Here is a 57,671-nt window from a genome sequence, read left to right on the forward strand (position 1 = left end):
AAGCCGTCCGGATCGCGGAGAGGTCGAAATCGACGCAAGCCCTCGGCCGAGCACTCTGCGCCCGCGCGGGCGCGAACGACCGCACCGTGCCGCTGGATTCGCTCGCCGACGCCGACCGGTCGGAGCAGCTGGCAAAGTCCTGCGGTGATGTCGACACAGCCATGAACGCCGCTCTCTGGCGGTTTGATGCCCTGCACACGCTTGGTCGGCGAGACGAAGCCGCGGACGTCACCCGTGCGGCCTACCACGACGCCGTTGCCGGAGGCGGGGGCACTTGGGCCTACTTCCTCGCCTTCCAAGCCTCGGACGAGCTGATCGACCTCGGACGCTGGGCGGACTGCCGGGCGGTACTGCGGTCCGCGTTGGCCGCACGCTGCATCGGCATCCCCGGAGCAGGCATCAGGTTGGCCGCGAGTCTGCTGGCGGTGCGGTCGGGACGGACCGAGGAGGCGCGGCAACACTTCGATCGGGCGCTCGAATTGGTGTCCGAAGACTTCAACCCGCTCCGCCAGTTCATGACCATCACCGGTATCGAGCTGCGGATCGCTGAAGGCCAGGCCGCGGACGCAGTGACCTGGGCACGCCGACGGCTCGTCGTCGCTGACTATCCCGAGCCGGACGACGATGAGGCGCTTGCCGTGTACGTGCACGCGGTGGCCGAGGCCGCGCGGGACAGCGGCGAGCAAGGCCTCGCGGCTTCGGAGGCGGTCGAGACCGTCCTTGCCGAATGGCCGTGGGAGCCCTTCTCGCACGCCCTGGGTGGGAAGGACGTCGCGGCGATGGATCGGTCGATCGTCGCGGCTGAGCTCGCCCGCTGCCGGAACACTCCGGATCAGCCCGAGCTGTGGCGCCGGGTCATCGAGAACGCGGGTACGGCGGACAGCCGCTGGCACGAGGCGGTCGCACAGTGGCGCTGCGCCGAGGCCGGTCTGACGAGTGGCTGGCCGGCGTCGAAGGCCGGTGATCTCCTGCGTCAGGCGCATCGGTGCGCGGTCGAGCTCGGCGCCAGACCCCTGCAGGCCGACGTCGAATCGCTCGCCCGGCGGTCGAAGATCGACCTCAGTACGCCGGTGCCGGTCATGCAGACCGTGGACGACTCGAGACTGGCCACACTCACCGACCGCGAGCGGGAAGTGCTGGCTTACCTGGTTGCCGGACGGTCCAACAGCGAGATCGCACAGGAGCTGTTCATCAGCGCCAAGACGGTCAGCGTCCATGTCTCCAACATCCTTCGGAAGACCGGTACGACCAGCCGGGTGGCGGCCGCCGCTCTGGCGGAGCGACGGCCGCCGTACTACTGAGCGTGGATCGGATGACGACGGCGGTAGACCCACAGGGTGGACAGGGCGATTCCTGCCCCACCGATGGCGCCGGCTGTTGCCTGCAGGACTTCGGCGACGGTGTCGTCGACATAGATCCTCTGGGCCGGCTCCACGACAGTGCGATAGTCGTCTTCCGGGTAGGTCTCGTACGCCGAAGCCTGGGTCATGCCCGCCAGGGCGATCCCGCAGGTCAGGACGGGTACGGCGACGAGGGTGCGGATGTGCTTCATGGTTCCTCCTTACGGCGCGGATCGCCGTTTGAATCCACCGTCGGCCGAGGCCCGGGTCTGCCACATCCGTCGATCCTCCTCAGATCGGCGACGTACCTCCTTAGATGGCTTAGCTTGGGGAGGTGGAGCGGTTGGTGAAGGCTTGTTTGAACGGGGATCGGTCGCGGGCCGATCATCCGGGGGTGCCGATCACGCCGATCGAGTTGGCGCGCGAGGCGGCGGCCGCGGTGCGGGCCGGAGCGCAGGCGCTGCACATCCATCCGCGCGGCGCCGACGAGAAGGAAAGTCTGCGGTGGGACGACATCCGGGTCGCGGTCGACGCGGTGCGTGCGGCGTGTCCCGGCGTACCGGTCGGGGTATCGACGCGGCAGGAGATCGTCCCGGATGTGTGGGAGCGCCTGGCGCTGCTGGCCGAGTGGGATCGTGGGCCTGACTTCGCGAGTGTGAACTTTCACGAGGTGGGCGCCGAGCAGATCGCCGACCTGCTGATCGAGCGTGGGATCGAGATCGAGGCCGGGTTGTTCACGCCGGCCGCGGCGGAGGATTACGTCGCTTGGGGCGGTCCGTTCACCCGGGTGCTGGTCGAAGCGATCCCCGGCGTCTCACCAGGTGAGGACGGACTGGCGGCGGCTCAGGCCACTCTCGCCGTACTCGCGACCACCGACGTAGTCGTGCACGGCGAGAACGAGTGGGCTTGGCCTGTCCTGCGTTGGGCCACGTCGCAGGGGTACGGCGTACGCGTAGGCCTCGAGGACATGCTCAGCGGACCCGACGGTGAGCAGGTCCGTGGCAACGCCGATCTCCTGGGCTACCTGTAGCTGGAGAGGCGTTTGCCCAGCGCGGTCGCGGCGGCGTCGTCCTTGACTTCGCGGATGCCGATGATCGGGGTGACGGCGACGAAGCCGGCGGCGAGGAGGGCTTCGTCGGAGTCGGGGACCGGGTTCGGGGCCGGCGGTTCGAGCTCGATCATCGGTTCGCCGGTCGGGGCCGTGGTGCCGATGATCCGGGACCGCTTGATCGGGGCCAATGACGCGTGCCGTACGCCGGCCAACTGGTCGAGCGGTCGGTCTGGCACGTTGATGGTGAGCACGGTCCCGGCGGGCTCCGGCACGATCCAGGTCAGTGCCTCCGCGGCCACCGCGCCCGCAGTGCCCCAATGAGCAGGGTCCTCGGAGTCGATGCTGACGGCAACGGCCGACAGACCTTGGCCGGCCGCGGTCAGCGCCGCGGCGACGGTGCCGGAGTGGAAGATCGGTATGCCGATGTTGTGGCCACGGTTGATCCCCGACACGACCAGGTCCGGCGCGGCCCCGAACGCCCCGACGACCGCCAGCGTCACCGCGAGCGCCGGCGTCCCGTCGATGCCGTGGTAGGCGATTCCGCCCTCTTCCTCGACGACGGTCCGGATCGGCCGCCCGACCATCGCTGCCCGGGCCGAGCCGACGCCGCTCTGGTCGTCCAACGGCGCCACCACGAGTACGTCGTACCCGAGCTCGGCGATCGCCGGTGCGAGCGCCCGGATCCCCGGAGCCTGGTAACCGTCGTCGTTGGTGATCAGGACTCGCAAGGTGTCGGGCGCCATGCCTCTACCCAATCACATGGGGTCAGCTGCGGTCCTCGATGTCGCCTTCCGTCTCGAGGACCGCACTGCGGAGCGTCTCCAACGCCTCGTCCGTCGGCTCCGACCACAGACCGCGCTGGGCGGCCTCGAGCAGCCGTTCGGCGATACCGTGCCGGGCCCACGGGTTGGACTTGCGGAAGAACTCGGCCATCTCCGGGTTCGCGACGTACTCGGTAGTCAGCGTCTCGTACATCCAGTCGTCGACCACACCCGCGGTCGCGTCGTACCCGAAGAGATAGTCCACCGTCGCGGCCATCTCGAACGCGCCCTTGTACCCGTGCCGCCGCATCGCCGCCATCCACCGCGGGTTCACCACCCGGGCCCGGAAGACGCGCTTGGTCTCCTCCTCCAGCGTCCGCGTCTTCACCTGCGCGGGTACGGCGGAATCCCCGACGTACGCCTTCGGGTTCGCACCGGTCAGGTGGCGGACCATCGCGATCATGCCGCCGTGGTACTGGAAGTAGTCGTCGGAGTCCATGATGTCGTGCTCGCGGGTGTCGGCGTTCTTCGCCGCCACCTGGATCCGGGCGTACGCGCGCTCCATCGACCCGCGCGCCTCGGCACCGTCGAGGTCCTTGCCGTACGCGTACCCGCCCCAGACGGCGTACACCTCGGCCAGTTCCGCGTCGGTACGCCAGTTCCGCGCGTCCACCAGCGGCAGCAGACCGGCGCCGTACGAGCCGGGCTTGGAGCCGAAGACACGCGCGGTGGACGCTCTCAGATCGTTGCCCGCCGCAACATCAGCGTCGACATGCGCGCGAAGGTAGTTGTCGTCGGCGGACTCGTCCAGGGCGGCGACGGTACGCACGGCCTCGTCCAGCAGGGCGACGACATGCGGGAAGGCATCCCGGAAGAAGCCGGAGATCCGGATCGTCACGTCGACCCGCGGCCGGCCGAGCTCCTCGAGCGGGACCACCTCGAACCCGGTGACCCGGCGCGACGCCTCGTCCCAGACCGGGCGGCAGCCGAGCAGCCAGAGCACCTCGGCGAGGTCGTCGCCCTGGGTGCGCATCGCCGACGTACCCCAGACCGTCAGGCCGACGGACCGCGGCCACTCCCCTGTCTCAGCCTTGTGCCGGGCGAGCAGCGAGTCGGCCAGCGCGACGCCGACGTCCCAGGCGTTGCGGCTCGGGATCGCCTTCGGGTCGACCGCGTAGAAGTTGCGGCCGGTCGGCAGCACGTTGACCAGGCCGCGGGTCGGCGAACCCGACGGACCAGCCTCGACGAAGCGGCCGTCCAACGCGCGCAGCACGTTCGCCAGCTCGTCGCCGGTGCGCGCAAGCCTCGGGACAACCTCGGAGGCGGCGAACGTCAACGACGCCTCGACCCCGGCCGACGAGCGGCCGAGCACCTCGGTCACGACCACCGGGACCTTGGCCGCGTCCCAGCTCAGGGTCTCCATCCCGACGACGAGCTTCCGCGCGACCGCCTCCAGCAGATCCACGCCGTCGGCGCCGCTGACCGCAGGCAGGTCCGCGAGCGTGGCGAGGTCGGCGAGGTCCGCGGCCTGCCCCGGGTTCGCGAGCAGCTCCGCCTCGTCGACGCCGTACGTCTCCCCCAGCGCCGTCCGCAGCCCGAGGATCGAGTACGAACCACCCCACAGCTGACGGGCCCGCAGGATGGCGAGCACCAGGTTGATCCGCGCCTCGCCGGTCGGCGCACCGCCGAGCACGTGCAGCCCGTCGCGGATCTGTACGTCCTTGATCTCGCACAGATACCCGTCGAGGTGCAGCACGAACTCGTCGAACTCCTCGTCCTCGGGCTTCTCCGAGGTGTGGAGATCGTGATGCAGCTGCGCCGCCTGGATCAGCGTCCAGATCTGCGCCCGCAGGGTCGGCACCTTGTCCGGATCCAGCGCCTGAACGGTCGCGTACTCGTCGAGTAGATACTCCAGCTTCGCCATGTCGCCGTACGTCTCGGCCCGCGCCATCGGCGGCACCAGGTGGTCGACGACGGTCGCGTGGGCCCGCCGCTTCGCCTGCGTCCCCTCACCGGGATCGTTGACGATGAACGGGTACACCATCGGCAGGTTCCCGAGTACGGCGTCCGGCGCGCAGTCGGCCGCCATCCCGATGCCCTTGCCCGGCAGCCACTCCAGCGTCCCGTGCTTACCCAGATGTACGACGGCATGCGCGCCGAACCCGCCCTCGTCAGCCGAAGCCTCGAGCCAGCGGTACGCCGCCAGATAGTGGTGCGACGGCGCCATGTCCGGGTCGTGGTAGATCGCCACCGGGTTCTCACCGAAACCACGCGGCGGCTGGATCATCAGGACGACGTTCCCGAAGCGCAACGCGGCCAGCGCGATCGCGGGCTCCCCACCGGACGTGTCGACGTACAGCTCACCCGGCGCCGCACCCCATGCCTCGGTCATTGCCTCGCGCAACGACTCCGGGACGCGGCCGAACCACTGCGCGTACGTCGACAGCGGGATCTTCGCGACCGCCGTGGCCAACTGCTCGTCGGTCAGCCAGTCGACATCGTGACCACCGGCCGCGATCAGACGGTGGATCAGCCCGTCGGCACCGTCAGGTCCTTGGAGCTCATCCAGGTCGAGATCACCGAGGTCGTAGCCGGCGTCCTGGAGCTGACCGAGCAGGACGACCGCCGATGCCGGGGTGTCCAGACCGACCGCGTTCCCGATCCGCGCGTGCTTCGTCGGGTACGACGACAGCACCAGAGCGAGCCGCTTCTCGGCCGCCGGGACGTGCCGGAGCCGGGCGTGCGCGACCGCGATCCCGGCGAGCCGATCGCAGCGCTCAAGATCCGGCGCATAGCGGGCCAGGCCCTGCTCGTCGTACGACTTGAAGGAGAACGGGATCGTGATCAGTCGTCCGTCGAACTCGGGAATCGCAACCTGCGTCGCCGCGTCGAGCGGGCTCACCGCCGCGTCGCTTGCCAGCCACTGCTCGCGCGTCGAGGTCAGCGCGAGGCCCTGGATCAGCGGAATGTCGAGCGAGGCGAGCGCACCCGCGTCCCACGCGTCGTCCGAACCACCCGCGCTCGCGTCGGCCGCAACGGAACCACCGGCGGCGAGCAACGTGGTGACCAGTACGTCGCACTTCCGCAGCAACTCGAAGAGTCCGGCGTTCTCGGCCGACGTCGGATCGAGTCCGCGCAGCGTCCCGCAGTACACCGGCAACGGCTGCGCACCGGCCTGCGAAACCGCGGCGGCCAGCGCGTCGACGAAGGCGGTGTTCCCGGAGATCTCGTGCGCACGGTAGTAGACGATGCCGACCACCGGCCGCTCGTCCTCGACGAACGTCCCCCGCACCCCGTACGCCGGTAGCGCGCGCGGCGGGTCGAATTCGTCGCCGGTCAGCAGGAGCGTGTCGCGGAGGAAACCGGCCAGGTTGCGCAGGTTCTCCGAGCCGCCCTCGCGGAGGTACGCGAGCGCCTCGGTCACGGCGCCGGCGGGCACGGTCGACAGCGACATGAGTTCGGCGTCGGGCGCCGACTCGCCGCTGACCACCACGGCCGGCTTGCCGGAGGCGACGACCGCGTCGAGCCCTTCCTCCCAGGCCCGGCGACCGCCGAGCAGGCGGACCACCACGATCTCGGCGTCCTCGAGCAGCGGGCTGAGGTCGTCCAGGGTGAGCCGGGCGGGGTTCGCGACCTTCCAGCCGGCCTCCGCCTCGGCGGCGGCGAGCAGATCGGTGTCGGCAGTGGAGAGCAGCAACAGGTTCGCGGGCACGCGTGACCGGTCCTTCCTCGGGGTGTCCACGCCCCGTCCGGAGGTTCGACGGCGGCAGTTCCTGACTCCCACACGAGGTGGTCACAGTGGCGGGACCGTCCCGGACTCACACCGGGTTCCTGCCGTGCCCCGCGTCGGGGCACGTTATGCCGTCGGATGACGTCGGTGACTCTATCCGACGCCGGCCGCCCGGGCCCCGGCGTCAGGGCATCAGGAGGTCACCGAGGCTCCTTCTGCGCTCAGGCCCGATGAGCTGGGATGGCCTTCACGTAGTGCGCGTGCAGGTGGTCCCAGGTCGGGCGGTCGGTTGGTGGTTGGGTGCCGAGGACAAGTGAGTCGAGGGTGTCCAGGTGGAAGTGCCAGCCGGCGGCGAAGTCGGGAGCGTCAGTCGGGTCGGTGATGCGGCTGTGGGTCAGGACCAGGCGGGTGCCGTTCTCCTCCGGCGTGAGCTCAATCCGTACGACGCTGTCCTGGGGCTGGGTGGAGCCGCCGTTCCACTCGAACTCGGCCACCTGCGGCGGCTCCCAGACCAGTACCGCTCCAGTGATCGGGTAGTCAGGGTTGTCGTGGAAGACCAAGCTCACCCGCTCCGGGCCGATCTCGCCGTCGGCGATCCAGCGGCTCAGACCGTCCTTCGTGGTGAGGTACGACCACAGCGTGCCGGTGTCGACCGGGTACACGCGCTCCAGCCGGACGGTGCCGCGGCTGGTGATGGTTCCGAGGTTTGTCATCTGTCGCTCCTGTTCGGTGTCGTGCCCGCCGCGAGGTCGGCGCGAATGCGTTCGTCCAGGCGGTCGAGCTGCCGGTTCCAGAACTGCCGTTGGGTGGAGACCCATTGATCCAGGTCCTCGAGCCCTTTCGGGTCGAGGCTGTAGACCCGGCGTTGCGCGTCAACCCGCCGCCGCACCAGCCCCGCCTCACGCAGCACCTTCAGGTGGTGCGCGACCGCCGGCCGAGTACTGCTGAACTCACCCGCCAGCTCCCCAGCCGTCCGCTCACCGCGAGCCAGCAACTCAACGATCCGCCGCCGGGTCCCGTCCGCCAGGGCACTGAAGATCTCCACGACTCCGATCGTGTCAAAGCTTGCTTACTTAAGTCAAGTCTTATTAAAGCCGCCGTCGACACCACGCATGTTCCTTCTGGAGAAGCCAATTCTGACCAACGCTTGATTGCCGAAGGAGCCGGGCGGAGTCCTTGACCCGCTCGGTTCAACCGTGCTAGGCCGGAAATAACGGGGCTTGTCCGCTGCGCCCTCCGGCATCGCGCAGATTGTTGCTTCAGCACAAGTCGTTCGACTTCGACTGAAGGAGATTCTTGTGCGTTTCCACCACCCGGCGCTGATGACCGCGGTCACCGTGGCCGGACTTCTCACCTCTGCCGTTGCCGTCCCGTCGAGTCAGGCGACCGGCACCCGACACGCCGATCCGGCGGTGATCACGACCTGGAACGCGATCGCCGAGCGGACCATCTTCGCCGAGAACGCCACGCCGATTCCGGCCTCCGGGCTGTACTTCGGCTTCGTGTCGATCGCCGTGTACGACGCGGTGGTCGCGATCGAAGGTCGGTATCGGCCGTATCTGCAGCAACCGAAGGTTCGGGCCAAGGCGTCGACCGAGGCCGCTGCGGCCACCGCGGCGTACCGCGTGCTGAGCAACTACTTCCCTGCCTCCGCCCAGAACCTCGCGGACGACTACGCCGAATCGCTCGACGACATCCCCGACGGCACGGCGAAGACCCGTGGGCAGCAGGTCGGCGCTACCGCTGCGGCGTCGCTGATCGCGGCGCGGCTCAATGACGGTCGCGGTGCGCCCATAACCCTCAATGTCACACCGGCGCCCGGCGTGTGGCGCCCGACCCCGGAGCTGCTCGCGCCGATGGCCGTGCCTTGGCTGGGTTTCGTCCGGCCGCTCGCGCTCAAGGCGCCCACGCAGGTGCGGTTGCCGGGCCCTGACCCGATCACGTCGAAGGCGTACGCCCGTGACTTCGCCGAGGTGAAGGCGAAGGGTGCGCTCGAAGACTCGACGCGGACGCCCGCACAGACCCAGACCGCGTTGTTCTGGAACGCGAACTCGGTCGCGCAGTACCAGGCGTCGCTGCGCACCGAAGTCACCCAGCGCGGGTTCGACATCGTGCGGAGTGCGCGAGCCTTCGCCCTGCTCGGGACCAGCACCGCCGATGCGCTGATCGGCTGCTGGCGGTCCAAGTACGACTACGCCTACTGGCGGCCGATCACGGGGATCCGGCTGGCCGACACCGATGGCAACCGCGCGACCAAGCCCGATCCCACGTGGTCACCGCTGGTCGCGACACCGCCGTACCCGGACTATGTCAGCGGACATGCGTGCGTCACCGGTGCCGCGTCCGAGACCTTCGGCCGCCTGTTCGGTGCACGGTCGATCAATGTGGACGTCTCGTCGACGGTGACGAGTACGACGCGCCACTTCCGCACTGCCGCGGCGCTGGATGCCGAGACCAAGAACGCCCGGATCTGGCTGGGGCTGCACTTCCGGCAGGCGATGGACGACGGGAACTACCTCGGTCATCGGGTCGCGACCTGGACCGCGCGTCACGAGTTCCTGCCGAAGCGCTGACCTCAGCGGTGCATGGCGTAGTGCGCAGCTAGGAGGTCGGTGCCCCAGTCGTTGCGGAAGTCTCGCCAAACGGAATGGATGTGGTTGGCGTTGTCCTGGGTGTTGTCGTATTCGGCCAGGAAGGAGGGGCCGGCGATCGAGTAGTAGTGGCCGTGGCCGACGCCGGGCTCGGTTTTGCCGGCCCAGGCGAAGTTGAGCCGTTCGATGCCGTGATCGGTGATGTCCTGCCAGGTCTGCAACCCGATCGGTCCGGCCGCACGTCCGACGTACTGGCCGATCAGGAGGCTGAGCAACTGGCGTTGTTCCGCGGTCATGTCGCCGTACGCGAGGCCCTGGTGGAGAAGGGACGCGTCGGCGACCGGGTCGTGCCGGGTGAGGATGTCGTCGGGTGCCTCGTCGGAGACGACGGCAACCGCGCGCTGGTCGGGCTCGAGGGCGTGCAGGAGTTGGAAGCCGAGGTCCTGCTCGGCGGCCAGGAAGCGCCGGCCCGCCTGCGGACCGGACCTCACCTCGGCAGGGTTCGCTCCGATGAACTGCGGGGTGAACGCGATCGCGCCGTCGACCAGCGTCACGTGCAGCGCCAGATGGTGACCGTTCAGGCGCCAGGCCCACGGCTCCGTGCCGGCCGGATCGCCGAGTACCCGGAGGAAGTACCGCCCGCCGAGCACGGATCCTTCCCACTCCCCCGTCAGCGGCAGCTCGGGGATCCCGCGCAGGATGACCTCCGACTCCAGCACGTCCCAGGAGTCGGCTGCGCCGCGCTCGCTGCAGCCGATCTCGATCAGCCGCTCGGCGAGCCGCTGCTGCGCCGGCGTCAGGTCAGCCAGCGGCAATCCGGGCCGGTCTCCCGGCAGGTAGGTCCACTCCTGGTGATCGGGCGTGTCGAACGCCGCCTTGATCTTGTCCAGTTGGGCGGGCGTGAGACTCGCCAGCAGGTCGAGTACAGCATCCCGGGTCTGCTCTACAACCATGCCGATCGCTCCCGTTCCGTCGGTTCGTAAGGTGTCCACTGCTCGAACGGCCGATCCAGCTTGTACTGGAAATCCGGCTGCCGCAGCAGGACGCGTGTTTCGGCGTTGTCCGGGTTCTGCAGCGACTCGAAGAACCGGACCGACCAGTGGAACCAGCGCATGCAGAACAGGCGCATGGTCAGCCCGTGCGACACCAGCAGCACGTTACGCGGCGCGTCGGGTGTCTCGAAGTCGCGGTGCATCGTCTCCAGGAAGGTGGAGACCCGGTCGTACACGTCGGAGCCGGACTCGCCGTGCGTGAACCGGTAGAAGAAGTGCCCGAACGAGTCACGCAACTGCTGCTGCCGCTCGATGTCCGCGGTGTCCTGGAAGTTGGCCCAGTCCTGTTCCCGCAGCCGCGGCTCTTCGCGGGCGTCGCCGATCAGGTCGTCGAGACCGAGTGACTCGAGGGTCTGGCAGGCTCGCAAGTACGGCGACACGTAGACCCGGACCGGCTCGTTCCCGAACAGTTCCCGCAGTTCCTTACCGGCCTCGGCCGCCTGCTCGTGGCCGTACTGGGTGAGCGGGATGGCGTGGTCGGGGACGCGCTCGAAGATGGTCTTGTCCAGGTTCGCCTCGGACTCGGCGTGCCGGATCAGCGCGATCCGCAGCGGTCGCAGGCTCAGACCCATCGTCACCCCTTCCGTTGCCCACTCCATCGCGCTGTAAGTGCCAGGATCGCCGCGGCGCCGGTCGCGGCGACACCGACGCGCCGTGCGAGGGCAGCGGTACGGCGGACGTCCGCGACCGTCGGCGGGGGTCCACCGCCCAGCGTGCCACGGTCCTCCTGATAGTCGCCGTAGCTGTTTCGCCCACCGAGCTGCAGCTCGAGCGCACCGGCGAACGCGGCCTCGACCGGACCCGCGTTCGGACTGGGGTGCTTGGACGCATCCCGCTGCCACACCCCAACCGCCTGTCGCGGCCGTCCCGCCGCGAGTCCGGTCAGCAGAGCGCAGGCCCGAGCAGGCAGCAGATTGAGTACGTCGTCCAGCCGGGCAGCGGCCCATCCGAAGTTGAGGTACTTCGCTGACTTGTAGCCGACCATCGCGTCCAGGGTGTTCGCGGCGCGGTAGCCGAGCAGCCCGGGTATGCCGAGCACGCCGCCCCAGAGCAGCGGTGCCACACAGGCGTCGGAGGTGTTCTCGGCCAACGACTCCACCGTCGCACGGGCCAGTTCGTCAGCTTCGAGGTTGGTCGCGTCCCGCGCGCACAGGTGGCTCAGGCGGTCGCGGGCAGCCGGGATGTCCTTCTCCTCGAGCAGACCGGCCATCACCTCGGCCTCGCGATCCAGGCTGCGGGCGCCGAGCACGGTCCAGGTCGCGGCGGCGGTGACCAGAGTGTGGAGGATCGGGCGGTTCCTGGTCAGCCGTTCCGCGATCACTCCGGCGGCGGTCGCCGTACCGACGAGCACGCTCGCGTACGCCGTACCGGCCGCGCGCGAGTCGTCGTACCAGCGAGCCTCCAGGCGGGACGCGACCTGGCCGAAGCCGGCCACCGGGTGGTACCGGCGGGGATCGCCGAGGACGCGGTCGGCGGCGAACCCGAGGATCAGACCCAACGCTCTGGACACCCTCGGCAGTCTGCCAGGCGGCGATATGGAAGGGTGAGCTGCATGGGAATCGCGGGGTTGCTCCGGGAGGTCGACGGGAGCGGCGAGTTCGGGGTGTGGCTGGGCCGGCTGGACGGCGGACCGGTGTTCGAGCATCAGTCAGAGCGGACGCATTACTCCGCCAGCACGATGAAACTGCCGGTGGCGATGGCGATGATGCGCAAGGTCGAGGCGGGTGAGCTGGCGCTTGACCAACCGGTGACCGTGCACAACGACTTCGAGTCCGCGGCCGGTGGGCGGTTCGGTGTGAATCCGGACGAGGACGAGGCGCCGGCGACCTGGGCGAAGCTGGGCACGCAGGTACCGCTGGGCTGGCTGGCGACCGAGATGATCACGCTGTCCAGCAACCTGGCGACGAACCTGGTGCTGGAGCAGGTCGGTGTCGCTGCAGCCCATGCCGAGCTCGGGCCTGGCCCCAGCGCGGTCCGGCGTGGGATCGACGATATCGCGGCGCGGCGGGCGGGGATCAGCAACGAGATGAGCCCGGCCGGGCTGGCCGGCGTACTGGTTGCGGTGGGCAATCAGGAAGGTGCTTCGGGCGACTACCTGCGCGACCTGCTGGCCGGCAACCAGTGGAACGGCGAGATCCCGGCGCTGCTGCCGACCGGCACCCGGGTCGAGCACAAGAACGGCTGGGACACCCGGATCCGGCACGACGGCGGTATCGTCCGCCCGCCGGACGCGGACCCCTTCGTGCTCGTGGTCTGTACGACGTCCGACCTGGCCGACGCGGACGCGCAGAAGCTGATCTCCTCGATCGCCCTGGAAGCCTGGAACCACCGACACGATCTGGGGGCGGTTCGATGAAGATCTCCACGCACCTGGTGTCGGCACCGCTGCACACGCCGTTCGTGACGGCCCTCCGTACGGCGACGCACGCCGATTCGCTCCTGGTCGAGATCAGCGACGGGGAGCTGAGCGGCTGGGGTGAGGCACCGCAGGTCTGGAAGGTCACCGGGGAATCGCTCGCCGGAGCACAGGCCTGTGTCGCGGGACCGATCGCCGCCGCGCTGGACGGGATCGGGCCAGATGACCTGACCGAGGCTCTGCGACGGGTGCAGAACGCTGCCGTCGGCAACTTCGGCGCGAAGGGCGCGGTCGACGTCGCGCTGCACGATCTCGCCGCCCGGCGACGGGGGCAGACGCTGCACGGATTCCTCGGTTCGACCGTCGACACGGTGCCGACCGATGTGACGCTGTCCGCCGGTGACGCCGACGCGTTGGCCGCCGCCGCACGTGATCGGGTCGCCGACGGGTTCGACGTACTGAAGGTGAAGGTCGGTACTGGTGACGCGGCCGCCGACGTCGCGCGGGTCCGGCGGATCCGCGAGGCGGTTGGGCCCGGGCCGCGCCTGCGCCTCGACGCGAACCAGGGCTGGACGCGCCGTGGCGCGGTCAACGCGATCCGTGCGCTGGAGGACTGCGACCTCGAACTGGTCGAGCAGCCCGTGCCCGCGGACGATCTCGAAGGGATGGCGTGGGTGACCGATCGGGTCAGTACGCCGATCCTCGCCGACGAGTCCGTGTACGGCGTACGGGATCTGGTGGCGGTGATCCGGCACGGTGCCGCGGACATGGTGAACGTGAAGCTCGCCAAGTGCGGCGGGCTCGGACCGGCCCGGACGCTGCTGGAGCTGGCCCGGGAGCACGGGATCCGGTCGATCGTCGGCTCGATGATGGAGGGCCCGGTCGGTGTCGGCGCGGCCGCCGCGCTGGTGTCGGCGTACCCGACGTCGGCGGTCAACGATCTCGATGCGGCCTGGTGGCTGAAGGAGTCGCCGGTCGTCGGCGGGATCCGGTACGACGGCGCGCTGATCCACCTGCCTGCGGCTCCTGGCCTCGGCGTGACAGGCTTGACCGTATGAAATTAGTCGCCGCCAAAGTCCCGGTCAGCACTGTGTGGACCTCGCCGGACGCGCCCCGGGACATCGACGCGCCTGCAACCGCCGCCCAGCCCGACGTGGCCGCGTGGGCCAAGTCGATGGACACCGAGACCCGCCTCGGCCTGCACGGCCGGACCCTGACCCAACTGCTGTTCGCCGAGCCCGTGCTGGTGCGGTCGGAGCGCGCCGGATGGTCGGAGATCGTCGCGCCGTGGCAGCCGTCGTCGCAGGATGAGCTCGGGTACCCGGGCTGGGTGCCATCGAGCCACCTGGGTGAGCTGCCTGGCGCCGCGTCCGATCCGGTCGCTGTCGCCGTACCCACTGCGCAGTTGTTCGCCGAGCCGGGCGCTGGGCCGGTCGCCGAGTTGTCGTTCGCCACGGTGCTCGCGTCGATGGAGCATGCGGACGGGTACACGCGGGTGGCCACGCCGGATGGTGGGTCGGGCTGGCTGGCTGACGACGTACTGCGGACCGGGCCGGGCACAGCGGAGGACCGGCTGCGGTTGGGGTCGCAGTTCCTCGGGCTCGAGTACCTCTGGGGTGGCACCGCGGCGTACGGTCTCGACTGCTCGGGGCTCGTGCACGCCGTGAGCCGAGTGCTCGGCGTGCGTACGCCGCGCGACGCGCACGACCAGGCCGCCACTCTCGAGAACATCGCGATCGACGAAGCGCAGCCTGGTGACTTGTACTTCTTCGCCCGGCCCGGCGAGACGGTCCATCACGTCGGCTTCGTCTCCGCCGAAGGCATGCTGCACGCCTCCGAAACCGGCAAGCGACTGGAGAACGAGCCGGTCTCCGACGAGCGCCGCGCCACCCTGGTCAGCGCCGCGCGCCTGTAAAACCCACAGCACGCAAGTCGCCCCGGACCACACAGGTCCGGGGCGACTTTCGTTCAGCTGGAGGGGTCAGCTTTTCCTGGCGTCCGTCTCTTCCGGCGCGCGCAACGCGTCGAGCTCGGCCCTGGTCTTGTCGTCGACGGCGTCCTGCTGACCGTTCGGGGTGTCGGTCCTGCCGTTCGGGGTGTCGGTCTTGCCGTTGAGGCTGTCGGTCGTGCCGTTCGGGCGGTCGACGACCGGGGTCGCCTCGTCCAGCTCGCCGCCGCCGGCCGCGTGCTGCAGCTCCTCCGCGCGGTGACCCGACACGCGCAGGCTGGCGATGGTGGTGATGCCGAGCGTGACGATGATGAAGCCCAGCGAGAACCAGATCGGGATCTCCGGGGCCCACTCGATGTGCTGGCCGCCGTTGATGAACGGTAGTTCGTTCTCGTGCATCGCGTGCAGCACCAGCTTCACGCCGATGAAGGCGAGCACGACGGACAAGCCGAGCGACAGGAACACCAGCCGCTTCAGCAGGTCGCCGAGCAGGAAGTACAGCTGGCGCAGACCCATCAGGGCGAACACGTTCGCGGTGAAGACCAGGAACGGCTCCTGGGTCAGGCCGTAGATCGCCGGGATCGAGTCGAGGGCGAACAGCAGGTCGGTGGTGCCGAGCGCGACGATCACGATCGCCATCGGGGTGACGAGCCGCTTGCCGTTCTTGACGATGGTCAGCTTGACGCCGTTGTACTCGTCGCTGGCGTTCAGCCGCTTCTTGGCGAAGCGGATGACCGCGTTCTCCTTGAAGTCCTCGTCGTCGTTCTCACCCTGCCTGGCCAGGTGGACCGCGGTGTAGAGCAGGAAGGCACCGAACAGGTAGAAGACCCAGGAGAACTGGTTGATCGCGGCCGCGCCGACGGCGATGAAGACGCCACGGAAGACCAGCGCCAGGATGATGCCGACCAGCAACGCGGTCTGCTGATACTTCCTGGGGACCCCGAACCTGGACATGATGATCAAGAAGATGAACAGGTTGTCGACGCTCAGGCTGTACTCGGTCAGCCAGCCGGCGAAGAACTCCCCTGCGTAGTTGCCGCCGGAGAACACCCAGACCCCGAGGCCGAAGAGCACCGCCAGACCGACGTAGAACGCGATCGCGAGCGCGGATTCCCGGGTGGTCGGTTCGTGCGGGCGCCGTCCGATGATGAAGACATCGAACGCGAGCAGCGCGAGCAGCACGCCGACAGTGATGTACCAAACGTAGTCAGCAACGTGCACAGGAAACCTCCGGAGCGCAGACGGAACAGGACTCCGAAGGTCTCTTCCGCCTGACTCGTAGGCCGAGCCTGGCCGGCGGCACCGGGCGAGGAAAACGAACCTCTGACCGTGATGACGATACCGCCGCGAAAGGAATACTCCCCTTCTCCGCCCCTATTCTGACCGGTCGGTGTCCAAGTCTCCAAATCCGGAGCGCCGAATCCACTTGTCGGAATGATCACGGCTCGCAACGGGAATATCCCCGTTCCGTCACCGGTTGTGCACGAAAACCAGCCTGATCACAGCGGGTCAGACTGTCTACGGCGTACTGTATACGCTGCGTCTGGGTGTCGTGCTCACGCACCGTAGTGCTCACGGTCGCTTGGATTTCGGCAGTTTCGCGACGATCGTCTCGTAGGACGAGTCGATCAGTTCCAGGATCTCGTCGTCGGGGACGGCGCCGCCGAGGCGGACGGTGTTCCAGCCCGAGCGACCGATGTACGCCATCTTGCCGACGTCGTCCGGGTAGGTGTCGACCAGTTCGTCGGCCTCCTCGCGGTTGCTGCCGCACTTGAGCCCGACCCCGTCGCCGCCGAGGAACGCGAAGATCTTCTCTCCCACCTTGGCGACCACATCTCCCTCCCACGGCTCGTCCTGCCAGGCACCAGGCTTGGCCAGGCAGTGCTCCAGAACGTCGGCACCGGTCAGTCTCGTCATCTCACTCCCCTGTCAGCCCGAACTGCGGCCATTCGCGCGGCTCGTGCAGGACCTCGGCCTCCAACTCTCGGGCAATGGCATCGATCGTGTCCACGGTCGCCCGGTCCGGAGCACTGCATCGCAAGCTGATGCCGACCGCGGCCGAGCGGTTCCTCTGGGGACAGGGCGACGGGTCGACGATGCCGGCGGTGCCTACCGAGATCGGCGTACTCGGAGCGGCCATCTGCTGGGAGAACTACATGCCGCTGTTCCGGCAGTCGATGTACTCGAAGGGCGTGGAGATCTGGTGCGCCCCGACGGTGGACGACCGGGATCAGTGGCAGGCCACCATGCGGCATGTCGCGCTCGAAGGCCGGTGCTTCGTCATCAGCGCGAACCAGTACCTCACCCGGGGCGACCTGCCGGACGACGTGCATCCGGTCCAGGGCGAGGCGCCGGAGACCGTGCTCATCGACGGTGGCAGCACGGTGATCTCCCCGCTCGGCGAGATCCTGGCCGGCCCCTTACGCGGCGGCGAGGGCGTGCTGGTCGCCGAGCTCGATCTCGGCGACCTGGACCGGTCGAAGTTCGACTTCGATGCGAACGGCCACTACGCCCGGCCGGACGTGTTCAGCCTCAACGTCGACGAGTCACCGAAGCACACCGTCGTACGTCAGGCCTGACCGGCGCCTACTTGGCGCCGGCGGCGGTCATCTGGCGGAGCTCCTTCTTCAGCTCGGAGATCTCGTCGCGGTAGCGGGCCGCGACCTCGAACTGGAGCTCGGCCGCGGCGTTGTGCATCTGGTCGGTGAGCTGCTGGATCAGGTCGGCCAGGTCCGACGACGGCAGGCCGCCGGCCAGCTCCTTCGCCTTCTCGCCGGCCTTCGCCTTACCGCCACCCGGCACCGGTGCCTTGCCGCGCGACTGATTCCGGCCGGAGCCGAGCAGCTCGGCGGTGTCGGCGTCCTCGCGGGCCAGCATGTCGGTGATGTCGGCGATCCGCTTCCGCAGCGGCTGCGGGTCGACGCCGTTCGCCACGTTGTACGCGATCTGCTTCGCACGGCGCCGGTTCGTCTCGTCGATGGCCATTTCCATCGACGGGGTGATCTTGTCGGCGTACATGAACACCTGACCGGACACGTTGCGGGCGGCGCGGCCGATGGTCTGGATCAGCGATCGGCCTGACCGCAGGAAGCCTTCCTTGTCCGCGTCCAGGATCGCGACCAGCGACACCTCTGGCAGGTCGAGACCCTCTCGCAGCAGGTTGATGCCGACCAGGACGTCGTACTCACCCATCCGCAGCTCGCGGAGCAGCTCGACCCGGCGCAGCGTGTCCACCTCGCTGTGCAGGTACCTGGTGCGGATACCCATCTCCAGCAGGTAGTCGGTCAGGTCCTCCGACATCTTCTTGGTCAGCGTCGTGACCAGCACCCGCTCGTTCCGCTCGACCCGGCCCCGGATCTCGTGGATCAGGTCGTCGATCTGGCCCTTCGTCGGCTTCACGATCACCTCGGGGTCGACCAGACCCGTCGGCCGGATGATTTGCTCGACGAAGCCGTCCGACTTGTCCTGCTCGTACTGCCCCGGCGTCGCGGACAGGTACACCGTCTGACCGATCCGCTCCAGGAACTCTTCCCAGCGCAGCGGCCGGTTGTCCATCGCCGACGGCAGCCGGAACCCGTGCTCGACCAGCGTGCGCTTCCGGGACATGTCGCCCTCGTACATCCCGCCGATCTGCGGCACGGTGACGTGCGACTCGTCGATGACCAGCAGGAAGTCCTCGGGGAAGTAGTCCAGCAGGCAGTGCGGCGCCGTCCCCGGCTCACGGCCGTCGGTGTGGCGGGAGTAGTTCTCGATCCCCGAGCAGGTGCCGATCTGGCGCATCATCTCGATGTCGTACGTCGTCCGCATCCGCAGCCGCTGGGCCTCCAGCAACTGTCCGCCGCGCTCGAGCTCAGCCAGCCGCTCGGCCAGCTCCGCCTCGATCGAGGTGATCGCGCGCTCCATCCGCTCCGGCGCGGTCACGTAGTGCGTGGCGGCGCCGATGTAGACCTCGTCCTCCTCGCTGAGCACCTCACCGGTCAGCGGGTGCAGCGTCATCACCCGCTCGATCTCGTCGCCGAAGAACTCCACCCGGACGGCGAGCTCCTGGTACACCGGGAACACCTCGAGCGTGTCGCCACGGACCCGGAACGTGCCGCGGGTGCCGGCCAGGTCGTTGCGCGCGTACTGCACCCCGACCAGCTTGCGGAGCAGGCCGTCGCGGTCCATCTCGGTGCCGACCTTCACGTGGATCATGCGGTTCAGGTACTCGTCCGCGGAGCCCAGGCCATAGATGCAGGAGACGGTCGCGACCACGACCACGTCGCGGCGGGTGAGCAGCGACCAGGTCGCCGAGTGCCGCAGCCGCTCGACCTCCTCGTTGATCGAGGAGTCCTTCTCGATGTAGGTGTCCGTCTGCGGGACGTACGCCTCCGGCTGGTAGTAGTCGTAGTACGAGACGAAGTACTCGACGGCGTTGGCCGGGAAGAAGTGCCGCAGTTCGTTGGCGAACTGGGCGGCGAGGGTCTTGTTCGGCTGCAGGATCAGCATCGGGCGCTGGATCCGCTCGGCCAGCCAGGCGATGGTGGCCGTCTTGCCGGTACCGGTCGCGCCCAGCAGGACGACGTCCTGTTCGCCGGAGTTGATCCGGCGCTCGAGGTCCGCGATCGCGGTCGGCTGGTCGCCGGCCGGGTCGAAGTCGGACACGACCTTGAGCGGCGCGACCATACGCTGAAGATCCGAGACCTGTCTCATGCCCTCCACCGTACGGCCCGCCCCCGACAGTTTCTAAAAACCCCAGGTCAGACCCTGGATTCCCCCGCCTCGCTCCGCTCGGCGGGGGGATGTCAGAAGCTCTTGACCAGGGTGTTGTTCATGAAGATGAGCTCGTTCACGCGCCGCTTGTAGACGGTGGCCTCCAGACCGGCGTCGGTCGCGGTGACCTTGTCGAACTGGTCCTGGTAGGCGGTCACGAAACCCTTGAACGGGATCAGCTTCCCGCTCGAGGTCTTCACGTAGGCGGAGTACGACAGCGCGTAGCAGGCCTTGATCGCCTCGTTCGCGGGCTTGCAGACCACACCCTTGCTGATCCGCACGTTCTTCATGCTGTTCGACTCGACGTCGACCAGGTGCTCGGCGAACCCCTTGGCGTCGTACAACTCGGTCTGCCGGACCCAGTAGTACCCGTCGATCAGGCCACGCCGGTTGAACTGCTGCAGGATGTAGTTCTTCCCGCCCTTGGACTTGTCCCAGTCCGGCAGCCAGCCCTTGGCCGGGGTGAACCAGATCCCGCCGCCCACCTCGACCCCGGTGTCGTTCGGGCCCTTGGTGATCACTGCCTTGGTCGGCGTCGGCGGCGTGTACATGGTGCCGGTCGGGTCCGGGGTATCGGTCGCGACCGGTTCTCCTTCATCACCGCCACCGGTGACCAGCAGGACCACGCCGACCGCGACCAGGACGACGGCCAGGATCGCGCAGCCGATGATGATCAACTGGCTCCGGTTCGACTTCCGCGGCCGCTGCGGCTGCCGCGGTCCGGTGCCCCAGCCGCCGGGGCCGGATCCACCAGGGCCGGATCCACCGGGGCCGGAGGCGCCGGAAGCCGGACCCCAGCCGCCGGACGAGGGGGCGGGTGGCGGTCCCGGGGGCGGCCCGTACTGCTGACTCATAGCTGTTCCTCGTGGTGTGTCTGAGATGTCATCATCAGAGGCTGTCGAGCACTGACTTCTTCATCGTCTCGGCGTCCGCCTCGGCCTTCTGGGCGAAGTCGACCCGGGTCCGGAAGTCCAATGCGGTGGCCACGTTGTCCTTGCGCCGGTACACCTCCACGTAGCCCTGCACCTTCACGTCCTGCCCGTTCTTGTCCTTGGCGGTAGAGGTGTAGCTGATCGCGACGCACTCCTCCAAGACGTCCTTCGGACACGGCAGGTTCCGGGTGTTGCCGAGCTGGGCGATCTCGTTCTCGGTCTCGCCCTCGACGATCGCCAGCAGGTACGCCTGCGCGGTCACGTTCTGCTTCTGCCGGACCCAGAAGAACGCCCGGGCCTCGCCGTTCGGTGCGTAGGTGACGAGTTCCTTGCCCTGCTTCTCCTTCTCCAGCAGGCTCCAGCCCTCGACCGGTACGACGGACACGCCGAAGCCGACCTGGAGCGCGTTGGCCGGCGGCACGTACGACGTCACCGGCGTACTCGCCGTCGGTGCCGGCGACTGGGTCGGCGGCGGCTCGGCGGTGTCGTCGCCACCGGACAGCAGGACGAGCGCGACCGCGACCAGCACGACCACGATCAGCCCGGCACCGATCGGGAGCAGCAGCGGCGGGATCCGCGGACTCTTCTTCTCCGGCGGTGGCCGCCGCAACGACGGCGCCCCCACCTTCTCGCCCCATGCGGAACTCGTCTCCGTGGCCGGACCGGGCCCAGGCGTGTCGGTCCACGGACTGGGCGGAGGTGCTACTTCCTGGTTCCACGGCGACGGCGGCAGCTCCGCTTCCTGCGGAGCCGCCGCGTCGTCGTTGTCCGGTCCGGGCTGGTTGACCCAGGGGTTGCCTGCGCCGGCACCCTTGTCGCGCTTACCGGTCACTGGCTCCTGACCACCGACTTCAGCATCGCCGTCGTGTCCGGCTGGACGGTGGAGATCTTGTCCTTGCGTCCGTACACCCGAATGATCGTGATCACGCCGTCGTTGCGCTCGATCACGCCGACGAACCCGACCACCGGCAAGCTGCCGTTCTGGGTGGACGACACGGCCTGGAAGCTCTGGGTGGTGACGACCTTGACCTCGGTCTTGTCGTTCTCGCCCGGCTTGGTCTCCTTCGGCTGACCCGTCTTGACCTGCGACAGGCCCTTCGTCTCGATCTTCAGCAGTTCCGGCAGCACGGTCGAGGTGGTCTCGCCGTCGGCCTTGAACGCGTTCACCATGAAGTAGGCCTCGCCCTGCTTGAGCAGGTAGACACCGGAGAAGTTGTCCAGGCTCTTGCGGACGTAACCGGGCTGCGGCTTCACGTAGACGCCCTGGGCGACCTCGATGCCCTCGTCGACGTTGCCGGTCGGCTCGGGCGACGGGCTCTCGGTGCTGGTGGTGGTCGGCTCCGGGTTCGGGCCGGCCTGCTCGTCGTCACCGCCGCCGAAGATCAGGGCCAGGACGACACCGATCACGGCGACGACGACGAGCGCACCGCCGGCCATGAACAGGATCTTGTTCCCGCCCTTGCCGCGCGGGGGCTGATCGCCGTACTGACCCCACTGCTGCTGGCCAGCGCCGTACGGCTGCTGCTGTTGTTGCTGGCCCGGGTACCCCTGCTGTTGCGGGTAGCCCTGCTGGCCCGGGTGCTGCTGTTGCTGACCCGGGTACTGCTGCTGGCCCGGGTAAGGCTGTTGCCCCGGCTGCTGGCCCTGGTACGGCGGCTGGCCCGGCTGACCGTAGCCAGGTGGAGCCTGCTGCGGCCGCCCGTACCCGGGCTGCGCCTGCCCAGGGTGCGCCTGCCCAGGCTGCTGCCCGTAACCCGGCTGCCCCTGCGGCTGCCCGTATCCAGGCTGCTGACCCGGCTGGCCCTGGTACGGCGGCTGGCCCGGCTGGCCGCCGTACGGCTGCTGCCCCTGGCCGCCCTGTCCGTATGGCGGTTGCTGGCCACTCATGCACGTCCTCGCTTCGCTCCGGGCGCGCCTGAGGCACAAGTTGCGCTGTGTTTTCTGATGAACTCGCTGCGCTCGCTCATGCCTGCGTCTCTCCAGTCGTCGCCTCGTACCCACCTGCTGCCACCGGTGCTGTCACACCCCGGTCGGACTTCGGCACTGACCGCACCGAGTTGCCGCACGCGGAGCAGAAGTCGGAGTGCGGCAGCAGCGGCATCTCACACCGCGAGCAGAAGGCCAGGTCACCCGACGCGTGGTTGGAACCGCCCCGCGCGGCCGCTTCCAGCGCCGCCTCGAGCAGACCCTTGTGCAGCACGGTGCGGACCCGGATGATCAGCGCGCCGAGCAGCAGCAGACCCCAGACGACGGCGAGGATCGCGCCGATCGTCGAGCCGTGACCGCCGACGAAGCCGAGCAGGTAGACACCACCCTGGAACAGCGCGTTGATCAGGATCGCCTGGATCACGCCGGCCACCCAGCGCGGGGTGAAGCCGTCGTACCCCTCGCCCAGGCCGGAGAACTCGGCGGCTGCGAGGCCGGTCGCCGATCCGTAGATCAGCGGCTTGATGAACCCGTGCAGGACCACGATCGAGATCCACGTACCGGTGCTGCTGCCCGGACCGGCGAAGCCGCCGCTGATCCAGCCCCAGTGCAGCACCAGCGTCTCGAAGCAGGCGAACCCGACACCGGCCACCACGCCGAACGTGAAGCCGTCCATCAGGTCGTCGTACCGCGGCCGGGAGGCCAGGTAGAGCGGGCCGATCTGGCGGATCAGCTCGGACACGACCGGGACCAGCAGGAGCAGGATCAGCAGATCCCGCAGGGCCGGTCCGGCGTCGTTGCCGCCGATCGTGTCGATCGACAGCACGATCTTGTCCGACCAGAGCCAGGTGAAGACCGCGGCCAGTACGCCGGTCAGCACGAACGCCGCGGCGACGACCGGGACCGGCTCGTCCTCCCACAGGTTCACGTCGTACAGGTAGAGGATGTAGACGATCGGAATGGAGAAGGCGGCCACCATGATCGCCACCGGCAGAGCGCCGAGCGCGGCCGTGACGACCGTCAGCAGCAGCGCGACGCCCAGGGCGACCTTGTAGGTATAGGGCTGCCGGCCGGCGCCCTGCGGCATGATCGTCGAGACCAGCCGGAACGACGCCACCGGCTCATCCGGCCTGGCGGCGTACGCCTTCTTCCGCTCGGCGTCCCCGGAGCGCACATCATTGCCACAGTGGTGGCAGAAATGCGATACCTCGGGGACGTCTGAGTTGCAGCGCGGACAGACCACGCCATCCTCCCAACCTCGGACGTCCGGACCGGCGCGGGGCCGCGCCGACGGTGGTGCCGGCCCGGGTCACCCGGGCCGAACCGGGACAGATTCTCGTACAGGCCCGCCCTGGACCCATCATTTACCGCGCAGGGGTCACGGTTTCGTGTCCGGACCGTGCCCTACCCGCTGCTGTAACCCGGCCCACACCTCGCCGATCCGCCGATCCAGGTCGTCGAGCGTGCCGGAGTTGTCCACGACGAGATCGGCCACCGCGAGCCGGTCGTCGCGGGACGCCTGACTGGCGATCCGCTGTTTCGCTTCCGCCTCAGTCATCCCGCGCTGCTTGGTGAGCCGTTCGAGTTGTACGTCGACCGGCGTATCGACGACCAGGACGACGTCGAACCGGTCCGCCTGACCGGTCTCGACCAGCAGCGGGATGTCGTGCACCACGACCGCGTCGGCCGGCGCGGCCGCCTCGATCTCGGCCGCCCGGGCCCGGACCCGCGGATGGATGATCGCCTCCAGCGTGCGCCGGGCAGCCTCGTCACCGAACACGATCCGCCCGACCGCCGGCCGATCCAGCTCACCCTCGGCAGTCAGTACGCCGTCGCCGAACGCCTCGACCACCTCGGCCAGCCCGTCGGTGCCCTTGGCCACCACCTCGCGCGCGAGTACGTCGGAGTCGATCAGCACCGCCCCACGCTCCGCCAGCCGCGACGACACCGCACTCTTCCCGGACCCGATCCCACCGGTCAGTCCCACTCTCAGCACGCCAGCACCCTACTCAGCCCCTCACTCGGACGCGCAGACCGGCCTAGCATGGAACATGGAGTGGATGCTGCTGGTACTCGGCGGCGGTTGCGCGGCCGCTGCCGGACGGTACGTGTGGTTCCGGCGGGCGGCGCGGCGCCGGACTGCTCTCGAGCTGGAACACATCCGGCGGACGGCCGAAGCGGACGCGATCCACTTCGGCGAGGAGTTGGCGCGATTCGGCGAGTCTCCGGCCGCGCGCGACCTCGACGCCGAGACACGGCACGACTACCAGACCGCCCTCGACGCCTACGAATCCGCCAAACGCGCCGTCGATTACCTGCGGTCGGCCGAGTCGGTGCGGGTCGTCGTCGACACCCTCACCTCGGGCCGGTACGCGCTGGCGTGCGTTCGTGCCCGGGTCGCCGGCCGGCCACTCCCCGAGCGCCGTACGCCCTGCTTCTTCAACCCGCAACACGGGCCGTCGACCACCGAAGTCGTCTGGACTCCGCGCAACGGGCCGACGCGCCGAGTGTCCGCATGCGCCCAGGACGCCGCCCGGATCCGCGCCGGCGAGGACGCACCGGTGTACCTGGTCCGGTACGGCGAACAGCAGATCCCGCTCTGGGAACCGGGTGCGCCGATCGAGCCGTACCGGATCAGCTTCTTCGCCTCCAGTGGTGCCCGTGCCCAGGTGATCGGGCTGAGGTCGGAGCTGATGGGTGAAGGCGGCGGCACTTGGGGCAACGGTCTCGGCGACCCGAAACCGCGCCGCCCCTACGACTGAGGCCGGACGTGCGAGACCCCCGCATCCAGTACGGGGATGCGGGGGCCTCGGGCCTATCGGTCAAGCAGAGCCTGGGTCAGGGTCAGCCCTGGCCGGTCAGCTTCTCGCGGAGCGCCTGCAGCGCCTCGTCGGAAGCGAGCGCACCCTCGACGGGAGCGTCGTCCTTCGGAGCCGCGGCAGAGGAGTACGTCGACGCCTCGCCGGCCTCGACGTCCGCCGTCTTGGCGTCCTCGATCTGCTTCTTGTGGGCCTCCCAGCGCGCGTGGGCCTCGGCGTACTGCCGCTCCCACTCCTCACGCTGCTTGTCGAAGCCCTCGAGCCACTCGCCGGTCTCCGGGTCGAAGCCCTCGGGGTAGACGTAGTTGCCCTGGTCGTCGTACGTCGCCGCCATGCCGTACAGGGTCGGGTCGAAGTCGTCCGAGACCGGGTCGACACCCTCGTTGGCCTGCTTCAGCGACAGCGAGATCCGGCGCCGCTCCAGGTCGATGTCGATGATCTTGACCATGACGTCGTCGTTGACCTGGACGACCTGCTCCGGGATCTCGACGTGCCGCTCGGCCAGCTCGGAGATGTGCACCAGACCCTCGATGCCTTCCTCCACGCGGACGAACGCACCGAACGGAACCAGCTTGGTGACCTTGCCGGGCACGATCTGGCCCATCTGGTGGGTCCGGGCGAACTGCTGCCACGGGTCTTCCTGGGTCGCCTTCAGCGACAGCGAGACGCGCTCGCGGTCCATGTCGACGTCCAGCACCTCGACGGTGACCTCCTGGCCGACCTCGACCACCTCGGTCGGGTGGTCGATGTGCTTCCAGGACAGCTCGGACACGTGCACCAGACCGTCGACGCCGCCGAGGTCCACGAACGCACCGAAGTTGACGATCGAGGAGACGACACCCTTGCGGATCTGGCCCTTCTGCAGCTGGGTGAGGAAGTTCATCCGCACCTCGGACTGCGTCTGCTCCAGCCACGCCCGGCGGGACAGGACCACATTGTTGCGGTTCTTGTCCAGCTCGATGATCTTGGCCTCGATCTCCTGGCCGACGTACGGCTGAAGGTCGCGGACCCGGCGCATCTCGACGAGCGACGCCGGCAGGAAGCCACGCAGGCCGATGTCGAGGATGAGACCACCCTTGACGACCTCGATGACGGTACCGGTGACGACGCCGTCCTCTTCCTTGATCTTCTCGATCGTGCCCCAGGCCTTCTCGTACTGGGCGCGCTTCTTCGAGAGGATCAGGCGGCCTTCTTTGTCCTCCTTCTGGAGAACCAGGGCCTCGACGTGATCGCCGACGTTGACAACCTCGTTCGGGTCGACGTCGTGCTTGATCGACAGTTCCCGGGAGGGGATGACGCCTTCGGTCTTGTAACCGATGTCGAGCAGGACCTCGTCCCGGTCGACCTTGACGATGGTGCCCTCGACGATGTCACCGTCGTTGAAGTACTTGATGGTCTGATCGATCGCCGCGAGGAAGTCTTCCTCCGACCCGATGTCATTGACCGCTACCTGCGGGGTGCTGCGTACTGCGGGGTCGAGAGGTGCCTCGATGCTGGCCGTCATGTGGTGGGTTGCTCCGTGGACTGGTGGTGTCGTGCGGTCGCGTCATGAACCGTTGGATCGCACCAAACCGCTGGATTGCCTGAAGAGCACAGAATCACCACCGACTGCTGCGAGCACGAGCCTGCTCCGTCCGAGGTCGCGCGGGCCCATAGCGCATCTCACAGAATACGGGTATTGACGAAGGCACGGCAACCCGGGGCACCCGGCCCGCACCGGCTGCCCGCCGAGGTCTCCCGACGTTGCCACTCATCTCAATGTACGACGTCCAGGGCCACTCGGCCCCCGGCAAGGGTGCCGGTGTCCGCCATTCGGGAGACCAGAGCGTGGGCGGCCGCGGCGATCTCGTGCTCGGCCGACCGTGCGGCGAGTTCCAGCAGCGCCCACAGATCCGCCGCCCGGCCGAGGTCCACCAGCGGCTCGCCCAGATCCAGCCCACTCCCCCGGACCACGCTCAGCACGGCGCCGGCCAGCACCGGATCGTCGCAGAACCGGAAAAGGTTTCCCAGATCCGTGTACGGCGACCCGGCGTGGGCGAACTCCCAGTCGATCAACCCGGTGAGCCGCGCGGTGGCCGGGTCGACCAGCAGGTTCTTCGGGTTGAAGTCGCTGTGCACCAGGCAGACCCGGTCGACCCCCTCGGCCTGGACGTCCTCGGCGTACCGGATCACCTGCCCGAAGCCCTCCACCTGCTTCTGGTCGAAGCCGAGGTCACGGCTCTGGAAGAACGCCTCCAGGTCACCGAACCCGAACGGCTCGATCGCCAGGTCACCGTCCCGGAACTCGCCGAAGGTCAGGAACGGCATCCCGCTCAGCCGGACCAGCAACTCCCCCAGCTGCCGCCCGACTGTCCGCCGCTCGTCCTCCCCCGCCGTCTCCAGGAACACCTGCAGGTTGATCCCCGGCAACCGCTCGGTCAGCAGGTACGGCGGATCGTCCGGCGACCCCTCGCGCTTCGCGTCCAGGATCCGCGGCACCGGCAGCAGCCCGTGCACCAGTCGCAGCAGTGCCGCATCCACCGCCGCCCGCCCGGGATCCTTCACATACAACTTCAGTACGGCGTCCTCACCGCCGGCGCTGACCGCATACGTCTGACCGCCGTACCCACCCGTCAGAGGAACAGCACTCGCCGCGAAGTCACTCATGTCGGCGATCCTGCCGCATCACGTCGACAAAAGGGTTTGAAGTTGACGTAACGGCAACATCTACCGTCGAGCTTGTCGACGGAAGGAGCAGCACGATGGCGTGGTCGATCGCGGAGGTGGCCCGGGCGTCCGGTGTCACTTCACGCACTCTGCGGCACTACCACGCCATCGGGTTGTTGGCTCCGGCCCGCACCGCACCCAACGGGCGGCGGTACTACGAGCAGGAGCAGCTGCTGCGGCTGCAGCAGATCCTCCTGTTGCGGGACCTCGGGCTGAGTCTGGAGGTGGTGGCCGACGTCATCGCGCACCGGAGCAGCCAGGACACGATCGAGGTGCTCGCCCGGCACAAGGAGTGGCTGCTGCGTGAGCAGCTACGCCTCGGCCAGTTGGTCCGGACCGTCGACTCCACCATCGAGAACCTGAAGAAAGGAGGAGAGATGTCACCGGAGAAGGTCTTCGAAGGATTCGAGCACAACCCGTACGAGGCCGAGGCCCGCGAGCGCTGGGGTGACGAGGCCGTCGACGCGAGCTACGAGCGGATGCGCGGCTGGACCGAGGCGGACGCCGAGAAGGCCCGCACCGGTCAGGCCCGCGTCCACGAGGGCCTGGCCGCGCTCAAGGCGGAAGGGGTCGACGTGACCGAGCTGAGCGTGCAGGAACTGATCCAGCTGCACTACGAGGTCACCTGCCTGTTCTGGACGCCGACGCGCGAGGCGTACCGCAACCTGGGGCAGATGTACGTCGACGACGAGCGCTTCCGGCAGAACATCGGCAGCGGCGACGACTCGCTTGTCGAGTACCTGCGGGACGCGATGACCGTGTACGCCGAGAACAGGCTGAGCGAGTAGCGCTGGATAAGGTGACCGGGTGGTCGAGCCGCGGAGGGTTGAGCTGACCGAGGCTCAGACGTCACGTGCCAGCCGGACGTACTGGGACTCGGCGGCCGAGGAGTATCTGTCCGAGCACGGCGACTTCCTCGGCGACGACCGGTTCATCTGGTCTCCCGAAGGGGTCGACGAGGAAACCACCAAGCTGCTCGGACCTGTCCGCGGCAAACGCATCCTCGAGGTCGGCTGCGGCGGCGCCCAGTGCTCGCGCTGGCTGGCGGGCCAGGGCGCCGACGTGGTCGCCTTCGACATCTCGGTCGAGCAGCTCCGGATCGCCCGGCAACTCGATCAGCGCACCGGCACCGCCGTACGCACGGTCGCCGCCGACGTGACGGCCTTGCCCTACAGAGATGTCACGTTCGACATCGTCTGCTCGGCCTTCGGCGCACTGCCGTTCGTGGCCGAGGCCGAGACCGCGCTGCGCGAGATCGCCCGGACCCTGAAGCCGGGCGGGCTGCTGGTGTTCTCGGTCAGCCACCCGTTCCGCTGGACCATGCCGGACGACCCGACCCCGGCCGGTCTGCATATCACCCATTCGTACTTCGACCGGACGCCGTACGTGGAAGTCGACGGCGCCGGTACGCCGGTCTACGCCGAGCACCACCGGACGACCGGCGACTGGATCCGCGCGCTCACCGCTGCCGGGTTCGTGGTGGACGACCTGCTCGAACCCGAGTGGCCGGCCGGGCACGAGCTAGTCTGGGGTGGGTGGGGACCGGACCGCGGCCGCCTGATCCCAGGCACCGCGATCTGGTCCGCCCACAAGAGCTGATCAGGTACGAGGACGCCACTGCCGGAAGCCGACGAAGCCGAACAGGAGCAGTCCGACGACCAGTGCGCCGAGCGGCACCCAGAAGCCGATCAGGTTCAGCTGGGCCGCCTTCGACTGGTAGCCGCCCTCGGCCACGCCGTTCTCGGTCGCACCCTTCACGTTCTTCGTCACGGTCGCGTCGTCGTACGCGATGGTGACCTGGGTCGCGGTCAGCTTGTCCTCGCCGTTGTAGGCGATGGTGGCGTGCTGCTTCTCCTGGCCCTTGATGATCGCGCCGGTGATCGGCTCGATCCACAGGGTCCGGGTGTTCTTGTACGTGCGCTGCACCTCGACCGCGTCCCGGCCCGGCTCGTCGACCAGCGGGCCCGGCACCATCAGCGGCTTGGCCAACGGCACCTCCTGCTTCGGCACCTCCTGCTCGAAGACGTAGACCTTGAGACCCTCGACCGTGGCCTCTTCCTTGAACTGGATCGGGAACGCCTTGCGCAGCGTGCTGTCCCAGAAGTCGTACGTCTTCTTCTCGGTGCCGAACGGGAACTTCAGCACCAGGCCCTCGTGCCCCTTGAACAACGGGCTGTTCTGGTCGGGCTTGAGCCGGTCGGTCTTCTCCAGCGTGGTGGCGATGTACTCGCCGCTGTTGTCGTCACCCGACGGGTTCCAGCGCACCGCCTCACCGGTGTGGGCGTCCAGGACGACGCGCTCCTGGACGAAGCTCAGCGGCATCTCGTCGGTCTTCGACGCGTCGTCGGGGAACTGGTAGTTCTTCGAGTCGTCGGTGACCACGGCCGTGTCGAACACCACGACCTTGCGGTCCAGCGCCTCGCTGATCTTGTCGGCCGCGGCCACGTCGCCGCGGACGGTACGGCGTGCCTCCAGCTCGACGCCACTCTTCTCCTTCAGCTCCGCGATGCTGAAGATGGTCGCGTCCGGCCCCGCCGACACCGTATGCGCGATCTGGTCCGCCGGCGCCACCGCCAGCGTCGGATACGCGTAGAACCTGGCCAGCGCCGCAACGCCGACGAAGAACACCCCGAGCCCGATCATCAGTGCTCGACTGCGATTCCCCACAACATCCCCTCCCGGTCTGTCCGCGGGACGCTACCAGCGGGTAGCCACCTTGAACAGACGCCGGAACAACAAACTTCGCCGGTGTCCGAACTGTCATATAGTCGCGCCGCATGAGGGGGATCCCCGGGTTGGCGACGGCACCCGATTCATCGGTGCTCCGCGGTGTCGTGGTGGCGATCGCGGTGCTGCAGGCCGCCGTACTCGGGCTGCTCGCGCGCCGGGGTTCCTGGCTGACCGACGACCTCGACTTCCTGGTCCAGGGCGGCCGCGGGTTCGCGTCGGCCGAACTGCTCACGCCGGTCAACGACCACATCGCGCCGGGGTTGCGGTTCGTCTACGCGGTCTTCGCCGAGGTGGCGCCGCTGAACCACGACTTCACCGTCGCCTGGCGGGTCGTGATGCAGGCCGTCGCGATCTTCCTGATGGGCCACCTGCTGGTGCGCCTGCTCGGCTCGAGCTGGTGGGTCGTCGCCGGGACATTGTTCTACGCGCTCACCCCGCTCAGCATGCCGTCGTTCATGTCGCTGTCGAGTGGTGTGAACAACCTGTCCGCGCACGTCTTCGGCTTGCTGTTGCTGCACGCAACCATCGACTGGTACGACGGACATCGCCGCCGAGCCATCGCCTACGGCCCGTTGGCACTGCTCGTCTCCCTTGCGTGCTGGGAGAAATCAGCCCTGATCCTGTGCACGGCCGTCGCGCTCGCTCTCTACCTGCGCGATGAGCCGTTCCGCGTCTGGCTCCGTCGGACCTGGCCGTACGCCGCTGCCCTGACCGCCGCCGTCGTTGCCTTCGGCACCCTCTACCTGACCCATGGCAACCCGTCCCAGGGCCGGCTCCCGACCGGGGAACTGATGGGGCTGATCGTGCGCGGCTTCCGGGTGCCGTTGTCCGCCCTGGCCGGTGGCCCCTGGTCCTGGGCCGACACCGGGCAGCCGCTGAGCTTCGCCGCACCTGGCATCGCTGAACTCGTGGTCGGTGGACTGGTGGCCGGCGTGCTTCTATTGGCGGCCTGGCGACGGGACCGGCGAGTGCTCCTGCTGTGGGCCGCCGTGGTGGCCTACGTCCTCGTCACCGTAGTGCTCGTGTCCTATGGACGCTTCTCGACGTTCGGGACTGTCTTCACCGTGCACTACCACTATTGGTCCGATCTCTCGATCCCGTTGACGTTGGCCGCGGTCCTGTCGGCCCGGACACTGCGAATGCGACCGGTGGTGAGCGTTGCGGCGATCGGAGGTCTGGTCGCCGCAGTGGTGGTGTCGGACGCCGGGTTCGCCAAGGAGTGGGCGAACAACCCGGCGAAGGCGTACTTCGCCAACGTCACTGCAGAGCTGGACCGAGCCGGACCCAACGTGAACCTCTGGGACACGGCCATGCCGCAGCCGATCGGCACTGCTCTCATGACCGACTCCCGGTTGTCCCCGGTGCTGCGGATGGCGGGGATTCCGTTCCAGTTGCAGGCACCGGGCAGCGAGCCGTTGCGGGTCGACGAGACGGGCAAGCTCCGGCCCTCGCCGCTGGCGGTGTGGTCGCGTGGTGAGCCGGCGTCCAGGAGCAACCCCTTCTGCAACCTGCTGCTCCGCGGCACCGGGCCGCTGACCGTACCGCTGAAGTCGACGGAGCCCGAGTTCGCGGCCGCCGAGTGGTTCGTCAAGGCGGCGTACTTCTCCGACCGGGAGAACCAGGTGACGATCGAACTCGTCGACGCCGACGGCAACGTCACCCCATTGCCCGCCGCCAGGTGGCCCGCCGGAGTCGGCACCATGTACCTCGGCCCGTCGCGGCGCATCACCGCCACCGAGGTTCGGCTACGCTCCTCCGATCCCGCGACGAACCTGTGCGTGGAGAACCTCGAGATCGGATTGCCGCTGTGACACGGACCAGATTCCCGGCGTTGGACGGGCTGCGCGCGATCGGGGCGCTCGCGGTGCTGACCACGCATGTCGGGTTTCACAGCGGTGAGTCACTGAACGGCCCGTTCGCCGGCCTGCTCGCCCGGCTCGACGTCGGCGTCGCGATCTTCTTCGCGATCTCGGGGTTCCTGCTCTACCGCCCGCACGTGGTCGCGTGGTTCGACGGCACCCTGCCGCCGCTGACCCTGCCGTACCTACGCAACCGCGCGCTGCGGATCCTCCCCGCGCTCTGGGTCGCCGTCGTGCTTGCCGCCCTCCTGGTGCCGCACAAGGACAGCATCACCTGGGCGACGTACCTGCAACACGCCACACTCACCCAGATCTACTTCGACGGCCTGGCAGCGGACGGGCTCACGCAGCTGTGGAGTCTCGCGACTGAGGTCGCGTTCTATCTGCTGCTGCCGGTGCTGGCGAAACTGCTGACCGGGTACGAGCGTCCGACCCGACGCAGTGTGCGCTGGCGGCTCGTCGTACTGGGTGCGTTCACCCTGCTCGGTCCGGCGTGGATGGCCGGCGCCAACGCGACGGACCACGCCCGTGCGGGGCTCTGGCTTCCCGGGTACGTCGGCTGGTTCGCGGTCGGCATGGGGTTCGCACTGTGGCAGGTGGCGCGTAGCAGCGAGAGGCTCGGGCCGTCGGCGCTGGACACGCTGACCAAGATCCCCGGCACGGTGTGGGGTGTAGCTGTAGTGCTGCTGGTCATCGCCGCGAGTCCGGTGGCCGGTCCGTACAACCTGTCGACCCCCACACCCGGCCAGGCCTTCGTGAAGAGCCTCTTGTACACAGGTATCGCCGCCTGCGTGCTGTTCCCGGCTCTGAACCCGACAGCACGTTCTGCCCGAGTCCTCGGCGGCAAGGTCGGTCACATCGCCGGTGACATCTCGTACGGCGTTTTCGCGTACCACGTGATCGTGTTGGGCGTCGTCGAGCAGGTCAGCGGGTACACGCTGTTCAGCGGCCGGTTCGCGCTGCTGTTCTTCCCGACGCTGGTGGTCTCGGCCGCTGTCGCGGCTGCCAGCTACTACGGGATGGAGCGGCCGATCATGCGGCTCGGCCGACGCGACAAGGGCTACGACGTCTCACCGGTCGGCCGGGACAGCAGCACGAGTGCACAGCCGAACAAGATCGACGCCTGGACCACTCCGGAAGTCAGCCCCGCTCCCCCGTCCGGCCAGGGCTGAACCGCCGCGATCAACGTTCCGACCGCCACCACACCGGCAGCCACCGCGATCACCAAGCGGCCGGACAGGAACCACGTGCACGCTGCCGCGATCGCCACGGCCACCAAGCCGATCCAGCCGGACATGAACGCACCTGCGGCAAGGCCGAGTCCTACAGCCACCCACTGGCCGATGTAACGACCTTCGCGCAGCCGGTGCCCCGAGTGCCTCGACCGGCGCCGGAAGAACACGGCCATCGCGATCACCGCGAGCAGAGCGAGCAGACCGACCAGCAACCCGGCCCGGTAGATGCGATCGGGCATGAACCGCGCTGTGACCACCTGCTCGGTCCCCTCCGGCAACACCCACCCCTGCTGCCAGCCACCGATCCGGATCGGGGTCAGCTTGCGCCCACTGCCGTCGTACGCCTCCCAGCCCTCGTTGTAGTTCTGCGCGATGGTGAGCACCGACTGCTCTTCCGCGGCCGGCACCTCGACAGTCAGCTCGGCAGCGTTGGGGCGCCACACCTCCCCGGACCGCACCGGCGTCTTCGACACGTTGCCGAAGCCGGCCTTGGTCCACGTCGCCTCGACCGGTACGAAGCCGCCACCAGCCAGGACATCGATGTTGTGCCGCCCGGCTTGTACAGCGACCGTGCTGTCCTTCCCGCACGTCGTGAACGTCACCGGCCGCCGTTGCAGCAGGTCCCGCACAGTCGCCTTCACCTGAGTGTCCGCAGGTACGCCGTCCAACCGCACGCCGGGGCCGTAGCCGCAGAACGAACCAGTCTGGCCGTCCAGGTGGAGTGCCTTGCGCAGATCGTCGGCGCCCAACACCCGTACCTCTGCCACGCCGACCGGAGCGTTCCGGGCGAAGCCGGTCGCGGAGTCGAAGTCGACCAACGCTCTGGTACTGGTGAAGTCCAACTCGATCGTGCGTGCCGCCCGGGCCGCGAATCGGACGTAGCCCTCTGGATCGATCGTGCTCGCGGCCGGTGGGCCGCCGTCGATCCGGAGTGTCACCTCGGTCGGCTGCGACGCGGTCAGGTACGGGTCGGTGAGGAACTGCAGCCCGCTGACCATCCTTGCCCTCGGCAACCTCAGGGTCAGGGTCGGGCGACCGTCGGAGGGGTCCGCGACCCAGCCGGTGCCCAGATCACGATCCACCGCGGCACCCGGGCGGCCCTCCGGAGCCGTGACGGCGCGCGACGAGGCAGCGGCCGTGATCGCGCCCGGAACGGTCAGTAGACCTTCCAGCTCGGCACCGTCCTTGGGCAGCGCGGTCCCGTGCAGCCGGTACGACGCGGTCTTCGGCAGCTCCACACTGCGATGAAGCCCAGTGGGCTCCTCGGAGTCCTTGGCGACGTTCTGCCGGCACAGTGGCCGCGTGTCCACGTGCAGGCAGGCAGAGCGGCCGATCTGCTGGTTCCTGAACACCAGTGCGCTCGGCAGACGAGCCTCCGCCGGCACAGTCAGGCGGCTGACCGCCAGCATCCCCGGCAGGCTTACCTCGGCGATGGACACGCCGTTCGGGTTCTTGCCGTCGGTGATGCCGACGCTGAGCCGCAGCCGTTGCGTCTTGCCCGGTGGTGCCGGGATGTTCTGCGGTTCGATCGACCCCGACACCACAGAGGTCAGCGATCCCGCGTCAGTCTCCACCTGCAGCGTCCGGACCGGCTCGGTCGTCGGAGATGCCAGCGAGAACTGGACCTTCAGTCCCTCGACAGACCGCGGCTCGGCGAAGGTCAGCTCCAGCCATTCACCACTACTCCGCCCGAAGGTGCCGGAGATCCAGCGACTCGACGGATCGCCGTCGACCGCCGCGAACGGCCCATTGCCGGGCCCGGTCCGCAGGGTCGCGTCCGCATCCGCTGCCGACGACGAGGCCCGTACGTCGACGATGCCGCCACCCCACGTCCGCGTCGTACTCGGTGCAGCCGGGCTGACGTCGTACCCGAGGGCGCGGCGGCCTAGCCGGCTTGGCTCCGTTGCGGTGAGGACAGGCGAGTAGTTCTCGGCCGAGCGTCCGACGGACACCTCACGGCGTTGCTGGCCGTCGGTCTGGATCAGTGGCAGTCCGCTGAGCTTTCCGGCCGCGTCTGACGTGGTCACGGCGTCCCGGTCACCGCCCAGTGCGGTCAAAGCGGCTGGCACGTCTTCGGCGGCTCCACGGACCTCTACGAGCTGCGACTGCGGGATCAGCCGGGCCGGACTCGTGTCGCCGACGTCGTAGATCTCCACGCTCGGGTACGGCAACCGGGTGCGTCCGTCGAGCGTCACCCCAGGCTGCTCGATGGTGCTGCCGGTGGCCGGTCCGAAGTAGGCGACGCGCTCGATGCCCGACTCGGCCAGGCTCTCGTGGACTGCCAGCGACGGCGTCACCTGTGCGTCGTGCCGGAGGTCGTTGCGCACCACGACGTACCTGACTCCTGCGCGAGCGAATGCCTGCCGGACTGTCTGGTCGCCGACACCTGTGCCGAGTCGACGCTCCACCTCGTCCAGCCACCGCGTCGTACCAGCGGACCCCAGCGGTACGGCGTCCCGCACGGCCATGGGTCGTTTCAGCAACGCCTGGAACGGCTCGTCCTTGGTGGAGCCCCAGGTGAAGTCCGCGAACGATGCGGCCGGTACGACGAGGACACTGCCGCTCGTCGTCTGGCTGTCGAGCCAGGTCGCGGCCTCACGCCAGTGCGCGGGCATGGCGTCGTACCCCTCACGTCTGGGCAGCTGTCCGAAGATGGCTGGCGTTGCCACCGAGACGATCAGACAGGCGACCAGCACGGGGACGACCCGGCGATGGAGACCACGAGACGTCGCCAACACGGTCAGCTTGCTCATTGCGTGTGCTGCCGCGAGGGCGAGCGGCAGCCGGACGACGAGCTCGAACTTGTGGGTGTTGCGCAGTGCGGCGAGCGGTCCGTCGAGCAGGCCCTGGAGCTGCGACGCAAGTGGTGAGCCAGCCGCACCAGCATGGCCGAGTGTCACCAGCAGGAGTCCCACCACCAGCGAGAGCTGCAGGAACCCGCGGTGCTTGAGCGACCCCATCGCCAGGCCGACCAGGCCCAGCAATGCAATGACGCCGGTCGTGAGGATCAGCATCGGCTGGGTCACGTAGAGCCAACCGGCAGGCCAGCTCGGTCCGTCAGCGCCGGACAGGAAGTTGAGCCACTGCGACGTACCGCGGAACGACTCGAACACGCTCGCCATGCCGGTGGTGACGGCGGCGTCCTCGATCCAGTCCAGGAACGGTGGGCTGTAGCGGCCGAGCAGCATCAGCGGGACGAGCCACCAGACCGACACGGCGACCACGCAGCCCAGCCAGCCGACCGCCACCTTCAGCGTCGACCGGTCCAGCCGTCGGGTGATCAACCAGAGCGCAGGGAGTACGAGCGTCGCACCTGTGGCGACCGCGTTGACTCCCCCGACCAGCGCGAACGCCACGGCCGACCAGCCGACCCGCCACCAGCCCGAGCGCGCCCGCGGTGTCACGAGTGGCAAGAGCACCCACGGAGCCATCGCCATCGGCCACACCTCGACCGAGGTGATCGACACCTCGCCAAGCATGCGTGGGCTGAGCGCGTACAGCAGTGCCGCAGCAAAGCGGGTCCAGGGCACTCCATAGTCGAAGGCGTTGCACAGCTTCCAGACACCGAGGAAGGCAACGCACAGCACCACCGACCACCACAGGCGCTGCGTCACCCAGTCGGGCACCGACAGCGCGTCCAGCAGCCAGTGGAACGGGCCCATCGGGAGCAGGTAGCCGTACGCCTGGTTCTGCAGCTGCCCGAAGGCTCCCTGCGGATCCCACAGGTGCAGCGAGCGGGCGAGGAAGCCGCCCGGTCCCGCGGTGAGGTCGAGCTTGGTGTCCGGGACGATCTTGCCCGGTGCCTGGTGGAAGCACAGGGCGATCAGGACCAGGCAGCCCAGCACGAGCCGCGCCCGCCAGACCACCTGTTCCGTGCTTCCTGCTTTCAGCCTCCTCATCGCCGCCGCAGCACCAGGACGAGGTTCCAGGTCACGACTTCCCGCACCCCGGGCAGCGCGAGTACGCCGTACGACCAGCGCGGGTGGTACCTCGGCACAGCGGCGACCAGGTCCGCGTCCGGGCAGGAGCGAGCCCAGCGCAGTCCGCCGGCGACAGTGATCGGGAAGAGCGACTCACCGAACCGATTCTTCGGCGGGTGGCCTTGCAGGCGCTCGTACCGACGCGCCGCTCGGTGTCCACCGAGGTAGTGCCACGGAGCGGTCTCATGGCCGCCGTGTGGACCCCACCAGCCGGTGTACGACAGGAACACGGTGCCGCCCGGCCTGGTGACCCGGACCAGCTCGTCGGCCATCAGCCACGGGTCGGGCACATGCTCCAGCACGTTGGACGAGAAGCAGATGTCGACGGAGGCGTCCGCCACGGGCAACGCCATGCCGCTGCCGAGCACGGTACCCGGGAGAGGCTCACCACGGCCACTCAGCTCACCCAGGTCGGAGTCGATCGCGTAGTACGTCGCTCCGGCCTGCCGGAACGCGTCCGCGAAGTACCCGGGACCACCGCCGACGTCCAGCATCACCGCACCACGCAGGTCGGCGTACTGCTCGAGCTGACCGACCGAGTCTGCAGCAAGCGTTTCGTAGAAGTGATCCGGGTCCGACTGCTCGACCCCGAACGCCCGGAACAGCCGGACGGCACGACCGAGGTCGGCTGTCCACACGCTGTTCGATGTGGGGTTCGTCATCACTGGCACAGGCGGGACATTAACGGATCTTGCGAGCTCTGGCGGACATCGTTACTCCTTGGTAACGTCCCCGCCCATTACCTCGGGGGAGGTTACCGGAGGGTGGGGCTCACAAGGTGCGTGCTCAGAGCGTGCTGTTGCTGAACTGGCGGGACACGACGAACCCTGAGGGCGGAGGCTCTGAGCGGTATGTGGAGGAGGTGGCGAGAGGCCTTGCGGCGCTGGGTTGGCGAGTGACCGTGCTGTGCGCGGCCTACCCGGGCAGTCCGCGAGAAGCACGTCGCTACGACGTGCGATACCTGTACCGCGGCACCAAGGTCACGGTGTACCTCCGTGGCCTGCTGCACACGTGGCTGCGCCGTCCCGACCACGTGATCGACGTGCAGAACGGTCTCCCATTCTTTACTCGCCTCGTACGTCGTACCGGCGTCGTCGTCCTCGTGCATCACGTGCACGAGGAGCAGTGGCAGGTGGTGTACCCGGGCTGGCGCGGCCGGCTGGGCTGGTGGCTCGAGTCGCGGGTCGCACCACGGCTGTACGACGACTGCCGCTACGTGACCGTGTCGTCGGCCTCACGCGATGAACTGCTGAGCCTTGGCGTGAAGAGCATCGACGTGATCCACAACGGGACCGACCCGGCACTGCCGCGGCAACGGCCTCAGTCGCCGGTGCCGACCGTGGTGTGCGTCGGCCGGATCGTGCCGCACAAGCAGGTCGAGCACGCCGTCGACGCGATCGCAGCGGCCCGCAAGGTGCTGCCCGACGCGCGACTGGTCGTTGTCGGCTCCGGCTGGTGGGAGGACTCGTTGCGGACGTACGTCGAGGAGCGCGGGCTGCAGGACGCGGTGGAGTTCCGCGGCCACGTCAGTGAGGGCGACAAGCATGCAGCGTATGACGAGGCGTGGGTGCTGGCGCTGCCGAGCCTCAAGGAGGGCTGGGGACTCGTCGTCGGTGAGGCTGCGGGGCACGGCGTACCGACTGTGGCCTACCGGAGTGCGGGTGGTCCGACAGAGTCCGTGCACGACGGAGTGTCAGGTGTGCTGGTGGACAGCCCGAGTGAGTTCACCACTGCGATCACCGCGTTGCTGCAGGACGTCGAGCTTCGTCGGCGGCTGTCGGCGGGCGCGTCGGCCACCGCGGGCAACTTCACCTGGTGTGCGACCGCGCAGGCCTTCGACCGGCTACTCACCGGAGAGCCGGCCGACGAATCCGTCGACCGGCCCCGTTCAGAGCGGTTGTACCCGCTGCCGTACTACTTCGTGCCGTAGCCGACGATCGGGACGTCGGCCTGTCCCTGGGTCTGGCCGGCCGGCGGCACCGGGTCTTCCTTCACCGACTGCACGACGCCGACGACCGTGGTGGTGGCAACTGCCAGCCCGGCGAATACGGCGATGGCCGCACCGATCAGTGATCCCATGAAGCGTGTCCCCTCCTCGATAAGTGAACCGAAGAGTAACAACCGCTCAGCGACTCCGCCAGACCGTGGAGCGCCGCATCACCAGACCGGCTGCCGCGGCCACCAGCGTCGCTCCGGCAACCACCCACGCGGCCAGTACGACGGCTGTCCGCCAGGGCCGATTCGGTTGCGGCGCGGGCGTTCCGGGCAGCTCGTAAACGCTCACCGACATTCCGGCGTACACCTCGGTCAACCCGGCGATCGAGTCACGCGGCGACGGCCCGCCGGCCCCGCGGTCGAAGACCAGCCAGCCGACGCCCTGCTGCAGCAGCACCGGTGTCGGGTCGGTTCCGCTGCGGATCGCCGTACGGAATGCCGTTGCCACCGTGGCAGCGCGCGGGTCCTCACCGGCCAGGCGGTGGCCGCCCACGATGAGCTCGTCGGGGACGACAGCCGGCTGGTCGAAGTACCGCGGCATCGGATCCAGCACCGGACGGCGGCCGTTCCAGACCGGTGCCCGGTAGGACTCGAACGGCCACGGGATGAACGGCCCGGCCAGCACCTGCTGCGCCCGCGCCCAGTCGGCTGGATAGTGCGACACCTTGAGCCCAGCCCCACCGGCCAGTGCCGGCAGCGCTGCGATCGGCAGCAGTACGGCGGTCGCACCGACAACCCGATGGAGTGGGACATGCTGTAGCAGCACATGGACGGCCACACCGAAGCCGATGGACTGGAGCAGCACCAGTGGTGCGAGATAGCGCTGGCCGTCACGGAAGAGACCGGTACCGGGGACGTTGGCGACGACATCCGCAAAGGCTCCTGGTGCGACCGCGCCGGCCATGCCCACCAATACGGCGATGACAGCTGCCACGACCAGTGCGCCGGCAACGCGGTCCTGCCGCCACCACAGCACTACACCGGCTACGGACATGAGCAGCATGACGAGCGCGAAGATCAGCGGCAGCAGGTCGCCTCTGTTGCCAGGGACAACGTCTGCGTTCCAGGCACCGCCGAGCGTGAGCAGGGTAGGCAGCACTCCCCCATAGCCCTCGTCACGAGCGGCGAAGGCCGTCACCGATGCAGGGTCGACCGTGGATATGCCAGCGTGCACAAGGCCTGCCACCAGCCAGGGAGCGTTCAGCAGCACCGCTCCGCCGAGCGGCCACACCCGACCGCGTCCCGGCCACAGCAGGATGAGACCGCCGACAAGCAATCCGGTGATCCCACCCGACGCAGTCAATGCGCAGCCGGCAGACGCGAGCAGGAACCCTGGCCATCCCGAGCCCTTCCGCAGTCGCAGTGCGGACCGCACCAGCCACGGCAGAGCGGCGTACCCGAGTAGTAGCGCCCACGCGCCCAGGCGGAGACGTTCGGCGACGAACGGGTTCCAGACAAAGAGCGTCACGGCCGCAGCACCCGGTAGCGCGGTTCCGAGTCGTAGCTCTCGCCAGAGGGCGGTCATGCCGAGTCCGGACAGTAGCGGGATGGCCACCAGAACGACCTTGTTCAGGACCTGGCCGCCGACGACCTCGTCCAGTACGGCGACGATCACGTCCGACGGGACCGCTCGTGGCATGGCCGTTGTGACACCGAACAGGTCAAGCCGTACCGTGAGGTCCGGCACGAACACCATGTCGTAGCCGACCACATAGCCTGGAGCGAGCAGCGGAGCAGTGATCAACAGGGTGAGCAGGACAGGCCACAGCCAGGGCAGGACGCGCACGGCACGTTCTGACATGACCACCTCACCACCCCCTCACTGCAGCGCAACCTACCGGGAACCTAGACCGGACAGCAGAGCATGAGTTCAGACACGACGCCAGAGCATCAGCCGAGGCTGGCGTTCCTCCGCAGTGCAACCGTTGTTGCCGTCGGCATGGCCATCATGAACATGGCCGCCTACGGTTTCACGCTCATCGGTGTGCACCGGCTGGTGCCCGAGGAGTTCGGCGCCATGACCGCGCTACTCGGCCTGTTGCTGATCGGCAACGTCGCGTCACTCGGCCTGCAAGCGACTGGCGCCCGGCGGCTCGCCACCCACACCGGTGAGGGCGCCGCAACGCTGGCCGACGCAATGCTCAAGGCAGGACGCCGTGCCGCACTCGGACTCACGATTGTCTGCCTGCTGGCGACGCCGCTGTTCGTCTGGCTGCTGCACATCGACTCAGTGGTCGCGATCATGCTGCTCGCCCCCACGCTCGGCTGCCTCACCCTGATGGGCTCACAGCTCGGCGTACTCCAAGGCAGTCAACGCTGGACCGAGCTGGCAGCCGTCTACACCGCGGTGGGTGTAGGACGTCTGGTGCTGGGTGGTGGCGCGCTGCTCATCCACCCGTCACTCGACGCGGCGATGATCGGTCTGGCGCTGGGCGCCGCCGTACCGGCACTGCTCGGTGGCTTCCTGCTGCGTGGGTCTGCGGGAGGTACGGCGGAACAGGTCAAGGAGGTACTGCGGGAGACGGTGCACGGCACGCACACGCTGCTCGCGTTCTTCGTGATCGCCAATGCAGACGTGCTGTTCGCCCGCGCTCTGCTCGACGGCCGGCACAGTGGGTACTACGCGGCCGGTGTCATCGTGGCGAAGGCGTGTCTGTTCCTGCCGCAGTTCGTCATCGTGATCGTGTTTCCCTCACTCGCCAGCTCCCCCGGCGACACGATCCGCCTGCGCCGGGCGATCCAGGCCGTTGTGGGACTCGGTGTGTGCGCGGTAGTCGGCGCGTGGCTCCTGCCTGACCTGGTCGTGGCCGTGATCGGTGGCGAGGAGCAGTACGGGCCGCTTGGTCCGTACGCCTGGATGTTCGCGATCTCCGGCTCGGCGTACGCCGTACTGCAACTCGTTGTCTACGCCGCGATCGCCCAGCAGGAGCAGCGAGCTGCCCTGCTGATCTGGATCGGTCTGATCGTGCTCGCGATCGGCGCCGGGATCGTCCTCGGCACCGACATCGCCACCGGCATGGCCGGTGTGACGGTCCTGGTCGCGATGACCAGTACCTGCGCCGTGCTGCTGTCGGTCGGTCTGGCGGCAGGCCTGCACCGCCAGACCACCGACGTCGACTGACTCACCAAAGGGTTGCCACTCACCAAAGGCTGCTCTTCGCGAACCGTCGGGCGAACGTGTTCGCCAGTACCAGCAGCACCAGCCCGATCACTGATCTGAACAACCCGATCGCCGTCGCATAGCTGAACTGCGGCACCGCCGAGGCCAGACCGATCTTGTACACATAGGTGTCGATCACTTCGGCGGTGTCGAGGTTCAGGTTGTTCTGCATCAGCAGCACCTTCTCGAACCCGACCGACAGGATCGCGCCGATGTTCAGGATCAGCAGGATCACCGCCACCGGCACGATCGACGGCAGGTCGATGTGCCACATCCGCCGCAGCCGCGAGGCGCCGTCGACGATCGCCGCCTCGTGCAGCTCCGGCGGCACACTGGTCAGCGCGGCCAGATAGATGATGGCCGAGAACCCCATCGTCTGCCACGCGCCCGACCACACGAAGATGTGCCGGAACAACCCGGCGTCGCCCAGGAAGTCGACCGGGCCGAAGCCGAACAGCCCGATCAACTTGTTCGCCACCCCGGTGCTCGGATTCGTCAGCACGACGACCAGACCGACCACGACCACGGTCGAGATGAAGTGCGGTGCGTAGGTGATCAGCTGGGCCGACCGGCTGAACCACTTCTTCCGGACCGTGTTCAGGCAGAGCGCGAGGATGATCGGCAACGGGAATGTCGCGACCAGCTCGTACACGTGCAGGTAGACCGTGTTCCGGATCAGCTTCCAGAACTGGTACGACTCGATAAACCGGTCGAAGTACTTGAACCCGGCCCACGGGCTGCCCCAGATTCCGGACACCACGTTGTAGTCCTTGAAGGCGATGATCACGCCGTACATCGGCCAGTAGGCGAAGATCGCCAGCCAGATCAGCGGCAGCGCCAGCATCGCGTACAGCTGCCAGTTCCGGCGCATCCGGATGCCCAGCCGGACCGAGGGTTTGGCCGGCTTGACCCGGCGCTTCTTGTGGCCGTTGGGCGACTGGCGCCCGGCCGGCGGTTTCGTGGCCTGGACGGTGGCGCGGGTTTCCGTCGATGCAGTCATCTCGTCATCCCTTCAGCGAGCCGATCATGGCCCCCTTGACGAAGTGCTTCTGCACGAAGGGGTAGACCAGCAACGGCGGAATCATGCCGACCACGATCAGCGAGTACTTCAGCTGCTGCTGCAGCTCCTTCAGCTGCGCCAGCTTGCTCGTGTCGGGCATCTGGGACGGGTCGACCTTGCTCTGGATCAGGATCTGCCGCAGGACCACCTGCAACGGGAACAGATGCTCGTTGGTCAGGTAGATCAGCGCGTTGAAGAACGAGTTCCACTGGCCGACCGCGTAGAACAGCAGGTTCACCGCGATGATCGGTTTGCTCAGTGGCAACACGATCCGCCAGAAGAAGCCGAAGTCGCTGCAGCCGTCCACCTTGCCGGCCTCGACCAGTTCCTCCGGGATCGTGACCATGAAGTAGGTCCTGGTGATGATCACGTTCCAGACCGCCAGCGCGGTCGGCAGGATCATCGCCCACCGGGTGTTCAGCAGCCCCAGCTGATCCACCACCAGGTACGTCGGGATCAGACCGCCGCTGAACATCATCGTGAACACGAACGCGGCCATGATGATGCCCTTGCCCGGCAACCCCTTCCGGGACAGCGGGTACGCTGCCAGCAGGGTCAGGACCGTGGCCACGACAGCGCCGACCACCGCGTAGTACACGGAGTTGCCGAAGCTGCTGACGATCGCGTCGTAGTCGAAGATCGCCTTGTACGCATCCACGGTGAAGCCGACCGGCCACAACCACACCTCACCCGCGGACACCTTCTTGGTGTTACTGACCGAGGCGCTGAGGACGTAGATGATCGGATACAGCACCGCGAGGCAGAAGAATCCGAGCGCGGTGTAGATGCAGGCCAGCGCGATCTTGTCGCCCCGGGTGTCCTGGATCGGCGCTCCGACCGCCAGCCGTTTCTCGTCCGGCGGCAGCGTACCGGCGGCGCTCATGCGTTGTAGGTCTCGTAGGCAGCCTGCTCGAGCTCCAGATAGGGCTTCACACCGATCTTCTCGACCCGGTCCTTGTAGTCGTTCCAGGCAGCGTCGTCGTTCGGGTCGAGCTGGCCGGTGACGAACTTGGAGAAGGAGAGGTTGACCTCGCTGGTCAGGTTCGTCTTCAGCTCGGCCTCCTGCGCGGCCTGGTCCTGGTCCAGCGTGACCGGCGGGAACTGCATCTCCTGCGGCTGCTTGTACGGGAAGTAGTTGTCCACGGTCTGCTGGTACAGCGGGCTCTCGAAGGTGAGGTCCTTCGGGTTCACCCGCTCGGCCAGCCGGAAGTCCTGCGACCGGTACATCGCGTTGTCCTGGCTCCAGCTGATGTTCTTCTCGGTGTTCCAGGTCGCCGAGAAGCCGTAGACCGCCTGCTTGCCGTTGATCCCGAGCTCACCCTTCTTCGCCCACGCGAACTTCGGGCCCCCGTAGCCGCGCAGGATCGCCTCCAGTTCCATCTGGGCGTCGGCCCACTGGACCAGCAGTTCGGGCTTGGCGCACTTCTTGGTGATCACCAGCTTCGCCACCTCGACACCGACGCCGAGGTAGTTCCAGGCGGCGTACTGGACGTTGTTCGGCCCCTTCACCGGCGGGACCGCGAGGTACTTGCGCCAGCGGGCGTCCGGGTCCTTCTGGTCGATGTCGAGGAAGCCGCCCCAGTAGTACGACCGGGCGCCGCCGATGATCGGCTTGCCCGGCGCGTTGCCGTACCGGTCCATCTGGTCCTGGTCGGCGGTGAACACGTCCTTGTTGATCAGGCCCTCGGCGTACAGGCCGTGGATGTACTTCAGGCCCTCGCGCCACTCGTCCTTGTTGAAGTTCACGTCGACCTTGCCGTCGTTCACGACCAGCCACGGATCGCCCGGGTTGTAGAGGAACGAGTTCATGAAGTAGGTGTCGAACGGCGCGTCCTTGTAGCCGCAGAACGGGATGGTCCGGCCGTTGCCGCCGAGATCGGCCTTCTTGAACGCGCGCAGGACCTCGCGGAACTCGTCGGTGGTCTTCGGGACGTCCAGTCCGACCTGCTTGATCCAGTCGGTGTTGAGGAAGGTGCGGCCGTTGCTCGCGCGGCAGTGGTAGCAGTCGTTGATGCTCGGGAACGAGTAGATCTTCTTGTCCGGTGCCTGCACCAGCTTGCGCGCGTCCGGGTAGTCCTTCATCGCCTGCTGAAGGTTCAGCGCGTACCCGTCGATGAACTGGTTGACGTCGGTGAACAGGCCCTGCTGGCCGTACAGGTACAGCTGCGACCGGGTGAACTCGATCCCCATGAAGGCGTCCGGGATGTCGCCGGCGGCGATCATCGCGTTCACCTTGGTCATCACGTCGTCGTCGGTGCCGCCGACCTGGTTCCACTCGATGTGGATGTTGGTCTTCTGCTCCAGCCACTTGGTGAACGCGTTCGTCTTCCAGTCGCCGATCGTCACGTCCTGCTTGACCACGATCTTGAAGGTGACCTTCTCGGAGGTGATCGGCTTCAGCTCCCGGGCCACCGGGCCGACGTACCCGTCCGGGTACAGCACCCCCTCCAGTTTCGGGCCGAGGGTGACGCTGGGCGGGGCCGGAGCAGCACCTCCACCGCCCGCTCCGCTCGCATTGCTCGAGCCACTGCAGCCGCTGAGCAGACCTCCGCCGGCTGTTGCGGCGGTCAGTCCGAGCGCGCCCGCGATGAGTGATCGACGGCTGATCCCCGTCGACCGGGCAGCGTTGTTCGGCATGGGTCCTCCAAGGCGGTATAGGACGGAACAGAGACGAAATATCCGATAGGATCTCGGATCTTTGGCCGGAGAATGGCACAGATCCGATGACTTCGGAAGGGTTCGGGTGTAACTACCCGGGACCGGATGCACACAGTCCGTGTCTTGCGCGGCAAGCGCTTCCCACTTGCAGTGATCCGCTCAACTTTCTTGCGGAAACTAAAGGGGCCCTCTGCTTCTATAGGGTTCACACCATGGCGACCCCGAAATTCATCCTCGAGCTGCGCGAGAAGATCGGCCACGACCTGCTGTGGCTGACGGGCATCCGCGGTGTGGTCCTCGACGACGCCGATCAGGTGCTACTGGTACGACGCGCGGACAACGGGCGATGGAGTCTGGTCGCCGGTATTCTCGAGCCTGGTGAGGAGCCGGCCGTCGGCCTGATCCGCGAGATCCACGAGGAGACCGCGGTCGTCGCGGAGGTCGAACGGCTGGTCAGCATGCAGTCTCTGCCGCCGACCAGCTATCCCAACGGCGACCAGGTGCAGTTCCTCGACCTCTGCTTCCGCTGCCGCCCCCTGCACGGCGAGCCGCGCGTCAACGACGACGAGTCGTTGGAGGTTGCCTGGTTCCCGCTCTCGGACCTCCCGGCCCTGTCGCCTGCGGACCAGGAGGCCATCGCCAATGCCCTCTCCCCCGACCCGACCCCGGTCTACGCCCGCGGCTAGGAGCGAAGCGCCAGCTGCAGATCGCGCAACCAGCGTTCGTTGATGGTCGGTTCGCGGACTACCTGAGGAGGGAGCCGAATTGCTCCACGACTAGTGGGCGGCCTCGTGCCAGGTGCGGCCGATGCCGACCGAGACGTCGAGCGGTACGGCCATGTCGACCGCGTGACCCATGTCCCGTCGTACCAGCTCCTCGAGCGGCTCGCGCTCGCCCGGGGCGATCTCGAAGACGAGTTCGTCGTGCACCTGGAGCAGCATCCGCGACTTCAGGCCGGACTCGCGCAGCGACGCGTCGACCTTGAGCATCGCCATCTTGATGACGTCCGCGGCCGAACCCTGGATCGGAGCGTTCAGCGCCATCCGCTCGGCCATCTCACGCCGCTGCCGGTTGTCGCTGGTCAGGTCCGGCAGGTAGCGCCGGCGGCCAAGGATCGTCTCGGTGTAGCCGCTCTTGCCGGCGTCGATGACGATACTGCGCAGGTAGTCGCGGACGCCGCCGAAGCGCTCGAAGTACTCGTCCATCAACCCCTTCGCCTCGTCCACGCCGATCTTCAGCTGCTGGCTCAACCCGTACGCCGACAGGCCGTAGGCGAGGCCGTAGTTCATCGCCTTGATCTTGGCCCGCATCTCCTGCGTGACCTCGGACGCCTCGACCGAGAACACCCGGGCGGCGGTGACGGAGTGAAAGTCCTCACCGGAGGTGAAGGCGTCGATCAGTCCCTGGTCCTCGGACACGTGCGCCATGATCCGCATCTCGATCTGGCTGTAGTCGGCCGACATCAGCGACTCGTTGCCCTCGCCGACGATGAACGCCTGCCGGATCCGGCGGCCCTCCGCGGTCCGGATCGGGATGTTCTGCAGGTTCGGGTCGGTCGAGCTGAGCCGGCCGGTCGCCGCGATGGTCTGGTTGAACGTGGTGTGGATCCGGCCGTCCTTCGCGCTGATCGTCTTCAGCAGCCCCTCGACGGTCTGCCGCAGCCGGGTCGCGTCCCGGTGCGCCAGCAGATTCGCCAGGAACGGGTGCTCGGTCTTCTCGAACAGCGCCTGCAGCGAGTCCGCGTCAGTCGTGTACCCGGTCTTGGTCCGCTTCGTCTTCGGCATCTGCAACTCGTCGAACAGCACCACCTGCAGCTGCTTCGGCGAGCCGAGGTTGATCTCCTTGCCGATCACCTCGTACGCCGCCGTGGCGGCTTCCCGCACCCCGGTGGCGAACCGTTCCTCCAGCTCCTCCAGGTACGGCCGGTCGACCGCGATACCGTCCCGCTCCATCGCGGCGATCACGTCGATCAGCGGCAGCTCGACATCCGCCAGCAACGCCGTCCCGGCCTGCTTCTCCAGCTCCCCGTCCAGGGTGTCGGCCAGGTCCGCGATCGCGCGGGCGCGCAGCATCGTCGCATCGGCTGCCGGGCCGCCCTCGACGTCGTCGAAGCTGAGCTGACCGTTGTCGGCCTCCTCGTTGCGCAGCTCGCGCTTGAGGTAGCGAACGGTCAGGTCGGCCAGGTCGTACGACCGCTGATCGGGCCGGGCGAGATACGCGCTCAGCTGGGTGTCCGAGCTCAGACCGGCCAGCGTCCAGCCACGCTCCAGGAAGCCGAGCAGCGGCCCCTTCGCGTCGTGCAGCGCCTTCGGCTGCTTCGGGTCGGCGAGCCAGGCCTGCCAGGCCGCGTCATCGTCCGGGGTCAGCGTGGTCGGGTCGAACCAGGCCGCCGCACCGGAGGTGCTCGCCAGCGCCAGGCCGGTGATCTCACCTGTACCACGACCCCAGCTGCCCTGGACCGCGACGCCGATCCGCTCGCCGCTGCTGACGTGCTCCTTGATCCAGGCGGCCACCTCCCCTGGCTTCAGCTGTACGCCGTCCAGCTCGAAACCGTGGTCGACGGTCGCGTCGACCTCCTCGTGCTCGGCGACCAGCCGCTCCCGCAGCACCCGGAACTCCAGGCTGTCGAACAGTGTGTGCACCTTGTCCCGGTCCCAGGGCGTCCGGACCAGGTCGTCCACCGTGACGTCCAGGGTCAGGTCGCGGACCAGCTCGTTGATCTGCCGGTTCCGGATCACGTCGGCCAGGTGCTCGCGCAGCGACTCGCCGGCCTTGCCCTTGATCTCGTTGACCCGGTCGACCACGTCGTTCAGCGAGCCGAACTGGTTCAGCCACTTGGCCGCCGTCTTCGGCCCGACCCCAGGCACACCCGGCAGGTTGTCGCTCTGCTCCCCCACCAGCGCGGCCAGATCCGGGTAGAGCCGCGGCGTCACGCCGTACTTGTCCTCGACCGCGGCCGGGTCCATCCGGGCGATCTCGGACACGCCGCGCTTCGGGTACAGCACCGTGATGTCGTCGCTGACCAGCTGGAACGCATCCCGGTCACCACTGCTGATGAGCACTTGGAAGCCCTGCTCGGACGCCTGGGTGGCCAGCGTAGCGATGACGTCGTCAGCCTCCCAGCCGTCGATCTCGGTGGTAGGGATCCGGAGTGCCTCCAGCACCTCCTTGACCAGCGAGACCTGCCCCTTGAACTCGTCCGGCGACTTCGACCGGCCCGCCTTGTACTCCGCGTACTGCTCGGAGCGGAAGGTCTTGCGGGACACGTCGAACGCGACGCAGACATGGGTCGGCTGCTCGTCGCGGAGCATGTTGATCAGCATCGAGGTGAACCCGTACACCGCGTTGGTGTGCTGCCCGGTGGTGGTGGAGAAGTTCTCCACCGGCAGCGCGTAGAACGCCCGGTACGCCAGCGAGTGCCCGTCCAGCAGCAGGATCCGCGGTCGGCCGGTGCCAGGCTGCGCGGTGTCCTTGGTCATCGTCGAGGTGTTGGTTTCTGGAGCCACACACCGACTCTAGTGGTTCCCCCCGACAGTTTTGTCACAGTGCCTCGGGTACGCCGTGAGGCTGACGTAGTCTGCCGTCTGTGAGTGATCAGAGCACCGACGGTATGGACCTCGGCCCGGGGATGGGCATGGAGGGAACCCTGCTCAGCCTGATGGGCATCGTGGTCAAGGAGGCCGCCCCGGAGCGGATCGTGGCGACCATGCCGGTCAAGGGCAACACCCAGCCGTACGGGCTGCTGCACGGCGGCGCATCCTGCGTCCTCGCCGAGAGCCTCGGCTCGATCGGCTCGGCGCTGCACGCCGCGGCCTACGGCAAGGTCGCGGTCGGCGTCGACATCAACGCCACCCACCACCGCGCGGTCCGCGACGGCCTCGTCACCGGTGTCGCCACGCCGATCTACCTCGGCCGTACGACGACGTCGTACGAGGTCGTCATCACCGACGAGCGGGACAAGCGGGTCTGCACCGCGCGGATCACGTGCCAGCTGATTCAGGCGCCGCCGGGAAGCTGACGTCAGCGGCCCCCGGGTCGAGCGTCAGCGGCGGCCGGCCGAGCTGGGCACGGCGGGCGATCACCGACCGGCGCGACGAGAGCAGGGCCAACAGGTTCGGCGCATGCTCGGCGGCCAGCCGGCGACGCACGGTGTGCGTGGTGGCAAAACGCAGTACGCCGGCCTGCCCCAGACCCAACCGGGCCAGGAACCTGTTCGCCTCGCGGGCGATCGCGGGCGCGACCGCGGCCAGGTGGGCGCAGTTCTCGTGCTCGGCCCAGGCGGCCGCCTCCGCGATCAGCGCCTTGCCCAGGCCGTGCCGACGGGCGGCGTCGCTGACGTGCAGGTACTCCACCGTGACCGTGAAGTCGTCGTGCAGCGGGCTGATCGCCGTACGGCGCAGGTAGGCCATCCCGTGGACGGCGCCGTCCAGCTCACCGACCAGCAGCCGGCCGAACGGGTCGTCGAGATGTTTGCCGACAGCAACCTCGACGGCGGCGGCCGTCGGCGGCGCCGGCAGTCGCAGCGGGTGACCGGAGCCGGTGGTCATCTCACGCCACAACGCAACCAAGGCATCGGCATCACCGCGTTGGGCGTCCCTCACCTCGATGGCTGCTGCCACAGCGACCTCCTGGTCTGGTCCACCCCCGAGGTGAACGGGACGTGCGGATACGCTCGTCCTCGCGCAACAGTAGGCCCTCGGGAGTCACTTGCAAAGCTGCCCCGACGGGGCGATCGGAGACCAGGTTTGTTCATCGGAATCGGTACTGTCGTGAATGTCGCGACAGTGATCACCGGCTCGGTACTCGGCGTACTCATCGGCCATCGGCTCAGTCACCGCACCCGCGACCTCGTCACCGACGCACTCGGCCTGGTCACACTGCTGATCGCGATCATGTCGGCACTCACCGTCGGCGATCGGGTGCTCAGCGACGCCGTCGGCGACAGCGCACCGGTACTGATCGTGCTCGGCGCGATGCTGATCGGCGGGATCGCCGGCTCGTTGCTGCGGATCGAGCAGCGGCTGGAGGATTTCGGCGCGTGGATGCAGCGCCGGTTCACCCGTGCCGACAGCGAGAGCACGTTCGTCGAGGGGTTCGTGACCGCGTCGATGGTGTTCTGCGTCGGGCCGCTGACGTTCCTCGGGTCGCTGTCCGACGGACTCGGCCGTGGGGCGGACCAACTGTTCCTCAAGGCGGTCCTGGACGGTTTCGCCGCGATCGCCTTCGCCGCGTCCTTCGGCTGGGGCGTGCTCGCCTCCGCGCTCGTCGTCCTCGTCGTACAGGGTCTGATGACCGCGGTCGGTGCGGTGCTCGGCGACGTACTCCCGGACGCGCATGTGACCGCGCTGGGGGCGACTGGTGGAGTGATGCTGATCGGCGTCGCCCTGCGACTGCTGAAGCTCAAGCAGATCGCCGTGGCGGACCTGTTGCCGGCGCTGGTCGTCGCGCCGCTGCTGGTGCAACTGCTGGTCGTCATCCGGAGCTGACAAGAGCCCCGGCCCGTACCCGGACCGGGGCTCTCGGCAACTACTGGTGCTAGTCCTCGCCGAGGTAGGCCTTGCGGACGTCGTCGTTGACCAGCAGGTCGCGACCGGTGCCGGACAGCACGATCTTGCCGACCTCCAGCACGTACCCGTAGTCGGCCCGCTTCAGCGCCGCCTGCGCGTTCTGCTCCACCAGCAGGATCGTCGTACCCTGCCGCTGCAACTCGGTCACTGTCGTCATGATCCGCTTCATCATGATCGGCGACAGACCCATCGACGGCTCGTCCAGCATCATCAGCTTCGGCCGGCTCATCATCGCCCGGCCCATCGCCAGCATCTGCTGCTCACCGCCGGAGAACGTCCCGGCCGGCTGCTTGCGCCGCTCCCCCAGGATCGGGAAGAGGTCGTACGCCGCGTCCAGGTCGGTCCGGACCCCACTGGCGTCCCGGCGGGCGAACGCGCCGAGCAGCAGGTTCTCCTCGACCGACAGCCTCGGGAAGATCCGCCGGCCCTCCGGCGAGTGCGCCAGCCCGCGCTCGACGATGTCGTGCGCCGGCGTGGTGTCGATCCGCTCGCCCTGGAACAGGATCTCCCCCGACGACGGCCGGAGCAGACCCGAGATCGTCCGCAGCGTGGTGGTCTTGCCGGCCCCGTTGGTGCCGATCAGCGACACCACCTGACCCTGTTCCACGCTGAAGCTGATCTTCTTCACCGCGACGATCTTGCCGTAGGCAACTTCCAGGTCGCGGACCTCGAGCATCGCGCTCATGGGGCCTCCTCCTCGCCATCGGCGACGTCCTGCGAACGCCGTGGCTCGTCGTCCTCGTCCTCGTCGTCCTCGCCGGTGCCGATGTAGGCCTCGATCACCCGCGGGTCGGACTGCACCTCGGCCGGTGTGCCCTCGACCAGGGCCTCACCGCGGACCAGGCACAGCACCCGGTCGCAGAGGTTGAAGATGAACCGCATGTCGTGCTCGATCACCACGACCGACAGCCCCGAGTCCCGGATCTTGAAGATCAGGTCACTGGCCTGCCGGGTCTCCAGCGGGTTCATACCGGCCGTCGGCTCGTCCAGCAGGATGAGCTTCGGATCGGTGGCCAGCGCCCGGGCGATCTCGAGCCGGCGCTGGTCGCCGTACGGCATGTTCCGGGCCAGGTGCTCGGCGGACTTGCCCAGCCCGACGAAGTTCAGCAGCTCCTGGGCCCGTTCCCGGGTGGCCGACTCCTCCCGGCGGAACTTCGGCCCGCGCAGTACCGAGGTGAGCGCACCCGAACTGGTCCGGCAGTAGCGGCCGACCATCACGTTCTCGAGCGCGGTCATGTTGGCGAACAGCCGGATGTTCTGGAACGTCCGCGCCATTCCGGCCCGGACCACGGCCCGCGGCTTCGGCGGCAACGGCGTCAGCGCGGCCAGCGGCTGCACCACCACCGCGTCGTCCGCCTCGCTCACCTGGCGCTTGGCCGGCTCCGGCTTGCGCGGCGCACCGGCGAACCGGACCGCCCCGGACGTCGGCTTGTAGAGGCCGGTGAGGCAGTTGAAGAACGTCGTCTTACCGGCCCCGTTCGGGCCGATCAGACCGACGATCTCGCCTTCCCGCACGGTCAGGTTGACGTCGTTGACCGCCAGCAGACCACCGAACCGCATGGTCACCCCGGAGGCCTCGAGCACCGGCTGGCCGCTCGCCCGGGTCGATGTGGACGTTGTCTCGGTGACGGTCATTTCGCCTCCTCCACAAGCTCTTCCTCGACTGCGACGGCCAACGCCTCGTCCTCCTCGTGGAACTCCAGCTGCCGACGTCTGCTCGCCACCAGGCCCTCCGGCCGGAACCGCATCATCAGCACCAGCAGCAGGCCGAACAGCAGCAGCCGGTACTCCGAGAAGAACCGCAGCTTCTCCGGCAGCAGCTTCAGGATCGTTGCTCCCAGCAGCACACCGGCGATGGTGCCCATACCGCCCAGCACGACGGCCGCGAGCAGGAACGCCGACTCGAGGAAGATGTACTGGTCGGGGCTGACGGCAACGTCCTGGTGTGCCTTGATGGTTCCGGCCAGACCGGCCAGGAAGGCCCCGATCGCGAACGCCAGCACCTTCAGGCCGAAGACGTTCACGCCCATCGCCTCGGCGGCCTTCTCATCCTCCCGGATCGCGACCCAGCCCCGGCCGATCCGGCTGTTGTTCAGCCGGGCGAAGACCAGGATGACGAACGCGATCAGGAGCAGCAGCAGGAAGTAGTAGTTCGAGAAGCGACCCAGGTCCAGCCCGGCGACCGTGTGCTCGTCGCCGAAGTTGAAGTTGCCGATCTCCAGATCCGGGATGCCGGGGATACCGTTCGGGCCGTTGGTCAGCAGCGGGCCGTTGATGCCGTCCAGGTTGAACATCGCCAGCCGGAAGATCTCACCGAAGCCCAATGTCACGATGGCCAGGTAGTCACCTGAGACGCGGAGTGTCGGTGACCCGATGATGAGACCGAGAGTCGCCGCCGTACCTGCGCCGAGCAGCATCACAACCACGAACGGCGGGTGCCAGTCGATCGTCGAGAACGCCGACTCCGACAACATCGCGGCCACATAGGCGCCGGAGCCGAGGAAGGCGATGTAGCCGAGGTCCAGCAGGCCGGCCAGACCGACCACGATGTTCAGGCCCATCGCGGTGGCCGCGAAGATCAGCACCTGGCACGCGATCGACATGTTCGCATCCGACCCCCGCTGGGTGAAGGGGAAGAAGAACGCGACCACGAACGCCGCCAGCGTCAGCACCTTCTTGTGCCGCTGGGCGACGTGGCCGAACCAGGTCATCACCCCGGTCCGGAACAGCGCCAGGATCACTGTACCGATGAAGAGCAGGCAGAGGATGAACGACCACGCGTCCGTCAGGCCCAGCGCGTACGCCGCACCGAACAGGATCACCGCCATCATCACGGAGATGGCGAGGATCTCCACCCAGCCCGGCAGCCTCGCCTGGCTCAGGTCGCGAAGCTGCCGCAACGGGAGCATCCGCGAGCTCACCAGGATCAGAACGGCACCGGCCAGGGAGACGTAGGCACCCGGGTTGACGTTGATCAGGCCGTCCGACTCCACCGTGATCGCCACGATGACCAACACCATGTACAGCGTCAGGCCGAGGCCCAGCGCCCGCAGGCCGAGGGTCGCGTCCAGCCATGACCCCAGCGCCGTCAGCGGCCCCCGCTCGGCGAGCAGCAGGACCAGCGCGAGCAGGGCCCCGATGATCGCGAGGATCTGCAGGCCGCCCGGATAGAGGTTGATCGACAGATCGTTCAGGATCGAGCTGTCGTAGCTCCAGGACAGGAAGGAGCCCACGATCACCAGCACCACGCCGGCGATACCGGCCGGCCACGCGATCGGCTTCACCGGCTGCTGAGCAGACGCCTCCGGCTCCGCCGGAGTGCTTGTCTGTACCTCGCTCATGCCCGATCCACCACCCTCGCTCCGAGCAGGCCCTGCGGCCTGAACACCAGTACCAGGATCAGAATGACGAACGCCCAGACATCCTTCCAGGAACCGCCACCGAACCGACCTGGGATGTACTGGGTGGCCAGCGCCTCGACGACGCCCAGCACCAAGCCACCGACGACGGCGCCGTAGACGTTGCCGATACCACCGAGAACCGCGGCGGTGAACGCCTTCAGACCGGCCAGGAAGCCCATCCGGAAGTCGATGTTGTTGTTCTGGAAGCCCTGCGAGATCCCGGCGATCGCCGCCAGCACGGCGCCGAGGGCGAAGGCCACCACGATGATCCGGTCGACGTTGATACCCATCAACCGGGCGGTGTCGGGATCCTGCGACACCGCCTGCATACCACGGCCCAGCCGGGTCCGATTGATGAAGAACCAGAGCAGCACCGCGCACACCGCCAGCGCCGCGACGGTGAAGATCGCGGACCGCTGGATGGTCACCCCGCTGACGTCCAGCGCAGGGCCGGTGACCACATCGATCTGCGGGAACGGGATGCGCTGCTTGGCGCTCGGCCAGGTGATGCTGGTGATGACCTGCTTGTAGAACACCCAGAACAGCTCCGAGAACACGATCGCCGCGGCGGCCGCTTCCACGACTGTCAGGAGCTTGACCTCGCTCTGTGCCCGCCCCCGCGCGGCGAGACCGGCCAGCCAGCCGACCGCCGTACCGACGACAGCGCCGAGGACGATGACACCGAGGGCCAGGACCACACTCAGGTCCGGCTCGATCAGCCGGACCACGACCCACAGCGCGACGGCGCCGAGCGCGGCGCCGATCAGCGGAGCACGGTCGTACCACTTGGTCGTCTGGTGGTTCAGATCAGCCTTCGTCAGCACCGAGCCGACGTAGTATCCGACTCCGACCGCGATGACGGCGAACGCCACCACGGTCCACTCCGGCCGCTCGTAGAAGAGCCGGACGAACTCCTGCAGGAAGACGGAGATACCGATCGCGGTGATCAGCGGTGCGAGTCGTGGCGCGTTCCGCAGGGGACGGTACGCGACACGTTCCATCGCCACCGCGGTGCCGACCGACGCGATGATGGCGCCGACGATCATCACCGGCAGGATCCACACGCTGGTCTGACCGTCGAAGAACAACAGGTACGTGGTCAGTGCGCCGAACGCACCGATCATGAAGACCTCGCCATGGGCGAAGTTGATGAGCTGCACGATGCCGTAAACGACGGTGTACCCGACCGCGATCAGGGCGTACAGCGATCCCAGGGTCAGCCCGTTCACGAGCTGCTGGAAGAACTGGTCCACGTCGACCTCCCAACTGCCTCAGTCCCGACATGCCACGGGGGTGGGAGGATCAGCTCCCACCCCCGAGACATGAGGTCGACTCGATTACTTGGTCTCGAAGTCCTTGGTCTCGACGGTGGTCCACTTGCCACCGGCAACCTTGTAGACGGTCAGAACCTTCGAGGTGGTGTCGCCGTACTGGTCGAACGCGACCTTACCGGTGACGCCGTCGAACGAAACCTTGCTCATGGCATCGACCGTGGCCTGGCGGGCCGACTCGACGTCCTTGGCGTCCTTCAGCGACGTCTTCAGCGCGTTGATGATCGCGTTGGCCGCGTCGTAGGAGTAACCGCCGTACGCCGCGTACGGGTCCTTGTAGCCGGCTGCGTTGTAGTCCGCGACGAACTTCTTCGCCGACTCCAGCGCGTCGACCGGGGCCCCGACCGAGGTGGCCAGGTCGTTGTCGGCGGTCTTACCTGCCAGGCTGATGTACTTCGGGTCGTAGATACCGTCGCCACCCATCAGCGGCACGTTCAGGCCGGCGGCCTTCATCTGCTGCGACAGCGGACCGGCCTGCGGGTACTCGCCTCCGTAGTAGACCGCCTGCGGGGCGGACGGCTTGACCGCCGAGATCACTGCCTGGTAGTTCGAGTCGTCCGGGTTGATGGTCTGGGCCGCGACGACCTGACCACCCAGCTTCTTGAACTCCTCGGTGAAGGTGCCGACCAGCCCCTGGCCGTACGCCTTCTTGTCGTGGATCGTGGCGACCTTGGTGATCTTCGCGGTCTCGTACAGGTAGCGAGCAGCGAAGGGACCCTGGACCGCGTCAG

General features: G+C 68.0%; 50 protein-coding genes and 1 riboswitch (2 of these 51 cut by a window edge). Of the genes, 17 read left to right on the forward strand and 33 right to left on the reverse strand.

Annotated features, from left to right (window positions below; all coding sequences use genetic code 11):
* Positions 1-1,301, forward strand: partial view of a helix-turn-helix transcriptional regulator gene (locus EV652_RS46055; RefSeq protein ID WP_132211895.1) — the 3' end only. Its footprint begins 1,624 nt before the window's first position; only the last 1,301 of its 2,925 coding nucleotides appear in the window; its start codon lies beyond the left edge, outside the window; its stop codon occupies positions 1,299-1,301.
* On the opposite strand, the gene EV652_RS26220 is transcribed toward EV652_RS46055, so the two are convergent.
* Positions 1,295-1,552 carry a hypothetical protein gene (locus tag EV652_RS26220; protein WP_132211896.1) on the reverse strand — a complete coding sequence of 86 codons (258 nt, stop codon included), beginning with the start codon at positions 1,550-1,552 and terminating at the stop codon, positions 1,295-1,297. The two genes, EV652_RS46055 and EV652_RS26220, sit on opposite strands and share 7 nt — an antisense overlap.
* A 134-nt stretch (positions 1,553-1,686) precedes the next feature.
* Between EV652_RS26220 and EV652_RS26225 the strand changes: the two genes are divergently transcribed.
* Positions 1,687-2,370: a 3-keto-5-aminohexanoate cleavage protein gene (locus EV652_RS26225; RefSeq protein WP_255512634.1), complete on the forward strand. Its 684-nt coding sequence runs from the start codon at positions 1,687-1,689 to the stop codon at positions 2,368-2,370.
* Here the strand turns inward: EV652_RS26225 and surE are convergent.
* From surE to EV652_RS26245, 4 genes are all read right to left on the reverse strand, one after another.
* A complete protein-coding gene (gene surE, locus EV652_RS26230; RefSeq protein WP_132211897.1) occupies positions 2,361-3,134 on the reverse strand; it encodes a 5'/3'-nucleotidase SurE in 774 nt (257 codons plus the stop codon). The genes EV652_RS26225 and surE overlap by 10 nt on opposite strands.
* Positions 3,135-3,156: 22 nt before the next feature.
* Positions 3,157-6,864, reverse strand: coding sequence for a cobaltochelatase subunit CobN (gene cobN / locus EV652_RS26235; protein ID WP_132211898.1), 3,708 nt, complete (start codon positions 6,862-6,864; stop codon positions 3,157-3,159).
* 39 nt (positions 6,865-6,903) lie between these two features.
* Positions 6,904-7,027, reverse strand: a riboswitch (cobalamin riboswitch).
* A 76-nt stretch (positions 7,028-7,103) separates the two neighbouring features.
* Positions 7,104-7,595, reverse strand: coding sequence for an SRPBCC family protein (locus EV652_RS26240; RefSeq protein ID WP_158441249.1), 492 nt, complete (start codon positions 7,593-7,595; stop codon positions 7,104-7,106).
* A complete protein-coding gene (locus EV652_RS26245; protein WP_132211900.1) occupies positions 7,592-7,927 on the reverse strand; it encodes an ArsR/SmtB family transcription factor in 336 nt (111 codons plus the stop codon). The genes EV652_RS26240 and EV652_RS26245 overlap by 4 nt, the downstream gene beginning before the upstream one ends.
* A gap of 253 nt (positions 7,928-8,180) precedes the next feature.
* On the opposite strand from EV652_RS26245, the gene EV652_RS26250 reads away from it, so the two are divergent.
* Positions 8,181-9,455 (forward strand): vanadium-dependent haloperoxidase, encoded by a 1,275-nt coding sequence (locus tag EV652_RS26250; RefSeq protein WP_132211901.1) that lies wholly within the window; start codon positions 8,181-8,183, stop codon positions 9,453-9,455.
* A gap of 2 nt (positions 9,456-9,457) precedes the next feature.
* Here EV652_RS26250 and EV652_RS26255 read toward each other — a convergent pair whose 3' ends face one another.
* Genes EV652_RS26255 through EV652_RS26265 form a run of 3 tightly spaced genes read right to left on the reverse strand, consistent with a single transcriptional unit; the run spans position 9,458 to position 12,035 of the window.
* Positions 9,458-10,426 carry a DUF3500 domain-containing protein gene (locus EV652_RS26255; protein WP_132211902.1) on the reverse strand — a complete coding sequence of 323 codons (969 nt, stop codon included), beginning with the start codon at positions 10,424-10,426 and terminating at the stop codon, positions 9,458-9,460.
* Positions 10,417-11,097 (reverse strand): phosphoglycerate mutase family protein, encoded by a 681-nt coding sequence (locus tag EV652_RS26260; RefSeq protein ID WP_132211903.1) that lies wholly within the window; start codon positions 11,095-11,097, stop codon positions 10,417-10,419. The genes EV652_RS26255 and EV652_RS26260 overlap by 10 nt, the downstream gene beginning before the upstream one ends.
* 2 nt (positions 11,098-11,099) lie before the next feature.
* Positions 11,100-12,035, reverse strand: a complete 936-nt coding sequence (locus tag EV652_RS26265; RefSeq protein ID WP_242002018.1) for a cobalamin biosynthesis protein — start codon at positions 12,033-12,035, stop codon at positions 11,100-11,102.
* A 42-nt stretch (positions 12,036-12,077) separates the two neighbouring features.
* Here EV652_RS26265 and EV652_RS26270 point away from each other — a divergent pair, with 42 nt between their 5' ends.
* Genes EV652_RS26270 through EV652_RS26280 form a run of 3 tightly spaced genes read left to right on the forward strand, consistent with a single transcriptional unit; the run spans position 12,078 to position 14,796 of the window.
* Entirely contained in the window at positions 12,078-12,881 is an 804-nt protein-coding gene (locus tag EV652_RS26270) for a serine hydrolase (protein WP_132211905.1), read from the forward strand.
* Positions 12,878-13,939 (forward strand): mandelate racemase/muconate lactonizing enzyme family protein, encoded by a 1,062-nt coding sequence (locus tag EV652_RS26275; protein WP_132211906.1) that lies wholly within the window; start codon positions 12,878-12,880, stop codon positions 13,937-13,939. The genes EV652_RS26270 and EV652_RS26275 overlap by 4 nt, the downstream gene beginning before the upstream one ends.
* Positions 13,936-14,796, forward strand: a complete 861-nt coding sequence (locus EV652_RS26280; protein WP_132211907.1) for a C40 family peptidase — start codon at positions 13,936-13,938, stop codon at positions 14,794-14,796. The genes EV652_RS26275 and EV652_RS26280 overlap by 4 nt, the downstream gene beginning before the upstream one ends.
* A gap of 66 nt (positions 14,797-14,862) precedes the next feature.
* On the opposite strand, the gene EV652_RS26285 is transcribed toward EV652_RS26280, so the two are convergent.
* Positions 14,863-16,050, reverse strand: coding sequence for a TerC family protein (locus EV652_RS26285; protein ID WP_132211908.1), 1,188 nt, complete (start codon positions 16,048-16,050; stop codon positions 14,863-14,865).
* Between the two features lie 351 nt (positions 16,051-16,401).
* Positions 16,402-16,746, reverse strand: coding sequence for an MmcQ/YjbR family DNA-binding protein (locus EV652_RS26290; protein ID WP_199238416.1), 345 nt, complete (start codon positions 16,744-16,746; stop codon positions 16,402-16,404).
* 74 nt (positions 16,747-16,820) lie between these two features.
* Between EV652_RS26290 and EV652_RS26295 the strand changes: the two genes are divergently transcribed.
* On the forward strand, positions 16,821-17,408 hold the full coding sequence (locus EV652_RS26295; protein WP_305000223.1) for a nitrilase-related carbon-nitrogen hydrolase: 588 nt from the start codon (positions 16,821-16,823) through the stop codon (positions 17,406-17,408).
* Between the two features lie 7 nt (positions 17,409-17,415).
* Here EV652_RS26295 and uvrB read toward each other — a convergent pair whose 3' ends face one another.
* The 6 genes from uvrB to coaE form a co-directional block, all read right to left on the reverse strand.
* On the reverse strand, positions 17,416-19,521 hold the full coding sequence (uvrB, locus tag EV652_RS26300) for an excinuclease ABC subunit UvrB (RefSeq protein WP_132211909.1): 2,106 nt from the start codon (positions 19,519-19,521) through the stop codon (positions 17,416-17,418).
* A gap of 92 nt (positions 19,522-19,613) precedes the next feature.
* A complete protein-coding gene (locus EV652_RS26305; RefSeq protein ID WP_132211910.1) occupies positions 19,614-20,435 on the reverse strand; it encodes a hypothetical protein in 822 nt (273 codons plus the stop codon).
* Positions 20,436-20,469: 34 nt separating this feature from the next.
* Positions 20,470-21,345, reverse strand: coding sequence for a hypothetical protein (locus tag EV652_RS26310; RefSeq protein WP_132211911.1), 876 nt, complete (start codon positions 21,343-21,345; stop codon positions 20,470-20,472).
* Entirely contained in the window at positions 21,342-22,400 is a 1,059-nt protein-coding gene (locus EV652_RS26315) for a hypothetical protein (RefSeq protein WP_132211912.1), read from the reverse strand. Before EV652_RS26315 ends, EV652_RS26310 begins: the two co-directional genes overlap by 4 nt.
* Positions 22,401-22,476: 76 nt before the next feature.
* Positions 22,477-23,613, reverse strand: coding sequence for a PrsW family glutamic-type intramembrane protease (locus EV652_RS26320; RefSeq protein ID WP_242002019.1), 1,137 nt, complete (start codon positions 23,611-23,613; stop codon positions 22,477-22,479).
* A gap of 204 nt (positions 23,614-23,817) precedes the next feature.
* A complete protein-coding gene (gene coaE, locus EV652_RS26325; protein WP_132211914.1) occupies positions 23,818-24,435 on the reverse strand; it encodes a dephospho-CoA kinase in 618 nt (205 codons plus the stop codon).
* Between the two features lie 55 nt (positions 24,436-24,490).
* On the opposite strand from coaE, the gene EV652_RS26330 reads away from it, so the two are divergent.
* Positions 24,491-25,201, forward strand: a complete 711-nt coding sequence (locus tag EV652_RS26330; protein WP_132211915.1) for a hypothetical protein — start codon at positions 24,491-24,493, stop codon at positions 25,199-25,201.
* 82 nt (positions 25,202-25,283) lie between these two features.
* Here EV652_RS26330 and rpsA read toward each other — a convergent pair whose 3' ends face one another.
* A complete protein-coding gene (rpsA, locus tag EV652_RS26335) occupies positions 25,284-26,762 on the reverse strand; it encodes a 30S ribosomal protein S1 (RefSeq protein WP_132211916.1) in 1,479 nt (492 codons plus the stop codon).
* A gap of 251 nt (positions 26,763-27,013) precedes the next feature.
* Positions 27,014-27,904, reverse strand: coding sequence for a phosphotransferase family protein (locus EV652_RS26340; protein WP_132211917.1), 891 nt, complete (start codon positions 27,902-27,904; stop codon positions 27,014-27,016).
* A 95-nt stretch (positions 27,905-27,999) separates the two neighbouring features.
* Between EV652_RS26340 and EV652_RS26345 the strand changes: the two genes are divergently transcribed.
* Complete coding sequence (locus tag EV652_RS26345) at positions 28,000-28,752, forward strand: MerR family transcriptional regulator (RefSeq protein ID WP_132211918.1); 753 nt, start codon at positions 28,000-28,002, stop codon at positions 28,750-28,752.
* Between the two features lie 19 nt (positions 28,753-28,771).
* Positions 28,772-29,563, forward strand: a complete 792-nt coding sequence (locus EV652_RS26350; protein WP_132211919.1) for a class I SAM-dependent methyltransferase — start codon at positions 28,772-28,774, stop codon at positions 29,561-29,563.
* On the opposite strand, the gene pgfA is transcribed toward EV652_RS26350, so the two are convergent.
* Entirely contained in the window at positions 29,564-30,631 is a 1,068-nt protein-coding gene (pgfA, locus tag EV652_RS26355) for a cell envelope lipid trafficking protein PgfA (protein WP_132211920.1), read from the reverse strand.
* Positions 30,632-30,741: 110 nt separating this feature from the next.
* Here pgfA and EV652_RS26360 point away from each other — a divergent pair, with 110 nt between their 5' ends.
* Positions 30,742-32,505, forward strand: coding sequence for a hypothetical protein (locus EV652_RS26360; RefSeq protein ID WP_132211921.1), 1,764 nt, complete (start codon positions 30,742-30,744; stop codon positions 32,503-32,505).
* Positions 32,502-33,725 carry an acyltransferase family protein gene (locus EV652_RS26365; RefSeq protein WP_132211922.1) on the forward strand — a complete coding sequence of 408 codons (1,224 nt, stop codon included), beginning with the start codon at positions 32,502-32,504 and terminating at the stop codon, positions 33,723-33,725. Before EV652_RS26360 ends, EV652_RS26365 begins: the two co-directional genes overlap by 4 nt.
* Here EV652_RS26365 and EV652_RS26370 read toward each other — a convergent pair.
* Both EV652_RS26370 and EV652_RS26375 read right to left on the reverse strand, forming a co-directional pair.
* Complete coding sequence (locus EV652_RS26370) at positions 33,614-37,687, reverse strand: alpha-(1->3)-arabinofuranosyltransferase (protein ID WP_242002020.1); 4,074 nt, start codon at positions 37,685-37,687, stop codon at positions 33,614-33,616. The two genes, EV652_RS26365 and EV652_RS26370, sit on opposite strands and share 112 nt — an antisense overlap.
* Entirely contained in the window at positions 37,684-38,430 is a 747-nt protein-coding gene (locus EV652_RS26375; RefSeq protein WP_132211923.1) for a class I SAM-dependent methyltransferase, read from the reverse strand. The genes EV652_RS26370 and EV652_RS26375 overlap by 4 nt, the downstream gene beginning before the upstream one ends.
* Before the next feature lie 116 nt (positions 38,431-38,546).
* Here EV652_RS26375 and EV652_RS26380 point away from each other — a divergent pair, with 116 nt between their 5' ends.
* Positions 38,547-39,698, forward strand: a complete 1,152-nt coding sequence (locus EV652_RS26380; RefSeq protein ID WP_242002021.1) for a glycosyltransferase family 4 protein — start codon at positions 38,547-38,549, stop codon at positions 39,696-39,698.
* On the opposite strand, the gene EV652_RS26385 is transcribed toward EV652_RS26380, so the two are convergent.
* Positions 39,683-39,847: a DUF2613 family protein gene (locus EV652_RS26385; protein ID WP_132211924.1), complete on the reverse strand. Its 165-nt coding sequence runs from the start codon at positions 39,845-39,847 to the stop codon at positions 39,683-39,685. The genes EV652_RS26380 and EV652_RS26385 overlap by 16 nt on opposite strands.
* Before the next feature lie 46 nt (positions 39,848-39,893).
* A complete protein-coding gene (locus EV652_RS26390; RefSeq protein ID WP_132211925.1) occupies positions 39,894-41,564 on the reverse strand; it encodes an MmpA family trehalose lipid delivery protein in 1,671 nt (556 codons plus the stop codon).
* A 63-nt stretch (positions 41,565-41,627) separates the two neighbouring features.
* On the opposite strand from EV652_RS26390, the gene EV652_RS26395 reads away from it, so the two are divergent.
* Positions 41,628-42,884 carry a lipopolysaccharide biosynthesis protein gene (locus EV652_RS26395; protein WP_132211926.1) on the forward strand — a complete coding sequence of 419 codons (1,257 nt, stop codon included), beginning with the start codon at positions 41,628-41,630 and terminating at the stop codon, positions 42,882-42,884.
* A 19-nt stretch (positions 42,885-42,903) separates the two neighbouring features.
* On the opposite strand, the gene EV652_RS26400 is transcribed toward EV652_RS26395, so the two are convergent.
* From EV652_RS26400 to EV652_RS26410, 3 genes are read right to left on the reverse strand one after another with little or no spacing between them, the layout of a single operon-like run.
* The gene (locus tag EV652_RS26400; protein WP_132211927.1) at positions 42,904-43,923 is read right to left on the reverse strand and encodes an ABC transporter permease; all 1,020 of its coding nucleotides are present in this window, start codon (positions 43,921-43,923) and stop codon (positions 42,904-42,906) included.
* Positions 43,924-43,927: 4 nt separating this feature from the next.
* Positions 43,928-44,866 (reverse strand): carbohydrate ABC transporter permease, encoded by a 939-nt coding sequence (locus EV652_RS26405; RefSeq protein ID WP_132211928.1) that lies wholly within the window; start codon positions 44,864-44,866, stop codon positions 43,928-43,930.
* Positions 44,863-46,620: a type 2 periplasmic-binding domain-containing protein gene (locus EV652_RS26410; protein WP_132211929.1), complete on the reverse strand. Its 1,758-nt coding sequence runs from the start codon at positions 46,618-46,620 to the stop codon at positions 44,863-44,865. The genes EV652_RS26405 and EV652_RS26410 overlap by 4 nt, the downstream gene beginning before the upstream one ends.
* Positions 46,621-46,853: 233 nt before the next feature.
* Here EV652_RS26410 and EV652_RS26415 point away from each other — a divergent pair, with 233 nt between their 5' ends.
* On the forward strand, positions 46,854-47,327 hold the full coding sequence (locus EV652_RS26415; RefSeq protein WP_132211930.1) for an NUDIX hydrolase: 474 nt from the start codon (positions 46,854-46,856) through the stop codon (positions 47,325-47,327).
* A 90-nt stretch (positions 47,328-47,417) separates the two neighbouring features.
* On the opposite strand, the gene polA is transcribed toward EV652_RS26415, so the two are convergent.
* Complete coding sequence (gene polA, locus EV652_RS26420) at positions 47,418-50,120, reverse strand: DNA polymerase I (RefSeq protein ID WP_132212129.1); 2,703 nt, start codon at positions 50,118-50,120, stop codon at positions 47,418-47,420.
* A gap of 131 nt (positions 50,121-50,251) precedes the next feature.
* Here polA and EV652_RS26425 point away from each other — a divergent pair, with 131 nt between their 5' ends.
* Positions 50,252-50,659: a hotdog fold thioesterase gene (locus tag EV652_RS26425; RefSeq protein ID WP_132212130.1), complete on the forward strand. Its 408-nt coding sequence runs from the start codon at positions 50,252-50,254 to the stop codon at positions 50,657-50,659.
* Here the strand turns inward: EV652_RS26425 and EV652_RS26430 are convergent.
* Entirely contained in the window at positions 50,622-51,260 is a 639-nt protein-coding gene (locus tag EV652_RS26430) for a GNAT family N-acetyltransferase (RefSeq protein ID WP_132211931.1), read from the reverse strand. The two genes, EV652_RS26425 and EV652_RS26430, sit on opposite strands and share 38 nt — an antisense overlap.
* 150 nt (positions 51,261-51,410) lie before the next feature.
* On the opposite strand from EV652_RS26430, the gene EV652_RS26435 reads away from it, so the two are divergent.
* Positions 51,411-52,127 carry a DUF554 domain-containing protein gene (locus tag EV652_RS26435; protein ID WP_242002023.1) on the forward strand — a complete coding sequence of 239 codons (717 nt, stop codon included), beginning with the start codon at positions 51,411-51,413 and terminating at the stop codon, positions 52,125-52,127.
* Positions 52,128-52,176: 49 nt separating this feature from the next.
* Here EV652_RS26435 and EV652_RS26440 read toward each other — a convergent pair whose 3' ends face one another.
* From EV652_RS26440 to EV652_RS26465, 5 genes are all read right to left on the reverse strand, one after another.
* Positions 52,177-52,893, reverse strand: coding sequence for an ABC transporter ATP-binding protein (locus tag EV652_RS26440; protein ID WP_132211933.1), 717 nt, complete (start codon positions 52,891-52,893; stop codon positions 52,177-52,179).
* The gene (locus tag EV652_RS26445; RefSeq protein WP_132211934.1) at positions 52,890-53,843 is read right to left on the reverse strand and encodes an ABC transporter ATP-binding protein; all 954 of its coding nucleotides are present in this window, start codon (positions 53,841-53,843) and stop codon (positions 52,890-52,892) included. Before EV652_RS26445 ends, EV652_RS26440 begins: the two co-directional genes overlap by 4 nt.
* Positions 53,840-55,549 (reverse strand): branched-chain amino acid ABC transporter permease, encoded by a 1,710-nt coding sequence (locus EV652_RS26450; RefSeq protein WP_132211935.1) that lies wholly within the window; start codon positions 55,547-55,549, stop codon positions 53,840-53,842. Before EV652_RS26450 ends, EV652_RS26445 begins: the two co-directional genes overlap by 4 nt.
* Positions 55,546-56,862 carry a branched-chain amino acid ABC transporter permease gene (locus tag EV652_RS26455; RefSeq protein WP_242002024.1) on the reverse strand — a complete coding sequence of 439 codons (1,317 nt, stop codon included), beginning with the start codon at positions 56,860-56,862 and terminating at the stop codon, positions 55,546-55,548. The genes EV652_RS26450 and EV652_RS26455 overlap by 4 nt, the downstream gene beginning before the upstream one ends.
* Before the next feature lie 84 nt (positions 56,863-56,946).
* A protein-coding gene (locus EV652_RS26465) for a branched-chain amino acid ABC transporter substrate-binding protein (RefSeq protein WP_242002025.1) crosses the window boundary here: on the reverse strand, positions 56,947-57,671 show its 3' portion. 517 nt of this gene lie beyond the right edge of the window; only the last 725 of its 1,242 coding nucleotides appear in the window; its start codon lies off the right edge, out of view; the stop codon is at positions 56,947-56,949.

The organism is Kribbella steppae (assembly GCF_004342025.1).
Lineage (GTDB): Bacteria > Actinomycetota > Actinomycetes > Propionibacteriales > Kribbellaceae > Kribbella > Kribbella steppae.

Coding starts and splice junctions, on each gene's coding strand:
- EV652_RS26220 (WP_132211896.1), bottom strand. CDS start 1,552: ATGAAGCACATCCGCACCCTCGTCGCCGTACCCGTCCTGACCTGCGGG.
- surE (WP_132211897.1), bottom strand. CDS start 3,134: ATGGCGCCCGACACCTTGCGAGTCCTGATCACCAACGACGACGGTTAC.
- EV652_RS26240 (WP_158441249.1), bottom strand. CDS start 7,595: ATGACAAACCTCGGAACCATCACCAGCCGCGGCACCGTCCGGCTGGAG.
- EV652_RS26255 (WP_132211902.1), bottom strand. CDS start 10,426: ATGGTTGTAGAGCAGACCCGGGATGCTGTACTCGACCTGCTGGCGAGT.
- EV652_RS26260 (WP_132211903.1), bottom strand. CDS start 11,097: ATGGGTCTGAGCCTGCGACCGCTGCGGATCGCGCTGATCCGGCACGCC.
- EV652_RS26270 (WP_132211905.1), top strand. CDS start 12,078: ATGGGAATCGCGGGGTTGCTCCGGGAGGTCGACGGGAGCGGCGAGTTC.
- EV652_RS26275 (WP_132211906.1), top strand. CDS start 12,878: ATGAAGATCTCCACGCACCTGGTGTCGGCACCGCTGCACACGCCGTTC.
- EV652_RS26280 (WP_132211907.1), top strand. CDS start 13,936: ATGAAATTAGTCGCCGCCAAAGTCCCGGTCAGCACTGTGTGGACCTCG.
- EV652_RS26290 (WP_199238416.1), bottom strand. CDS start 16,746: ATGACGAGACTGACCGGTGCCGACGTTCTGGAGCACTGCCTGGCCAAG.
- EV652_RS26295 (WP_305000223.1), top strand. CDS start 16,821: ATGGCATCGATCGTGTCCACGGTCGCCCGGTCCGGAGCACTGCATCGC.
- uvrB (WP_132211909.1), bottom strand. CDS start 19,521: ATGAGACAGGTCTCGGATCTTCAGCGTATGGTCGCGCCGCTCAAGGTC.
- EV652_RS26305 (WP_132211910.1), bottom strand. CDS start 20,435: ATGAGTCAGCAGTACGGGCCGCCCCCGGGACCGCCACCCGCCCCCTCG.
- EV652_RS26315 (WP_132211912.1), bottom strand. CDS start 22,400: ATGAGTGGCCAGCAACCGCCATACGGACAGGGCGGCCAGGGGCAGCAG.
- EV652_RS26330 (WP_132211915.1), top strand. CDS start 24,491: ATGGAGTGGATGCTGCTGGTACTCGGCGGCGGTTGCGCGGCCGCTGCC.
- rpsA (WP_132211916.1), bottom strand. CDS start 26,762: ATGACGGCCAGCATCGAGGCACCTCTCGACCCCGCAGTACGCAGCACC.
- EV652_RS26340 (WP_132211917.1), bottom strand. CDS start 27,904: ATGAGTGACTTCGCGGCGAGTGCTGTTCCTCTGACGGGTGGGTACGGC.
- EV652_RS26345 (WP_132211918.1), top strand. CDS start 28,000: ATGGCGTGGTCGATCGCGGAGGTGGCCCGGGCGTCCGGTGTCACTTCA.
- EV652_RS26360 (WP_132211921.1), top strand. CDS start 30,742: ATGAGGGGGATCCCCGGGTTGGCGACGGCACCCGATTCATCGGTGCTC.
- EV652_RS26370 (WP_242002020.1), bottom strand. CDS start 37,687: ATGAGGAGGCTGAAAGCAGGAAGCACGGAACAGGTGGTCTGGCGGGCG.
- EV652_RS26375 (WP_132211923.1), bottom strand. CDS start 38,430: ATGACGAACCCCACATCGAACAGCGTGTGGACAGCCGACCTCGGTCGT.
- EV652_RS26385 (WP_132211924.1), bottom strand. CDS start 39,847: ATGGGATCACTGATCGGTGCGGCCATCGCCGTATTCGCCGGGCTGGCA.
- EV652_RS26390 (WP_132211925.1), bottom strand. CDS start 41,564: ATGTCAGAACGTGCCGTGCGCGTCCTGCCCTGGCTGTGGCCTGTCCTG.
- EV652_RS26395 (WP_132211926.1), top strand. CDS start 41,628: ATGAGTTCAGACACGACGCCAGAGCATCAGCCGAGGCTGGCGTTCCTC.
- EV652_RS26400 (WP_132211927.1), bottom strand. CDS start 43,923: ATGACTGCATCGACGGAAACCCGCGCCACCGTCCAGGCCACGAAACCG.
- EV652_RS26405 (WP_132211928.1), bottom strand. CDS start 44,866: ATGAGCGCCGCCGGTACGCTGCCGCCGGACGAGAAACGGCTGGCGGTC.
- EV652_RS26410 (WP_132211929.1), bottom strand. CDS start 46,620: ATGCCGAACAACGCTGCCCGGTCGACGGGGATCAGCCGTCGATCACTC.
- EV652_RS26415 (WP_132211930.1), top strand. CDS start 46,854: ATGGCGACCCCGAAATTCATCCTCGAGCTGCGCGAGAAGATCGGCCAC.
- polA (WP_132212129.1), bottom strand. CDS start 50,120: ATGACCAAGGACACCGCGCAGCCTGGCACCGGCCGACCGCGGATCCTG.
- EV652_RS26425 (WP_132212130.1), top strand. CDS start 50,252: ATGGACCTCGGCCCGGGGATGGGCATGGAGGGAACCCTGCTCAGCCTG.
- EV652_RS26440 (WP_132211933.1), bottom strand. CDS start 52,893: ATGAGCGCGATGCTCGAGGTCCGCGACCTGGAAGTTGCCTACGGCAAG.
- EV652_RS26445 (WP_132211934.1), bottom strand. CDS start 53,843: ATGACCGTCACCGAGACAACGTCCACATCGACCCGGGCGAGCGGCCAG.
- EV652_RS26450 (WP_132211935.1), bottom strand. CDS start 55,549: ATGAGCGAGGTACAGACAAGCACTCCGGCGGAGCCGGAGGCGTCTGCT.